The following is a 54,474-nucleotide window of genomic DNA, read 5'->3' on the forward strand; positions in this document are numbered from 1 at the left end:
GCGGCACATCCAGCAACTTCGCGTGCATACCGGCCAGTTACCCGCACCGACAGATCACCGAACTACAGCGGACCAGTCGATCTCCAACTGAAGGGCAAATACTCCAGCTGTAGATCGTGATCCGAGAGACGCGCGTCGGCGAGGGACGGCCGTTATTCCAGCCACATCCCGTCACGCATGATGACTCTCCCGCGTAGTTCCGGCTCGCCGCGCCAAGCGCGCACAGTCCTCGGGACCACTCGTATATACAGAAAGGAACCCTCTTCCACGCGTGGATCCCACCCGAACTTGTCGGCGAACGCCTCCGCTGCGCCTCCGGGCACCTCTTGGTCCGGGAAGCACTCTGCCTCACCCTGGAGGAGCACCACGTCGAAGGTGTCCGGTAGCGCCAGGCGCACGCGCGGCTCTTTGCGGACGTTCCGCGCAGTCACGGAAGTGGCGCTGGTGCACATCCACACCGCTCGCCCATCCCACAAGAACCACAGCGGCACCTGGTGCGGCCCGTGATCAGGGTGAGCCGTCGACACCCATACATCCCGCTCGGTAACGAGCCGCTCCAGAGCGTCGCGCATACGCTCCGCCGTCTGGCGGCGAACGATTCCCGTGGTCTCCATGAGGACCGACCCTAGCCAAGCAGGCGCGAAGCGCGCCTGAGGCGCAGGACCTACTCCCAGCGACCGATGAACCCCTCAGCCTTTGGCTCGGGGCGACCAACTTCGGTGCTCAGAGTGGCCAGCGGAAGTGCTCCTTACCTTGTTGGCGGGTTGATTCCGGTCCTTCGTACGAGCGGGAGACCCGGGGGCCTGGGTGTGGCTGAAAGTGCTCATGACGTAGGTGTGGCTTTGACTGATTGGTCGCCCAGTGCCCCGCGACGACACGGCCACTCATTGGTATGAGCGAACAGAGATCGTTCGTAAGAACACGTCGGCATGGTACGGACGATTCGTGGAGGAACGGACGCAGCCAGAGTTGAAGCGGTTCTTCTACCTCGACAACGTGGACCGGCTTCCACCACTGGCACTGCTCCGGCAACGTGGGCCCCGGATATGGACTCTGAGGCATGGTCCGACTATGCGACGATCACGGCAGGAACCGAGAGATCTGGTGGGTACATGGGCAAGATGCACGCGGACGAAGCGGACACCGACGCCGACCTGGTCCGGCGGCTGCTGCGCGCTCAGTTCCCCCAGTGGGCGGATCTGCCGATCACCCGGCTCGCCTCCGGAGGCACGGTCAACGCGATCTACCGGCTCGGCGAGGACCTGACCGTCCGGCTGCCACTACGACCCGGCGGCGCCGAGGCCATCGCGATGGAGGCACGGTTCCTCCCCCGGCTGGCGCCGCTGCTGCCGCTGCCGATCCCGGATGTGGTGGCGACCGGCGCCCCGGGTGAGGGGTATCCCCTCGTCTGGGCGGTGCACCGGTGGATCGAAGGCCGCAACCCGGTCGAGGGGGACCTGGCGGAGCCCGAGCTCGTGGCCCGTGACCTCGCGGAGTTCGCGGTCGCCATCCGCAAGGTCGATCTCCCCGGCGGTCCACCCGCGCACCGGGGCGACCCGCTGATGGCCGAAGATCAGGAGATGCGGGCGGCGATCGAGGCGCTGCGCCGCACCGCCGAACCCTTCGACGCCGACGAGATCACCGCGGCCTGGGAGGAGGCGCTCGCGGCACCACTGTGGACGGGCCCGGCCTGCTGGACACACTCCGACCTCATGCCGAGCAATCTGCTGCTCGCCGGCGACCATGTCTCGGCAATCATCGACTTCGGCACCGTGGGGATGGGTGAGCCGGCCACCGACCTCATCCCGGCCTGGAACCTGCTGCCCGCCTCGGCGCGACGGGTATACCGCGAGGCGGTGGATGTGGACGAGGCAACCTGGGCCCGCAGCCGGGGCTGGGCGCTGTCCATGGCGGTCATCCAACTTCCGTACTACCGGACGACCAATCCGATCATTTCAGCCAACGCCCGGCACGTCATCCGAGAGATCCTCGGGCCCTCCGCATAGGGGAGGTCAGGGACGACGCCCCCCGGCACCCGCCGGGGTCCACCGCTGTCCAAGCCCATCCTTTACCGCCAACGGCTGTTCCCTTGTTTCCCAAGGCCGGGGCAGGGTCGAGGTCGGTCCGGGCAGCGCCCGCGCGCGGTCCGGCTAGATGCCGCTCGGCCAGCCTCGCAGCAGCTTCCCGAAGTCGGCGTCGGCCGGCTACATGTGACAGTGATCGGCCGAACCAGGACCCCAACTGATCAAGTTGGCCGGCATCCCACGGATTGTGCCGTCCGCCAGACCCACAGAGGCCCGCGCGAGGGCGACCCCGGCCAGCACATCGGTCTCGAACTGCGCCGAGACCGGATCGCGGAACTCGCGTAGGTCGTGTAGGACCGCCTGCGCCAACCCGAGCCTCCTCACCTCCATCCCGCCCACTGGTCGGTCGGATGAAGTGAGAACGCTTCAAAGAATCACGAAGCTTTCAGCTGCCTGATCATGATCATCGAAGCGCTTCGATGCTACGGCGAGGATAGCGACGGGTTACCGCATGGACAAGAGATCAGGCGAAGCATTCAGATCTTAAGTAGGTGCAATTCATGGGACTCTGATGAACTGTTGACATCTCGCTGGCCCATATGTCAATTTCGAAGCGCTTCAACGATCCTGGTCGTGCGGCCCGCTTCGACTCTGCCGCGCCCGGTCGCCACCAGCCGTCGCCGACCGCCGCACGCGTAGGGAGTTTCCCGCTGTGAGTTCCGCCTCCATGCCTGCCGACCTGCCCTCCGAGGCGCCCGCGGACCGGCTCTCGTTTCGCGACCGCTGCCGCCCCCTCGCCGACCGCGTCAAGGACCTGCTGTCCCGACTGAGCCCGGCCGCGCGGATCGAGAGGCTGCATCAACACGCCGCATCCCCCCGACTGAGCGTCGGCGCCTTCCGCACGGGCACCGCGGCCCTGCACGCCGTGGCTTGGCTGGGCGAAGCAGCCAGTGCACCTCCCCTGACCGCAACATCACGATCTCGGCCACCGTGGCAAACACGGGCAGCCGCCCCGGCATGGTGACCGTCCAAGTGTGCGTCCCTGCCAATCCCGAGCACTGGCGACCGTTACACCTGGACCACGGCCACCGCCGACCCGGCGACCCACCCACCAGGCGTCCCCCGGCTGCACCTGATGCTCACCGGCGGACTCCGGCTCGCAGCCTTCAACTTCACGGCCTGACAGCCATCCGCCGGACTACATGACCCCGCGCGGGAAGTTCCCCGCGGCCCGACCACACACCTCAGGACGGACATGGCGTTCTTCGACAATCCCGTGATACCCGGCTTCAGTCCGGACCCGAGCGTCTGCCGGGCCGGCGACGACTACTACGTGGCGACGTCCAGCTTCGAGTACGTACCCGGGGTACCCCTGTGGCACAGCCGTGACCTGGTGCACTGGCGGCTGATCGGGCACGCGCTGGACCGGCCCTCACAGCTGGAGCTGCCCGACACGGCCCCGTCCTCGACAGGGGTGTACGCGCCCACGCTGCGGCACCACGACGGCCGGTTCTGGCTGATCACGACCGTGGTCGCCGGGGCGGGCAACGTCCTGGTGACCGCGGAAGACCCCGCGGGACCGTGGTCGGACCCGGTGCCGGTCGACGTACCGGGCATCGATCCCGACCTCGCCTGGGACGAGGAGGGAAACTGCTGGTGCGTGTTTTCGTCGGACGGCATCCGCGGGGTGCGCATCGAGCCGAAGACAGGCGAACTGTTGAGCGAGCCTGTGGCGATGTGGTCGGGAAGCGGGCTGCAGTATCCCGAGGGCCCGCACCTGTACCGCGTCGGCGACTGGTGGTATCTGCTGCTTTCGGAAGGCGGCACGGAACGCGGGCACGCCCTGTCCGTGGCCCGGGCCCGCACACTGCCGGGGCCGTTCGAACCGCACCCGGCCAATCCCGTGCTGTCCCATCGCAGTACCAACCACCCGGTGCAGAACACCGGCCACGGCGATCTGGTGCAGGCGCACGACGGCACATGGTGGATGGTGCTGCTGGGCACCAGGCCCCGCGGTGACACACCGATGTACCACGGTCTGGGCAGGGAGACGTTCCTGGTACCGGTGCGGTGGGAGGACGAGTGGCCGCTGCCCGGACCGCTGGAGCTGCGCGCGCCGGCTCCGGCGCTGCCGCCACATCCCTGGCCGCACGAACCGCACCGGGACGACTTCGACTCCACCACGCTCACACCCCGCTGGGTGTCGCTCAGACGGCAGGATCCGACCGCCGTCCGCCTCGACGAGCGGTCGGGCCACCTGGTGCTGCACGCCCGCGCGGACAGCCTCGACAAGCCCGGCACGCTCTTCGTGGGACGGCGCCAGCGCGACCCCGACTGCAGCGCGCGCACGCTGGTCGAAGTCGGCGAAGGCGGCCGGGGCGGGCTCGCGGTACGGCTGGACGAGGCACATCACTACCAGGTGGAGACGGGCAACGGCACGGTCCGCGCGGTCGCCAGAATCGGTCCGCTGTGCCACACCATCGCCGAACAGACCGTGCCGTCCGGCCCCTTGACCCTGCGGATCGACGTCACCACCACGGACGTACTGCCACCCACCGTCACGTTCCGCGGCACGGATCCGGAGGCCGCCGTCCCGCCCGGCCTCCGCGTCGGCGGCCCCGATACTCTCCGTCTGGGGTTCGAGACGGCCGGCGGCGACTTCGAGATCCTCGCCGAACTCGACGGCCGCTACCTCACCACCGAGGTCGCCGGGGGCTTCACCGGCCGCGTCATCGGTATGTACGCCACACACGGCAGTGCGGCCTTCGACTGGTTCGAGTTGCGGCCCGCCTGACGAGCGCTCCCCCACCGCGGCCCGACCTCCCATCTCGGATCGGGTCGCGGTGGGGACCGTCGGACGATGCCGGGGTGGGTGCGAGCCCGGCGTCGGCTTGGGCGGTTGTCCCAGCGCGGGATACTCCAGGTGCGGCAGATTTTTCTCGGGCGCGGCCGGGCACGGCCTGGTGGTCGGCGCACCCCAGACGGGCAGGTCGACGCTGCTGCGGACCGTCGTCTGCGCGCTCGCCCTCACCCACACGCCGTCCGAAGTCCACTGCTACTGCCTGGACTTCGGTGGCGGGAGCATGCAGCAGCTCCAGAACCTGCCGCATGTGGGAGGTGTGAGCTCGCGACTCGACCCGGAGCATGTACGACGTACAGCCGCAGAGATCGCAGAGGTCGCGGGCCGGCGCCTCGCCTGTACGTGCCCTGCCCACGCAGCTACCCGTGGACGCGCTCCCGTCGGACTTCGGCAGCTCCAAAGAGCTCACCGGCGGGACGTCCAGCTCCCCAGTCGCACCAACTCGGTTCCGTCCGTGCAGGGTTCATGCTATGGCGCGAGCGCTCGTCCTGATACCCATCAGCGATCCTCCCCGGCACAGGCCACATCTAATGCCAGAGAGGTCAGGAGCCGGCAGCGCGGAAGGCGGTGACACGGACGCTGTTGCCGCAGAGCGCGAAGTCGCCGCCATCATCCGGCGCCAGCTGCTGCCTGCCGCCGGCGACACCCACCACGATCGAGGGCGCGACGAAAGGCTCGGCACCGGAGGTGCAGTACCCGCCCGCCTCACCAAGAACCGGTGTGAAGGAGAGTTGTGTCGAGGCCCGGTCCCCGGCCGCCAGCTGGACCGACTTCTCCTGGCCCTGACGCACGACATTGAGGGGTTTATTCCTGTCCGGCGAACCCTGCCCGGCGAGAGCCACGGTGGGAAAGCCCTTCAGCACGCACGGCTTCGGGCCCTGGTTGATGACAGTGACCCCTACCTGGCTGGCCCCCATCCGCTGCGCACTTTCCGCGACGAGTTGGGTGTTCGTGCACGGGGCAACCGGGGCGCGCCGGAGGGCGGGCCCATCTGCCGCTGCCCCGGGGCCGGCGCCTGTCAGCAGGCCTCCGGCCAATACACCCGCCACGAGCAACATGGACGAGACCTTGGTCGTGCCACTTCTCGTTGTGCATGTCATGGGTTTTCCTCCCACGGTTCACCGGACACCTCAAACCACTGGCCGCCACTTGCGCTCCGACCGGTACGACAACCGGGGGCCGGAACCGTTACCAGGCTCAATGACACCGCCCGCTCCCTACCGGCTTCACCTCCTCCCAGCGTCGCACCAACCTTCGCCGTCGGCCCGCGTAAGGTTCTGACCTGGCCGGGACTCCGGACGGTACCGGCCGGCCATGCAACGCAGACGCTGCAACTGTGCGCCATCCCGTGAGCGCAGGACCGGTCCGAAGACCCACCCGCCGACGGACCAGGCGCAGCTCGACCCCGCTTCCTACGGGCATTGCGCAACAGGGGCACGTCGGCTCGGGACGCCGCACTGGGGGGTGCTTGAAGACGCCCTGTCCTCCTTTCCGCGCGCCGGCTACACACAGATGGCAACGCCCTACGCGAAGGCGGTTCCGACTCTGCAGTGCCGCCACCCACAGCCCCGGCCGATTTCCTTCGCGGTCCGGGCCGGAAAGACATGTCGCCGCTCGCCGCTGCGGCTGAGCACCGATGTTTCGAGTTCCGAGAGTGCGTCGCCGGCGGCGACAACACAGCAGCTTGCGGGACTCCGACAGGCCAAGTCCCAGGCGACGCACATGCGACGGAACTTCACATGGACGGATCCGTATCCGCACGGGAAGGACACGCCGCCGCCCGGCGGAATACGGAGATCACTTCGCGTGGTTTGGTACGACGGACGTCAAACTTAAGTTCAGTCGACGGGCGTCACGCTTCCGTCGACCTTAGGGCGGGAGATGGGCCCATGGGGTTCAGCGGCAACAGCACGCAGGCGCAGGCAATCGGCCGGTACGGCCTGTGGAACACCGGGTTGCGCGACCCTGATCCCTCCGGCGCAGCCGAACGCGCCGAAACTGCGGCGGAATTGGAGGAGCTCGGCTACGGCGCCCTCTGGCTCGGCGGCAGCAGCGGCGTGGAGCACGCGGCGCCGCTGATCGCAGCCACCCGGTCGATCACCATTGCAACCGGCATCCTCAGCATCTGGCAGCACGAACCGCAGGACACCGCCGAACGATGGGCCGGCCTCGAGGACGCCCACCCCGGCCGCTTCCTGCTGGGGCTGGGCGTCAGCCATGCGAAGCTCGCCGACCAGTACAAGCGCCCGTACGCGGCCATGACCGGCTACCTCGACGCGTTGGACGCCGCCGGGGTCCCGGTCGGCCGCCGAGTGCTCGCCGCGCTCGGCCCGAGGATGCTGGAGCTCTCCCGCGACCGCGCCGCGGGCGCCCACCCGTACCTGGTCACCCCCGAGCACACGGCGCAGGCCCGAGAGACGCTCGGTGAGGGGCCCTTGCTGGCCCCCGAGTTCACCGTGATCCTGGAAGCCGACCCGGACCGCGCGCGGGCTGCCGCCCGTGAGTTGCTGGCCTTCTACCTGCAGCTACCCAACTACACCAACAGCTGGCTCCGGCTCGGCTTCGCCGAGGAGGACCTGGCCGACGGTGGCAGCGACCGACTGGTCGACGCGCTGTTCGGCTGGGGCGACGAGCAACGGGTGCGCGAGCAGATCGACGCCTTCCTCGACGCAGGCGCCGACCACGTCGCCGTACAACTGCTGGCCACGGGCGAGGACCGGGCCGGACTGCCCCGGGAGGAGTGGCGACGGCTGGCGGCGGCGCTGGACCTCTGAAGTGCCTAGCCGTCATTGAAGGGGCAGTTGAGAACAGCAGGCCGTGCCTGGCCGATATCCGGAAGCGCCCGCCCCAGGCGTGCGAGCGGGGACAGAGCCATCAGCACTGGGGACAGCATCATACCGCCGGCCGTCGCCAGGAGACTGGTACGCACCCCCCACTCCCCCGCGAGAAAGCCTCCGAGCAGCGAGCCGAACGGGGTCAGGCCCATGCCGACAAACGTGATCGTCGCGGCCACGCGGCCTTGCATGCCGTCCGGGGTGACGGCCTGCCGGACGGCCATGACCGTGACGTTCACCAACTGACCGAAGGTCCCGAACACGAAGTTGACCGCCACGAGCGCGGGGATCGTCACCGCAGAAGGGCCGTGAAGCACGGGTACGCAGAGCAGCACGCCGTCGCCGAGTGCCGCCGCGGACACGAGCACCACGCCGTAGCCGAACCGGCTGGGGAGACGGGCCGCAAGCAGCGAGCCCACGAGTGCGCCCGGCCCCGTCGCCGCGAGCGCCAACCCGACGGCGGTGCCCGACAGGTGCAGTTCCCGCGGCAGGAAGAGCAGATAGACGGTCATCATGGCCGCGAAGGAGAACTGGAAGGCGGCCGAGGCGAGGCCCACGGTCCGCAGCAAGGTGTGGCCGACGACAAAACGGAGGCCCTCATGGATCCGCCGCCAGACCCTAAGGGGACGTTTCGAGCGCTCCGGGACCGATTCGCGGCGACGGATCCGCCGGATCGACAGGAACGACAGCGCGAAGAACAGCGCGCTGCAGGCGGCGGCGATCGGCGCCGACAGCAGTGACACCAACGCGCCGCCGAGGGCAGGGCCGCCGATCTGGGCCGCTGACCGGCTGCCTTCGAGCGCGCTGTTGCCCTGCACGAGCTGATCGCGTGTCACCAGCCGTACGAGAGACGCCTGGTAGGCCACATCGAAGAACACGGACAGGGAACCGACGGCGAAGGCTGCCAGAAGCAGCGCCGGCAGGCCGAGCCCACCGAGGAGGCCGGCCACAGCGGCTCCGCCCAGCGCCAGGGCTCGGCCGAGGTCCGCCAGCACCATGACCGTACGGGTCCGCCACCTGTCCACCCACGCGCCGACAAAGAGTGCGAGCAGCAGAATCGGTGCCTGACCCGCCGCGCGGAGGACGCCCAGCTGGTCGGCGTCCGCGTCGAGCGTCAGCACGGCGATCAGCGGCAGGACCACCAGGCTCCCGTGCTCGCCGAGTTGGGAGGCCGTCTGGCCCACCCAGAGCCTGCGGAAGTCGCCGTCCCGCCACAGGCTTGGCAGATCGGTTCGACCGATATCGGATACAGCGGAGGAAGCGGACGGCACAGAGACCCCTTGGGTTGCCGAAGACGGGGCCCCGCCACCCGGCGCACGACAGGTGCGCCGACGGTTCAGGCAGGGGAGGCTCGCCGTGCCGCGTATCAGGGCAGCACGCGATGACTGGCCGATCACGGCCTACGACGTCAACGCGCGCTCGGACGACCGGGCATGTCTCAGCTCCTCGTGTGGGTCACTCGCCGCCCGAACATTAGCCCTCGGCGGCCCGACGCGAAAGGCGATTTGAAGCCCGTGGCATCGCGACGCTCTCCGCAGGCGACAAGTACGGCGACCGCTACAACCTGAACGTCGCAGTCTCCGGTTTCAGCAACTGGACCGTGAGCATGAAAGTCCCCTCCCCGGAGAAGCAACCGCAACGGCAACGGCAACAACTGGGGTACCACGATCCAGACCAACGGCGCCTGGACCTGGCCAACGGTCACCTGCAGCGCAAGCTGACCCACCGAACACCCGACAACAGAGCGCCTGTGGCGCGGCGGTCCGCGCCCGCCGCACCACACCACTTCCTCGGACTGACGGGCCCATCCGGTCGGCGGGCGCAGCACGTTGGCCGGGGACGTACGTCTACCCCGGCGCCCCTCACGGCCTCGCGATGGTGCCCGTATTCACCGAACAGATCAACAACGACCTGCTCGGCTTCGCATGCAGCTGAACCGTCAGTCGTCAGATCCACGGATGGAGGTGGAATCGACGACTGACGAATGCGGTGATGCTGTTGCTGCAGCTGAGCTTCCGCACGAGCCACCAGCCATTCAGCGTGGCCATGGCCTGCTCGCCGACTCGATCTTGAGTTTCTCTCGTGATCCGGATGGCCATGCTGCGGGAACGCAGTGGTCGATGTTGTACGTCCCGGTGGCTCCTTACGTGCTGCGACGGCGCGCTGGACGGCCGCCGGTCAGGCCCTGAGCTGCGGGTAGAGGTCGGTGATGTCGCCGGACAGGGCGGCCTTGGTCTGACGGGAGGTCTCGTCGGCGAGCACCTCGAACGCGCCCTTCTCGATCCCGTCCAGTGCCTCCTTGGCGATGTCGGCCGGCTTCGACTTGGGCTGGGTCACCGCCGCGGTCATGTCGGTGTCGACGTATCCCATGTGCAGGCCCGTCACGCCGATGCCGCGGTCCAGCAGTTCAAGCCGGATGGCGTTGGTCTGCAGCCAGAACGCGGCCTTGGTGGCGGAGTACGCGCCATGCCAAGCGACCCAGGAAAGTGCCGAGTGCGCATTCAGGATGTGGCCGCCGTCGTTGCGCTCGATCACCGGGACGAAGGCCCGGGTCACATTCAGCGGGCCGAAGAAGTTGGTCTCGAATACGTTCCTGATGTCCTCGATCGGTGTGTCCAGGTAGGTGTCCGGTGAGCTGCCGCCGGCATTGTTGATCAGCACGGTGACATCGGGCGCGGCCGCCACCAGCGCCTCGATCGAGGCCGGGTCGGTGACCTCCAGAGCCAGCGGTACGACGCGGGTGTCGGTGCTCGGCCGGGGGTTCCGGGCGGTGGCGTAGACCTTCTTCACGCCGCGGGCGAGCAGCTCGTCCACGATCGCCTTGCCGATACCGCGGTTGCCGCCGGTGACGAGTACGACGGCGCCTTCGAGAGTGGTCACTTTGACTCCAGACAAAGATGGAAACCGATCTGTTTCCACTACCGTAAACCGATCTGTTTTCGACTGCAAGCCCAGCCGGTACCCTCGATGACATGACGACCTCGGCGACACCCCGCGAGCGACTGCTCGAAGCGGCGGGCGAACTCTTCTACCGCGACGGCATGAACATCGGCGTGGATGCGCTGTGCAAGGCCGCCGGTGTCTCGAAGAAGTCGATGTACCAGTTGTTCCGGTCCAAGGACGAGGTGATCGCGGAGAGCCTCGCCAGCCGCGGCCCGACATACCAGGCCGCCCTGCTACCGGGCCCGGACGACGGGCGTTCGCCGCGCGAGCGCATTTTGACCGTGTTCGAGCGGCAGGACCAGATGACTGCCGAGGGCAACTTCCTTGGCTGCCCGTTCGTGAGTGCAGCGGTGGAGCTGAAGGACCCCGGGCATCCGGGCAGTGTGGTCGCGCGCCATTTCAAGCAGCACCTGACCGACTTCTTCCGGGCCGAGCTCGTCGCCGCCGAGGCTGAGGATCCGGAGAGCCTGGCCGTGCAGTTGACGATCGTCTTCGACGGCGCGAGCGCCCGGGTCGTCGTACAGTCCCAGGCACTCGCCGGCATCGGCGTGATCACGGCAGCGGCCTTGCTGGATGCTGCCGGCGTCAAGCAGGCAGTACCGGCGGGCCAGGCCCGCTAGGAAAGGTCTCTTCGACCACGATCGGAGCCGGATGAGGCGCGGGGCAGTTGCGGTGCCGAGGTGGACGTATCGGCGCTCGTCACACCGAGCGGCGACGGCTCCTGGTCAGCTGGTCGGCCATGCCCGGCCGGGAATCGGACAGCCGAGCGCTCCTACGGGGACTGGTGCAGGGCGGACACACCTGCGCCGACCGCGAGCACGGCGAAGATCGCACGAGCGGGCGCGGAGACCATGGTGGCCCTGCTTTCGTGCACGACGCGAACGCCGAGCCGGGGAAGGGCGGAACGGACCGGCTCTTTGCCCGGCTCGGCGCTTCGGCAGCCTCAGCGGACGCGGGTGATGGTTTTGTGCTCGACGTATCCGGTCAGGCCGACCTTGCCGTACTCGCGGCCGATGCCGCTGGCTTTGTAGCCGCCGAACGGTCCGTCAAAGCTCATCGGGGAACCGTTGATGGTGAGGGTGCCGGTACGCACTCGCCGAGCGATCTCCAGCGCTCGATCGGGGTCGGCGGACCACACGCCGCCGGACAGACCGTACTCGGAATCGTTGGCGATCCGGACCGCGTCGTCCTCGTCGTCGTAGGCGATGACGGCGAGCACCGGGCCGAAGATCTCCTCCTGGGCGATGCGCATCCTGTTGTCGACGTCGGCGAACAGGGTCGGGGTGACGTAGTTGCCGCTTTCCAGCCCCGCGGGGATCTGCGTGCCGCCGGTGATCAGTCGGGCGCCCTCCTCGATGCCCACCTGGATGTAGGAGATCACCCGCTCCTGCTGATCCGGGCGGATCATGGGGCCGACGAAGGTGTCGGGGTCGGCCGGGTCGCCCACCTTCAGCGACTCCACCAGCTCCTTGAGCGCGGCGACGACCTCCTCGTAGCGGCTGCGCGGCGCGAGGATGCGCGTCTGGAGGATGCATGCCTCGCCGTTGTTGGCCAGCGAGCCGAACTTCAGCCCCTGGACGACCTTGCCGAGGTCGGCGTCCTCCAGGATGATCGCGGCGGACTTGCCGCCGAGTTCGAGACTGACCCGCTTCAGCTGCTCGCCGGCGATCGCGGCGATGCGGCGGCCGGCCCGGGTGGAACCGGTGAACGCGATCTTGTCCACATCACGGTGCGACACCAGGTACTCACTGGTCTCGCGGTCGGCGGGCAGGATGCTGAGCACGCCTTCGGGAATGCCGGCCTCGGCAAACAACTCGGCAAGCATCATCATGCTCAGCGAGTTCTCCGGCGAGGTCTTCAGTACGACGGTGTTGCCGGCCAGCAGCGCCGGGGTCAGCTTCGCCAATGCCGCCGAGAAGGGCGAGTTCCACGGGATCACCGCGGCGACCACGCCGATCGCCTCCCGGCGCACGATGGTGTCGTACGGAGCCGCGGGATCGGAGGGATCGACGATCTCCTCCCAGCCGAACTCCTCGGCGGCCTTGAGATAAGAGTTGATCTGCCGGGTCAGGAACGGCTGGCCGATCTTGGTGAACCAGCCGGCCGAGCCGTTCTCCGCGGAGATCATCGCGGCGATCTGGTCAGCACGCGCCTCACGCAGCGCGTTGAGACGACGGATGATCTCCTGCCGCTCCTTGGGATCCGTCCGCGGCCACGGTCCGTTGTCGAATGCCGCTCGTGCCGCGGCCACGGCCCGGTCGATGTCCTGCGGAGCGGCCTGTGCGACACGGCCCAGAACGGACTGGTCGTGCGGAGAACGGATCTCCAGCAGTTCAGGGGAGCTGGGGGCGGTCCAGGCGCCGCCGATGTAGAGCTTGTCGTACACGATCATCTTGGTTCGCTCTCTTCTTCCCGATTCGCATGGCACCACACAAAGGGACGGCGCCTCGCAAGCGGTGTTGTTCACAGGTGGAGCCGGTGGACTAGAAACTGCGGGCCTTGCCCGGGTGGAGGTGGTTCGGGGCCGGCCCGTGCGACGAAATGGCCAGGGCCGGTACCTCTTCCGCGCATTCCGGTGAGCGGGTCACGTCCGGCCGGTTGCCCGGCTGTTCCGCTCGGCCGCGTCAGCTGCTGATCGCCTTGATCTCGACGTACTGGCCCAGTCCGACGAACCCGAATTCACGGCCGATGCCGCTGGCCTTGTAGCCGCCGAACGGCCCGTCGAACGCGGCGTGGGCGTCGTTGACGGAGAACGTTCCCGTACGGACACGGCGGGCGATCTCCATGCCGTGCTCAGCAATCCGGTGAACCACAGCGGGGTGCCGTTCTCGGAGGTGACCAGCGCCGCGAGTTCCTGGCCGCGGGCTGTGTGCAGTTCGTTGAACCGAGCGAGGACAGCGCGCCGCTCGCTCGGCGTCGTCCGTGGCCAGGGCCCGTGGTCGAAGGCCTGCCGCGCGGCCTCGACCGCCCGGTCGACGTCCGCCTCGGATGCGCCTGGGACCCGGCCCACCAGCGATTGATCGTGCGGAGAGCGCACCTCGATCGCCTCGGAGCCCGCAGGTTCGGTCCAGCGTCCGCCGATGAAGAGCTTGCCGTAAGAGGTCATGGGGGGTGTGTCTTTCGTGAGACGGCAGGGCCACCGAATAAGAGACCAATGGCCCTCTATGTCATTCAAGGTAACAACCCACTGGACCTTTAACAAGAGGCCAATGGGTCTGCTATTTTGAACGCGAGCCATACCGAGGAGGAAGGCCGTGAGCCAGAACGAGAGCACCGCATTCCAACGGGCCCGGCGACCGGAGCAGATCGAGATTCGCAAGCAGACGATTCTGGACGCGGCCGAGGCCCTGCTTGGTGAGATGCCGATCGCGGAGATCAGCCTGCGCGAACTCAGTCGCCGGGTCGGGCTGTCGAAGACGAACGTCGTGCGCTACTTCGAGACCCGCGAGGCGGTCTTCCTCGAACTCCTGCGCCGCTCCCAGCAGGAGTGGCTGGACACCCTCGAGCGCGACCTTCCGCCCGCCCAGTCGGCGCCACATCGTGTCGTCTGCAGCGCGCTCGCGGCTTCCCTGGCGCAGCGGCCGCTGCTGTGCGAGCTGTGGAGCGCACTGGCCACGGTCCTGGAACGCAACGTCTCCCTCGAATCCGTCCGTGACTTCAAGCTGTCCAATCTGGAAGCGCAGGCACGCTTCGCCGACCTGGTCAGTGACCGAATTCCCGAACTGGGAGATGACGCCGCCCGGGAACTGGCCGCCCTGTGCACCGTCGCCGTCGCGGGCCTGTGGCCCTTCGCCAACCCCTCCCCCACCGTCCTGGCGGCGACCCAGGACCCGCGCCTGGCCGGATCCCGCATCGACTTCGCCACCATGCTCAGCCGACACCTCGACCTACTGGTCACTGGACTGCTCCACCGCCCCGCCGCCTCGCCAACTTCTCCCACCCGGCAATGAATACGGGGCGCACTTTGGCTGCATCGGCCCTATCAGCCAAGCCTCGTCCTTCTGCTTGGCTTCCGGCCCGGTAGGCGCGGATCTCCTCGGCAGCCGCGGCCGGCCGGAGCCAGGTTGAGCGGGACACGATCAGGCGCAGCCAGGCCACCCGGCGGGCCTGGTCCAGGTGCGCGGCTGCCCACCAGCGGTAACAGGCAACGACTACCACCAGCCGCGACCGGTCACCACTGCCGCAGGGCCGGTCGAGGTCAAGGCCCCGTGCGTGAACGACAAGCGCATCGATGAGGCGGCCGGGGGCGCAGGCGGTTCGCCTCGGCGATCCTGCCGCCCAGGTGCCGCCGGTCCCCGAAGATCAGCAAGGTGCCGGCACTGCTCTACCTGCACGGCCTGTCGAGTGGCGACGTCGTGCCCGCGCCCGGACAGTTCCTGGGCTCAGGCATCTGAGGCTGGGCCGCCTTCGCCGAGCGGTTGGACCTCGCAGACACGGCGATGCTGAAGGCGTACGGGAGTCCCGCTCCTCCGCAAACGCGTCCTCCTCACCGCCACCCGCCCGCCGGCACGGCCAGGGCCTGCTGGACAGGCCCGGTGATTCCTGAGAAAGGACACAGGGTGAGTTCCTCGTCGAGTCGGCAGGGGCACGCCATGGAGATCACCGTCCAGTGGGTACACACGCCCTGGACGAAGGAGTCCCGGGGAGGAGAGGCCGCCTCCCGCAGGAACGCGGCCCCGATCGGCTTCGCTCTCCCGCATACCGAGGCCGCTTCCGCGCCCGTCCCGAACGTCGACCACCGTCCCAGGTAACACTACGTCACCGAAACTGGGCCCCCTGAGCAGCCTCACGGAACCTATTCCTGGTCCCACTACTCGTGCATAGGGCCACTCCGCGGTGCCCCTCTCGCCGGCTCACAGCCGTCCGGCCTCGGCGAGGATCAGCAGGTCGTTCGCGGCCTCTCGGGAGCGAAGGCGGATGGCGGCGCTGCCGGGGACCGGTCCGCCGAGCAGAGCCGTGTCCATGATCTCCGCCTGCAGCAGGGCGGAGAAGACGTGCGCGGCCCGTGCGGGGTCGCTGACCTTGGAGCGCAGTTCCGCCGGCCAGTGGGACAGGTGTCGCGTGAACAGGGTTATGCGGTCGCCGAGAATCTCCTGTTGGTAGCGGCGGCCGAGCTCGGGGAAGCGCTGCGCGTCCCGGGTCACCACCCTGAACAGCGCCAACTGTTGCTCGGAAAGGACGTGTTGAAGAAGCTCGCAGCCCGCTTCCGTCAGACCTTCCAGGGGCGGCAGGTTCAGCCATTGCGGGTCCGCGGTCTGCGCGGAGGTGTCGCAGGCCTCCTGGATGACGGCGACGAAGAGGTCGTCCTTGCTGTCGAAGTGCCGGTACAGGGTGGTGATGGACACACCCGCGCTCGCGGCGATGCGGTTGACCGAGCTTCCGCCGTACCCCTCCTCGAGGAAGGCCGCGAGGGCAGCGTTGATGATCGCCTCGCGCTTGCGCGCCATCAGGCGCGCTTTGGGGTCGTTCTCGGCCCAGGTACGCACGATCTTCCTCCGGTCTCGCGGTGACTTGACAGAGCATACGACAGCAGCCACTATCGTGTCATACGAAAGTGATTGCTTTCGTATGACACCAGGGAGAGACAGATGGGAAGCACAGACACCCCGCGGGTACTGGTCCTCGGGGCCACGGGCCGCACCGGAGCGGCGGTCGTGAAGACGCTGGAGGCGACACCCGACCAGGCGGTCCCGGTGCTTGCGTCACGCAGCAAGGCGACCGTCGAGCAGTGGATCAAAGAGGGGAAGGAAGCGGTCCGTATCGACCTCGATGACCCCGACACCTTCCCCGGCGCGCTGGAGGGCATCGACCGGGTATTCCTGATGACCGGCTACACCTCGGCGATGAACCACCAGGCCAAGGCCCTGGTGGACGCCGCCGAGGACGCCGGGGTCGGCTTTCTGGTGCACCTGGGTGTGTTCAGTGATGGGCGCTCCACCGACCCGCACTTCGCGTGGCACGAACTGGTGGAGCGTTACATCGCCGGCTCCAAGCTGGCCTGGGCGCATGTGCATCCGCACGTGTTCATGGAGAACCTGCTGGGCATCAACCGGCTGCGCGACGGCCAGATGGTGTGGCCGATGGGAGACAAGCAGGTCGGCTGGATCGCCGGCGACGACATCGCAGCGGTCGTGGCCAAGATCCTGATCGAGGGCCCCGAGACGCATGCCGGCAAGGACTATTTCCTGTCCACCGATCTCCTCGACGGCGCCGAAGTGGCCGAGGTCCTCTCCGCCGCCCTCGGGCGGGAGATCCCGGCGGTGATCCTGACCCCGGACGATCTGCAGCGCCTGATCGACGCAGGCCTGAACACCGCGCCGGCCAACATGGACGCCGCGTACGCGGCCAGCACACTGATCTGGGCGCGACAGACCTACGAAGGCCGCATGGACTACTCCGCGGTCACCACCAGCACGGTCCAGGACCTGCTCGGTCGCGAACCCATCCATCTCGCCTCGTGGGCCACCGCACACCGTCAGGAACTGCTCGACCAGCTCCCCTGACAGCTGCGCCCCGAATTCACGTGCCGCCCAGGTCGGCGGCACGGGCGGGGATCCGTGCCGTTTCACCACCACTCCCCCGGATGCCGCTCCGCACCCTCAGCTGCGGCGGCGGGCCGATGCCCTGGAGCAGGCCCGGGTCGCGGTCAGCGATCTCGTGGGAGACCTGTCGGAGCACTACGCACCGCCGAGATGCCGGACAGGTCATCGAGGTGGTCACCGATACCGAAGCGCCGCGGCACCAGGTGCGGAACAACGCCCGCCATGAGCTGCTGTGGTTCTGCAAAGCCCAGTACGTCGCCAGACCGTCGGGCCCGGTCGACCGAGCGGGCGGGCGGCGTCAGCGGCGCCGCACCGCCCACTCACCGAAGGAGGCCGCCCCCAGCGCCGGAGCCGGTGTCCGGGGATCAGAAACGCCCCGCCATCCGGTGGGCGACGGGGCGTACGTGGCAGCCATGTTCGGGCACGCCGGGGACGCTTCGGCAAGATCGCAGTTCGGTAGCGGCGGACAACGTCACTCCGGGCAGAGCGTGCCTCGCAGAGCGGCGTTCAACTGCTTGCCCTGCGCGTCAGTGAGCGGCCTCGCGTCGTTCCCGAATCGCTGCGCGGCGGACCAATCCACCTTGGCGCCCCCGGCTGAAAGCGCGGAGCACTGATTTCTGCCGGCATCGATCGCCTTGTCCTCGTCCTCGACGATGCGCGGGTCCACGGCCGCGATCGCACGGAGGTACACGGCGCGGTCCGCGCCGGTCGGCACGGGCGGAATGCGCGCGGCCTCCGCGGTGGCGGACTGCGTGACAGCTGGGGCACTGCTCGACTTCGTGGCGGCAGGCTTCGCGTTGTCCTCGGCCGAGCAGGCGGCGAGGGACAGCACCGCGACAGCAGCGAGCAGGGTGGCGGTTGGCTTCACGATCACTCCGTATTCAGGTCTGTTCCAGGTGAGACAGGCGAGACACACGGATGGTTGCTTTCGGACACGCGCGCTGCGGCACCCGTCCGGACTCCTCGATGACCTCCCTTCGGGCTGGGTGGAACCAGGCGGCGACACCGGTCAGGGCCACGTCGAGGGTGATCGCGGGTGCCGGCCTGCTGGGTTGTACGTCTCTCCGAGGACACCGCCTTCAGCGGCACCGCGTCGCGCCAGGCCCGCGAGCAGGCCCTTCCGTCGGCACTTCCTGGTCTGCTCGACGCGGTCGTCCGCGGCGTCGAACCCCGTGTGCAGCTCGCGGCAACCAAGGGCCCGCCGACCCGGCCTGCCCTCGAACTCAGCAACTGTGGCCCTGCTACGTCGGGACGTGACGTGATCCCGGGACCCGGAGACCAGGAGCTCTACTGGCGTACACGCACCGCAGCATTCGCGTCATCCGTGGGAAGGCACAACTGAACGACCTGCCACGGCGACCTAGCATCCGTTGTCGTGGCGCACACCACGCATACGGGAAGGACGAGTGCCTGGGCCGCAACGACGTCGAGCGGACTGTGCAGAGCAGGGCGAATACCCCCAACCGGCGAGAAGCACTGAGCGCCCGAGTACATCCGACATCCGAGGGATCAGTCCGGCCAAGGGGTCGGTAGACGAACGGGGTCGGCCGGTCGACGAACAGGGCTCGCCCGCGCCTTCCGGCGCATCGGCGATACCCCTTCGTCCTGACACTCGCCCCACTGGTGACACTCGCCCCACTGGCCCACCACGCGAAACCCCCTCCTTGCCCCGAGCGCAGAGGGAAACAGGAAGAGAGAGGAGACCGCCCATGAATGCCGTGCGCGGAACATCGGTGGACATCCCCACCCAGGACGGCGTCGCCGATGCCTACCTGACCCACCCCGACAACAGCAGTCCCCACCCCGCGGTCCTGCTCTACATGGACGCCTTCGGACTCCGCCCTCACCTGAAGAAAATGGCCGACCGTCTCGCCCGGGCCGGCTACACCGTCCTGGCCCCCAACGTCTTCTACCGCCATGGGCGGGCCCCGGTGGTCGAACTGCCCGACGTCATCGACCCGGTCCGCCGCCCGGAGATCTTCGAGCGTCTCGGCCCGATCATGAACTCATTGACACCCGATCTGGCGATGCGCGACGCAGACGCCTATCTGCGCTGGCTGACCGCCTGCCCCCTGACCACCGACGGGCCGGTCGGTATCACGGGCTACTGCATGGGCGCCCGCCTGGCCCTGCGCACCGCCGGCACCTACCCGGAGCGGGTCGCGGCCGTGGCCGGCTTCCATGGCGGCCGTCTGGCCACCGACTCACCCGACAGCCCGCACCTGCTCGCCGACCGGATCACCGCAGAGCTGTACTTCGGCCACGCCGACCAGGACCCCTCGCTACCTCCCGAGCAGGTCAACCGCCTCGACGAGGCCCTCACCGCAGCGGGCGTACGCCACCACAGCGAGATCTATCCCGGGGCGCACCACGGCTTCACCCAGGCCGACACCGCCGCCTACGACAGCACTGCGGACAAGCGCCACTGGACCGCACTGCTGGCGCTCCTGGACCGCGCCCTCTGACTAGCACCGCTGCCCCGCCACTGCTCGGGCACCACGCCCTCCAGCGGGACCGTCTCCTCCAGGGCGAATAGCGCGCCCTCCTTCGGGGGCTGCTCCCGGTGGAGCACCTCGCTCGGTCGGCAAGCCGCCGTCCCCCCTCGGCATACTGATCGGCATCGCCGTCCTCCTGGCCTCAAGGACGCCACCTGGGCCTCAAAGGCCGCCGGGCCGTCAGGTCTGCGCGGGTACGGGGACCGGCAGTTCGAACCACAAGGTCTTGCCGGTGGCGGTGCGGGAACTGCCCCAGGCTTCGGCGAGCAGGTCGAGGAGCTCCATGCCGCGCCCGCCCTCCGCGTCGGCACAGACGGCGCGGCGTACCGGGCCGTCGGAGTTGGTGTCCTCGACCTCGCACCGCAGATGCGAGCCGCGGACCTGAAGATTGAGCCGCACAGGGCCCCGTGCGTGACACAGGGCGTTGGTGACCACCTCGCTGACCAGCAGCTCAACGGTGTCGGTCAGCTCGTTCAGTCTCCACTCGCCGACTTGTGCGACCACCAGCCGGCGGGCACGGCGGACGGAGATCAGCTCCGGCGCCAGAGGCCAGGACGCGTCCCGGGCCGTGGCCCGGGTGCGGGCAGCGCTCAGTGGCCGCAAGGGCTCCGTGGCATGCGACCACAGGGCCACCTGTCGGGCGAACCACGAAGTCGGGGCGCCCTCGGAGACACCCGCCTTGCCGAGAGTGGCGTCCTGGACAGCCATGCTGATCAGTCCCTTCCCTGCAAGCCCGACGGTTTGCGTAGCGATCGTTACATTTAAATATACATGTAGCGGGTGTTACGGTAAAGTTCGGGATGAATCAGACATGGGTGAGGAGGCTTCATGCCGCGGCCGGCTGACCCAGCCAAACGAGCGGACCTGCTGCGCCGCGTCCGCTCGTACGTGCTCCGCAACGGACTGGCGAGCCTGTCCCTGCGCCCGCTGGCCCGGGAGCTGGGCACCAGCGACCGCATGCTCCTCTATTACTTCGGCACCAAGGAACGCATGGTCGCGGAGGCACTGTCCCTGGATGACCGACGCCCGCTCCTGCGCTTTCGCGATGTACGCAACTCCGCCGACGCCCCCGAGGACGCGGCGGGCCTGCGGCGCCTCCTGGAAGAGCTGTGGGAGGAGTTCCACAGTCCGGACCGCCAGGCCGTGATGCCACTCCAGTTCGAATTGATGACGGCCAGCGTGCTCCACCCCGACCGGTACGGGCCTCTCATGCGCGATCTGATCACCGAGTGGACGGATCTGTTCACCCCCCTTTTCGTCCACCTCGGTATGTCCGACGAACGCGCCCGGAACGAGGCCACCCTGATGGTCGACGCCATCCTCGGACTGCTCTACGGGTCGCTCGCCGACGGCAACTGGGACCGGGCGACGGCTGCCTTCCACACCCTGCTCGACCGCCTTGAATCCGGCTGGACACCCGACGGCGCGCAAACAGACACCTTCCCCAGGACCAGTCGCTCAGCCAGACCTTGAGACGCCGGCGCTCCGCGGCCGGACCCTACGAGAAGCGATCGAGCGTCCAAGGAGTGACCGAGCCGGTGTGACCGACCGAGGTCGGTCCGATCACGGGAGTGACCTCCTCATGACCAGCAGCTCGGTGGGCTTGCCATCGCGCGAGGGCATGCGGGTCAGGTCGTGTCCGCGGACTTCACTGCGAAGGCGGCGTAGATCGTTTCGAACCGGCCACGCGGCCCTGCGCCTCCCGTCGGGGCCGGCCCGACTGCGGCAGGGGCGTTGCCGCCGTGGCGGCAAGTACGTTGGCGAACCAGCCGAAACCCCGCCGCTGTTGAGGTCAGAGCCTGTCGGCAGGGTCCAGATCGACCAGGAGACGCTCCAGCCTCGGCTTGAAGAGGTGGCCCCACGCAGTCGCGGTGGAACTCGGCGGCCGTCCCCGCGCGAACGACTGTGCCCGGAGATCCCACTCATGGCAGGCCCCAGCCGACTGCTGGACCGGTGGGATCGCCGCCCACGAAAGAGCGGCCCCGCGGGCACTCGGCATCGACGAGCTCGCCTCCCGCAGGGGCCGCACCTACAAAACTCTCTTCGTCGGATTCAAAGCCGGCCAGGAAGTTGACGTCCTGCCAGACCGCACGCCGGAGCCCATCGCCGCCTGACTACGCGACCACCCCGGCGCCGAGAGCTTCCAAAGGGCCCTGAAGGCGGTTCACAAGCCTAATTGTTGGGCGGGCTCAGGCGTTGGGACGCTTGCCGTGATTGGCCTTCTTCTTCTTGCGGGCGCGTCGCTTGTTCCCTCGCTTGGCCATGGTCCACACCTTCCAGATTCAGGACTTTTCGGGCGCTCGTCAGTCTAGGTTCGGCCGGGCGCGTCCGCATCGGGCGGCGCGCCGTTGGGGACCATGGAGCCCTCACCATCGCTACGGCCACCCGAAGAGCGCATCACAGTTCAGCCCGGGCCGGCCCTCTTCCTTCGTCGCCATGCGCGAGCTCGGCTGCACGTCCTGGACGGCGTGCTGACGCCTGAGGCGACGAGCGGTGTGCCGGATACGTCAGGAACCCGCCCTCTCAGGGAACCCACTTGTACTTGGCTCCGCCGACCCATCTCACCACCGCGGGATCGTCGAGATCGACATCGGTCACCCCTGCCCGATGCGCCAGCCTGATCACATCCAGCATGTCGTAGGCGGCCCCGGCCATTTCCCCGTTGATCTGCACCATGCGGTACGGCGGTTCGTCCGGCACGACGCCGAGGACGACGACGGGGGTGGGGTGGAACACCTCTTCAGCATCGTTGGTCATGTGTACAGCGTGTGGCAGGGGCGCGACGCGCACATGTCGAGCGGACCAGCGGGCGGGGACGGCGCTACGTACCACTTGCGGCCACCTACAGATTCCGCCCAGTCCGTGGTGGTGCGGCCGGCAGGGCGCCCGGTGGGTCCGGCAGGGCAGACCGCGCTCAGCCGAACGCCAGGAGCACGGACCGCACGCGTATCTGCCGTCGAGTCCGTGGATCTGATCGTTCGCGGTCCGATGCCGAACCTCGGCCAGACTCACCGTCAGGCGGGAAGGCGCTTCGAGAACAGGACCGGTCGCTGATGCTGTGACACGGCGGGATGTCAGGCGAGCCGGACGCAAGCAGGGTCAGCCGCAGAGGCTACCGAACAAGGTGATGATTGACATCGCAAGTGCGTCAATCGAACCGATCCAGGCGTTGGTGCCGAGGCCGGCCTCGCTGACAAGCTGAGGGCAGTGGCCGATCTCCCACCCGAGCGGCCGTCGCTGGATCGGTCGGCACCATGCTGCGTGAAGGAGTCCTGTGGATAGGCGCATGACCAAAGACGGTTCGGTACAAGGCCATCGGCCAGTTCCGGATGTCGTCGCCTTTCTCGGTATTCCTTACGCTGCTGCACCGTTCGGGGGCAACCGCTTCAGGGAGCCGCGTCCGGTCCACGCATGGGAGGGGGTCCGTGAATGCAAGGATTTCGGCCCCATTGCCCCGCAGTCGGCAAGACTGCCCGGGTCACCCGTCTGGTCGCACGGCGACGAGGACATTCTCACGCTCAACGTCTGGGCTCCGTCATCCGACGGTGGTCCCTTGCCAGTCCTGGTATGGATCCACGGCGGTGCGTACACCTTCGGGTCCTCCGCGCAGCCTGATTTCGACGGCACCGCACTGGCCCGTGCCGGTGTGATCGTGGTGACCTTCAACTACCGACTCGGTTTTGAAGGCTTCGGTCACCTTCCGCCCGGCACCGAGTCGCCGTACCCGGAGAATCGGGGCCTGCTCGACCAGATCGCCGCGCTGCGGTGGGTGCGAGACAACATCGCCGCTTTCGGCGGCGATCCGGCAAACGTCACGCTGGCCGGGCAGTCTTCCGGGGCAGCCTCAGCCGCCTGCCTGATGGTGATGGACCAGGCCCGAGGTCTGTTCCGGCGTGTCATCGCCCATAGCGTCGCCGGCCCTTGCCATTCGATCGAACTCGCTGCTGAGACCACCCGGAAGGTTGCTGAGGCCGCCGGCATCCCCTTCACGGCCGATGCCTTGGTGTCCGCCGCTCCGCACACGCTGGTCGCTGCCTCCGATCGGGTCGTCGATGACTACCGGCAGGACCCCTTGTCCGGGCACCGCCACTACGACCCCGTGATATACGGTCCCGTCGCCGGAGATGGCATCCTGCCCAGCGATCCGCTGTCCGCGACAGCCACCGGATCCGCCGACGAGGTGGAGCTGCTGGTCTGCCACACGACGCAGGAGTACTGGCTGCTCGATGCCGTCGGCAGCAGCGCGAAGGTCACCACCGACGACCAACTCGCGCTTTTCGCGAAGGACTTCCACCTCCCCGACACCCTGGTGCCGGGCTACCGCGCGCTGATGCCCCTCGCCCCCACCCGCGACATCTACCTCGCGATCTTTGGTGACATGCAGTTCAGCGAGTACAGCGCTCGGCTCGCTGAGCGGCACGCTCAATCCGGCGGCCGAACCTTCATGTCCCGCTTCGCCCGTCAGCGCAACGGTCCAGAAGGAGCGGTGTACGCCTGGCACTGCGCGGACATCCCCTTCGCGTTCGGCAACCTCACTGCCAAGAGCGTCGAGTTCCTCATCAGCGGTCCGCCAAGAGCTGAAGACCACCAGCTGTCCCGGCGCATGCTGAACGCATGGGTCGGCTTCGCTACTACTGGTGACCCCGGCTGGCAGCCGATCAACGACTCCACCAGCAGCGTCCGGACCTGGGGCACGTCAGACAGCCCCTCCGAGGCGCAGGCTGCTGCAATCCGCGAGCTGTGGCACCAAGCCGACTTCCCGCTCCTGCGGCCATGAGACACAAACTCTGCGACTCCGAAGTGGCACCCCGACCAGTGCCCGCCGCAGCCGGCCGGCTCGAACACCGCGTCCGAACGAGCGGTGCCGGCGGTCGGCCACCCCACGCGCACAGGCCCCGGGAATCGGGGTCGCAGGGCTGCAGCCGACCGGGTCCGGCTGCTGCGACACGCGGGGAAGCCGGTGAACGCTTATTATCGCGTAGAGGGTGTATGGGGTCACCGGACGCAGGCTGGACACGCGTGCGACCGCCTGGCATCCGTACATCTGTGCATCCGTATATCCGGCGAGAGGTACACCCCGCGCCGGAAACCCCGGCCCGATTCCGACGGGCCGGGGTTTCCATGTGATGCGGGTGGAGCTGTTACCACTTGTTGCCGTAGTGGTCCCTGACCACTCGGAAGCTGCCCACGACGCCGTTGCGAACCTTCACGCCCCCGCGGACCTTGCGGGTGAAGACGCCGTTGCTGGTGCTCCAGGGGCCGACAGTGGCGACCGGGGAGCCGTTGTCGCAGGTCGCCCCGCGGAAGAGCTCTACGGACCTGTGGCTGTCGTTGCGGACGTTGAAGCTCCGCGAGCCCAGGCCGCTGACCACGGTGATGCAGCCGTCCGGCTGGGCGGAGTACGACCGCTCGTTGATGTAGATCCGGCCTTCGTACTTGTAGCCGTGGCCACCACCGTAGCCACCGCCACCCCCGTAGCCACCGCCACCCCCGTAGCCGCCTCCTTCAAGGCCCTTCCCGCCTCCTTCAAGGCCCTTCCCGCCCGCGATTCCGCCCGCGTTTCCGCCCGCGATTCCGCCCGTGTTTCCGCCCGTGTTTCCGCCCGCGTTTCCGCCGTCGCCACCGGGCGGAGCCGGCGCGGCCTGCTGGACGGACGGGGCGGCCTGGGGGGAACCAGCGGCCGAGGCATAGGTGATACCGGTAGTTGCGAGGACCGCGGCGCCCACTGCGGCGGCGGTCACGGCGACGGTACGCGTCGTCATGTCATTCTCCCTTGTCTCTGAGGGTCGGCCGGGCAACCGGCCTGCAATGAACGTACTTATGGGACCTTTACCTGTCATGTCGGATATACCGAAAGTGTGACCTCAGGGGGCCGACCGGGCGTACTGGACAGAGCTGATACACCGTCAAACTGCTTATAAATATGCCTATATGACATTCGACTAGGCCTTCTGGGTGACTTCGTGACACCCACTCACCCTCCTGGCAGCATGCCGCCGGATCCCAGCGCCCAAAGCCGCGCCTCAAGTCCCTGAACGAGCGTCATCGACGCTCACCCCCATCGCCCTGGCCGCCGCAGAGGCCCGACCGCACCCTCCTCGCAAACCAAGACGGAGCCGTCGGCACCACCTCGGCCCACCCTGCTGACGAGGCACTCACTGCTTCGCCGTTCTGCTGAAACATGCCGCCGTGCCGGCGGCCGTCGCCGGAGGGTGACGGCCCCGACGATGTCCGTCGACCAGCCTGGTGAAGGGCCGCACGTACCTTGCGATCCGGAACGCGGGCGGAGACGTGCGTAGGCTCGACTTGGCGCCAGTCGCTGCCGTGCCTCGCCCCTGCACCGCGACGGACGACGCCGCTCCTCGACCGGATATCGCCAAGCAGTAGGCTCATTCCGCAACACGACGCGAAGGGGAGCTCAGTGGCGCGGGTTGCGGTGATCGGTGGGGGTATCAGCGGGCTGGGGACGGCGCTCATGCTTGGCCGGCGGGGCCACATGGTCACGTTGTTCGAGCAGGACGCACGGGAGGCCGGAGAGAACCTGAACCGGGATTTCTTCCACTGGGACAGGCCCCGAGTACCGCAGGCCATCCAACCCCACTCGCTCCTCGCGCCCGTGCGCACTGTGTTGCGCACCGAGGCCCCTGATGTCTACGCGGACCTGCTGGCACGCGGAGCCTGGGAGTACCACGAGTTCGACTGGTTCGGTGAGCATCCGCCGCATCGGGCCGGCGATGAGGACTTGGTGACCCTGCGTACCCGCCGCATCGTGCTGGAGGCCGCCTTGACCGCGGCCGTGCGGCGGGAACGCTCCATTGAGGTCCGGCGAGGCTGCCGGGTGCGCGCCCTCACCATCGGGGAGGGCCGTCCTGCCCGGGTCACCGGTGTGCAGGTGGGCGCGGAGATGCACCAGGCGGACCTCGTCGTCGATGCGTCCGGTCGTCGCTCGCCGGTTCCCGCCTGGCTGATCGCAGCCGGCTGCCGCCCGCCCGTGGTCGACAGCCACCGCACCGGGATCGCTTATCTGTGCCGCTGGTACCGCCTGCGTGCCGACGGCCCGCGTGCCCCCGGGCGAGTGAAGACCGGCTCGGCCGCACCGTTCGCCCTCGCCGGCGTCTTCCCTTCCGACAACGACACCTTCGCGGTGAGCCTGGTGCTCTCCACGGGTGATCCGACCCGCGGCGCGCTCACCGACCCTGCCGTGTTCGAGGCCGTCGCTCGCCGCTTCCCCGCAACCGCCGCCTGGCTCGACCTGGCCCCCGAACCGCAGTCAGCCGTCCTGGCGATGGCTGGCCTGGACAACCGCTGGACCGCCCTCGCCGACGATGACGGACCTGTCGTCACCGGTCTGGTCAACACCGGGGACAGCCTCATCCACACCAATCCCACCTTTGGTCATGGCGCCGCCCTCGGCCTGCGTGCCGCCCAGCACCTCGCCACTCATGTCGACCAGATCGCCGCGGACCCCATCGGTTACCACACCTGGACAGCACAGGCCCTCCGCCCGTGGTTCGACGCGCAGGTGACGGCCGACCGCGCCGACGAGCAACGCCTCGCCGATGGCTCACCACCCGCAGATCGGCGGGCTGCTGCCCTGACCGCTTGCGCCTTTGACGATCCCGTCGTCATGAGAGCCCGAGCCCAGGTACGTCATCTCCTGCGACCAGCCGAAGACGCCTACGGCACCGACGAAGTGGACCGACACGTCACCGCCTGGCTGGCTGCCCACCCAGACTTCTTGCCAAAGCACGACGGCCCGACCCGAGATCAGTGGGATGCACTCATCCCAAGCTGAGCGCTTGCCCGGCACCTCACCTTCGGCGGCAGCCGCCTCTTGCCGCTGCTCGCTCCCAGGCTCTCCGCAGCCCGGGGCTTGCGCCCGGGCCTGGCCGGCTCCCATGGCCATGTGCGGTCACCGGAGCCGGCTGCGACCCACCCACTTCACTCTGCTGCCCCGTCATTTTCACCCGGTTGGGCGGCGCAGCCGGGCTCAACAGCGCCAATGCGTGAACGCTGAGGTGGTCCAGGCCTCAAGGGAAGCGAGAACGGCATGACCGCATTGGCGATCTCCGGCGCACGGCATCGAATACTGCGTGCACACGTCACCGTGGCTGGATGTGCCCTGGCCCTGTGCGCGTACGCAGCGGCCCCAACTACCGCGGACGGCGCCACTTCCGGTGCGAAACCCACCGTGGTCCTGGTGCACGGGGCGTTCGCGGATGGATCCAGCTGGGACGAGGTCATCTCGCGGCTCGAGCGCAGCGGATACACCGTCATCGCGCCCGCCAACCCGCTGCGCGGCCTGTACAACGACTCCACCTACATCGCGTCCGTACTGGACAGCATCAAGGGCCCGGTCGTGCTGGTGGGCCACTCCTACGGCGGCGCTGTGATCAGCTCGGCCGCGGCCGACAACCCCCGGGTGAAGTCGCTGGTGTACGTGTCGGCTCTGATGCCCGACGTGGGCGAGAGCGGCATGTCCCTGGCCGCACGGTTCCCCAGCGAACTGAGCACCGCCACCAGGTCTGTCCCGTACCGGGAAAGCGGCCGCAGCGGGACCGACCTGTACCTCAAGCGCGACAAGGTCCACCAGGTCTTTGCCGCCGACCTGCCGGAGAGCGAGGCCAATCTGCTGGGGGCCACCCAGCGGCCCGTCGCTACGACCGCGTTCTCCGAGAAGGCCAAGGTCGCGGCCTGGAAACACATCCCGTCCTGGGCACTCGTCGGCCGACAGGACAAGACCATCAGCCCGGATCAAGAACGCTTCCAGGCGAAGCGCGCCGGTGCGCACACGGTGGAGATCAACTCCTCCCATGTGTCCTTGATCGCCCACCCCGAAGCAGTCGCCGACCTGATCCTGCAGGCAGCCGCGGCTTCCTCCTCCGCCCGATCGTCCCTGGCGACCACCGGGTCCGTGCATGACGCTCGCGCCGACGCCGGCATCGCCGGGGCGTCCCTGGTAGTCGGCACAAGTGCCATCCTCCTCGGCCGACGGCTGCGACGCCGCTTCCCCTGACAGCGGACCGGGACGGTGCAATACCTGACGGGCGGCTGCGACGACCCGAAATCGCGGAGTCGATCGCCCGGGGCCACCGTGTGTCAGGGCATCCGGGACGCATTCTGGATGCCCTGCATGCAGAAGTGCCTGGCCTCGACATTTCGTGCCTCACCCGCTCCCGCGCGCCGCCTTGCACTCATCGGTTGTCGACGGGCGCAGGTGGCCCGCAAGGTGACACAACCACGTCAACAGCAGAGAAAGTCACAGATCGAGGATGAGATCCGCGGGTGGCCGTGAGCAGCAGATGAGCGCGTTGCCCTCGGCCGGTAGGTCGATGGGGTCGGGAGAGTAGTCGACACGGCCGGACACAACTGCGGTCTCGCAGGTGTGACAGACACCGGTGCGGCACGACCACTGCACTGGGACGTCGCATGCCTCGGCGAGTTCCAGGAGCGTGCCGTAGCCGGGATCCCAGGGAACGGTCAGACCGCTGCGGGCGAATGAGACGGAGGGGCCGGTGCCCGGTCCGGGCGGATGAGCGGGCAGATGAGGGGCCGGCGCATCGGTCGGGACCACTCCGGGCGTAATCGCGGAAACGGATCCGAAGGTCTCTGTGTGGATCCGTGCAGGGTCCAGGCCGCAGTCCACGAGTGCTTTTGTCATGTCGTCCATGAACGCCACCGGACCGCAGATGTAGGCGTTTGCGTCCGGCGGGAATTCAAGGTCCTCGAGCAGCTGAGCACTGAGCCGGCCGGTGGAGGTGTAGTCGTCGCCGAGGCGGTCGTCGTCGCGCGGGCGGCTGTAGGAGACATGCCGTCGGCCGGACGGAAGGCGGGACAGCAGGGTGCGTGCTTCGTGGGCGAAAGGATGCTCCGCGCCGTCCCGAGCTCCGTGGACCCACCACACCGGGCGGGCATCATGGTTGCCGGCCAGCGCATGGAGCATCGCGAGCACCGGGGTGGCCCCGACGCCGGCGGAGACCAGCACGATGGCTGCCTCGTCCTCGACGAGGGTGAATGTGCCTCGCGGGGCAGCCACATCCAGGACGTCGTCGACCGCGACGTGTTGATGCAAGTAACTGCTGCCCACACCATGGGGTTCCTGTTTGACGCTGATCCGGTACTGCGCGTCTTCGGGGCTCCCGGACAGGGAATAGCTGCGAATAACCGGCGCGCCCTGCGGATCGGGGCGCATCCGGACTGTGACGAACTGGCCGGGCAGCGCTGCGGGCAGCGGACTGCCGTCGGTGGCAGCGAGGGTAAGAGAGAAGATGCTCCTGCTCTCCGGGGCGATGTGCGTGACCGCCAGCGGACGGAAGCCCGGCCAGGCCGGCGGCGGGCTGGTCGCGGCGGACGTCAGGCCCGTATTGCCTCCCGTATTGCCTGTTGACCAGCCCTTCGAGTCGTAGTCGTCCAGGAGCGACTGCATGGAAGACTTCCAGCCGGGGCTGAGCGCGGGAATGCGCAGCGCCCGCTCCACCTGGGAACGCGCGCGCCCAGGTTTGTAGAGGACCGCGTCGATCTCCGCGACGGTCATGGCTTCCGGCCCCGTGGAGACTTTGACGATCTCGTCTCCGGCCTGGACGAAACCTTCGGCCAGCACCTTGAAGTAGAAGCCTGGGCGTCCATGGGCGACCAGCAGAGCGGGCATCTGCGGTTCGTCCATGCGAAGGCCTACGCGGTAGCAAGTCACCCGGGGCTGCGTTACTTCGAACAGTGCATCGCCGATGCGGTACTGGTCGCCGATGCACACTTCGTCGTCGGGCAGGCCGTCCACGGTGAAGTTCTCGCCGAACTGGCCATGAGTGAAATCGTTCCGGTGCAGGTGCTTCTGCCAGTGCCGATAGGAATCCAGCTGGTACACCAGTACTGCCCGGTACGGCCCGCCGTGACCGGCAAGGTCGCCCTGGCCGTCTCCGTCAATGTTCAGTTTCCTGACCATCCGCGCGCCCGTGACCGGCTGCTTCCACACACCCGTATGCGTCACTCGGCCCTTCCAGGGAACATCCCGGGGCATCCCGATATTCACCGCGACGAGCGTGGCCATCGGAGCATCTCCCTGGTCGAGCGGACCACCCCCCACCGATGCCACGCTAATACGCCGACTTTCGATGGTGAGTCAGGACACGTGACTCAATGCCGTGCACTGAGTTCCTTTCCACATCGGTCCGCGGCCGACGAGGCCTGGTGCCGGAAGCCACTGTCGTGGCGGCCAGGTATCCATGGTGACGGGAATCCCGGTCTTGCTCTCAGGGAGTGGTTGCAGCATGGGGCAGCCCTGAGATGAATTCCTCCGCGGTGAGGATGGCGTGGGCATAAGCGGGAGCGTTGAGTTCGAACGTCGCTTGCATCTCCTCAGGGCGGACGGCGGCGATGGCGTCCTTGATCAGCGTGACGTGATAGCCGAGCTCCTGGGCGAAACGCGCGGTGGTGTCGATGCAGGTGTTCGCCCGCATGCCGATCAGCACGATCCTTGAGACGTGATGCTGTTTCAGCAGGAAGTCCAGGTCGGTCTTGGCGAAGCCGCCGGCGGACGTCGTCATTGTGCAGTCGGTGTTCCGCCGCACTCGGTGGGGGGTGAGCGCCGAAGGGCGTGGCCGGGCATGACCTCCAAAAGACGTTCATGTCCTCTCTTGGCCTTTCTCTCCCCTGGCGCGGGGTCTACGTGATGCCGGTCCAGGAGTACGCCCCCCCACAACGGCCACGCCGACTTCTTGCGGGAGCGGACCGACGGGGCCACGAGTGACTGATTCCGCTCCTTAGCACGTTCGTCGTGGCGTGGTCCCCGCCGTGTGGTGGGTGGGAGTTGCACGCCGTCTGCGACGAGGCCGGACTGTCCATGTGGTGGCCGATCCCCACGAGCGCCTGCGGCCACTGGCCACGGACTTTGACGCGCAGGGACGATCGCCCAGCTGCTGACCGCGGCTTACCCGTTCAGCTCAAGTACCGGCCCTGTCAGCGCCGCTGGCGCGGGCAGCCGGGGCAGCGTGGAGGTGGAGCCCGTCCGGGAGCCCTTCGCACGTCGACCGGGCGGGCCGCCGCATCCGAGCCGCGGGTGTCAGATCCTGCGCAACACGGCACCATTTGCCGGAGAGAGTCGCGTCATCACCAGGGATGGGCTCGTACCCAACCCTGGCGTCGAAGAACAGCTGCGCCCACTCCCCGCGCTCCGCCGGTGTCCCATGGGTGTAGTAGGCGTTGCTGGGGGCGCTGCAGGTCATGTCCACTGGTGACCTTCTTCGGCGCCTTCAACCGCGACCGACGCTCGGTCGGGTGGTCAGGCGGTCGGCGCCGCAAGCTCCGCGTTGGCACGCTCGGTGACCAGGGCGAGGACACGGCCGGCGGCGGCCAGGTCCTCGGCGGGTATCCCGCCCCAGATGCGGGCGGTGATGGGGGCCGTCTCCGCGCCTACGGCGGCGATCAGCTCGCGCCCTGCATCCGTGGGGCGAAGGTGCGCGCCGTCCGCGCGGAGCAGCTGCTTGGCCAGCAGCTCGTCGAGAGTGGCGCGGATGTCGGCCGGATCGGCCTTGAGGGAGCCCCGGACCTGGGTGACGAGATCGTCCGGCGTCTGCGGGGCGGCGGCGGTGACGACGGCGCGCAGGGCGACCTGCTGCTGGAACGTGATGCCGTACTGGGCCAGGACGTGCTCCAGGACGCCGCGGGCGGCGTAGTGGGCCAGGCCGAGGGCGCGGGCGTCGGCAACGGGTGCGGTGGTGGATGCGGTGGTGGTCATGGTGTTGTCCCCTGAGTGCTCTCGTCGTTCGGTACGGATGGAGCGAGAGGTGCGTCGAGCAGGGTCGTCAGCTCATCGGTGAACGCGCGCGCCCGCGGGGCGTCGAGGCCGCCGAGCGGCTCCAGCAACTGCTGAAGTAGTTGCTGGACCACCGCGATGGCCTGCCGCGTGACGGCCTGGCCCTGCTCGGTAAGGGCGAGCTGTACGGCGCGCGGGTCACGGGGATCGCGGGTGCGCTCGATCAGGCCGGCCGACTCCAGGGCGCGCGCCAGCTTCGAGACGTACAGCGCCTCCAGGCCGGTGTGTTCAGCGAGCCGGCGCTGACTGGGCCGCTCGCCGGCGCGCTGCATGCCGTGCAGCGACGCGACCAGTGAGTACTGCGCGTGAGTGAGGCCCAGCGGAGCCACCGCGCGATCGACCGCGACGCGCCACTTGTTGGCGAGCCGCCATACCAGGAAGCCGGGCGTGGGGCCCGGTGAACCCTTGCTCATGCCGAATAGAGTACATGGCTACTATGTCCATGGCTACTATTTTCTGACGGATACCGGCGGGCCACGTGCATCCAGCGGCAGACCGTCGCCAGGAACCTTCCGGCGCTGAGCCTGCCTCGCATCCGCACGGGCCGGTACTTGAGATAGGCGGGGCGCAGTTCGCCGTTGATGAGCGTCCATGCGGCCAGCCGCTCGGGCGAGCAGTTGCGCCAGTGGATGGCCACTCTCACCGCGCTGGGGTGCGCCGTCAGCGGGGCCGGCGACCAGACCGGATGGGCGAAGCGGTTGTTGAGGTTTCACCGAAGCGGACGATGTCGCCCGGCGACCGTTCAGCCCTTCGGCGTTGACGCAGAATGTCGGGCGGGCATGCGCCGGAGGGTATCCCCACACCGGAAACCCCGGCCCGATTCCGACGGGCCGGGGTTTCCATGTGATGCAGTGGCGCGGTTACCACCCGCCGTGGTCGCCGATCACTCGGAAGCTGCCCACGACGCCGTCATTGAGGGACAGGCCCCCTTGAACGGTGGGCGTCACAACGCCATGGGTGCTGCCGTAGGGACCGACGGTGGCGACAGGAGAGCCGTTGTCGCAGGTGGCCCCACGATAGACCTCGACAACCTTCCGGCTGTCGTTGCTGATACTGAAGCTCGAGGAGCCCAGTCCGCTGGCCGCGGTGATGCACCCGTCCGCGGCTGCGGAGTACGTCCGGTCGTTGAATTGGATCCTTCCCTCATCCTTCCCGCCGTAGCCGCCGCCGTAGCCGCCATCGCCACCGCCACCGCCATAACCACCGCCATCGCCACCGCCACCGCCATAACCACCGCGGTCGCCACCACCGCCATAACCACCGCCATCGCCACCGCCACCGCCATAACCACCGCGGTCGCCACCACCGCCATCGCCACCGCCACCGCCATAACCACCGCGGTCGCCACCACCGCCGTAGCCGCCGTCATCGCCACCGCCGTAACCGCCACGCCCCTCGCCGCCGTTGCTCTTGCTGCTGTCTTCACCCGGGGGAGCCGCGGCCGGGGGCGCCTGTCGGACGGGGGGCGCAGCCTTCTGCGCGGGTGGGGCGGCCTTCTGGGCAGGCGGACGGGCCTGCTGGACGGACGAGGCGGACGGGGTGGATTCGTCGTTCGAGGCGTAGGTGATGCCGGTGATGGCAAGGACCGCGACGCCCACTGCGGCGGCGGTCACTGCGACGGTACGCGTGCTCATGTCACTTCTCCCTGTCTCAGAGATGCCGGCCGGACAGCCGACCTGCGATGAACGTACTGACAGCTCCTATAACTGTCATATCGGGCATACCTAAGGTGTGACACCAGAGGGCCGATCGGGTGCACACGTAGCACTAATCAGACATGGATCCTGTATCTGACATGGCATCAAAAAATGTAATAGCGGGTATCTCTCCAGCACGTCGTTAGGCTTTCCGGGCGACGCATGCCGCCCAATCACCCTGTCGGCAGCATGTCGTTGGATCCCCGCAGGGGGAAAACGCACTCCATCCCCCTGAATGACCGTCATCGACGCCCAGCCGCTCGCCCCGGCTGGAGCGGCTACCGACCGCGTCTCTCCGTCTTCGTCTGTTCACGCCACGCGAGGCAGCCGTCGCCCCGGATGCAGACTGTGGACCTGCCCTGGCTCGGCGAACCGTTCCTAGCCAGTGCGCATGAGTGAGTCCTGGACCCACTGCTGCGTACTGGGCGCATCCCGAACTGATCTACGACATCCACACGACATGCCGGTTCGGCGGCGTCTTCCGATCTCGGAGGCGACCGTCGCTGTGATCGTGCGTCAGAAGCTGACGTTCGCGAACGGATCCCCCACAGGCCGGTTTCCGCGTCGGCGAGGAGCCCCGACGTGCCGCTGCAGGGCGGGACTGCCGGGTTCAGCGGCAGAGCTCCATGATCGTGTCGTCGAAGTCGGGGAACTCCTTGGTTGCCAGCTCGATCACTGCAGCGGCTGACCGGCGCCGGCCGGGTGCGAACCGCTCCGCGACGGCCGCCAGCTCCTGGCTGGGGCATGGCACCCGGTCGCGCTCGTACGGGGTGGCTGCTTCCCAAGGGCCGAGGCCGTCGGCCAGCAGCCAGAGAAAATCGCCCAGGTCGCGCGCGACGACGCCGGCCTCCCCCTCGGATCCGAGGAAGACGACGGGCTGGTCGACCAAAGCCCGGTTCGGGCGGACGAGCCAGAACGCAGCGTACCCGCCGGAGCCGTCCTGGCCGAACACCCGGAAGTCGTCGCCGCTCAGCTCCCCATTACCGGTCCAGGCCCGGAACCAGTCCGTTGTCTCCTCGGCCGACAGGAAAGCCGCGAAGGGCTCGAAGTCGACTCCGTCACCGCCTGCGTAGTCGAACGGAACCGCCATCGCGGGGGCCAGCGCGGCAGGGAACTGCCGATCATCAGTGGGAGTCATGCGCACACGCTAGTGCTCTGACCGCGTAGGTTCACCGGGTTCTGGTCCGCGTTGAGACTGGGGCCGATTGGATGGGGGCGGACATCCCATCCAGTGTGTGAAAACGTGGTGGCAGAGCCGGTCAAAGTTCGCCGACTGACGGATCATGAGGGGCAGCGGCTGCAGCAGATCGTGCGGCGAGGCTGTACCCGTTCCGTGCGCTACCGGCGCGCGCCGATGCTGCTGGCGTCCGCCGGCGGGAATCGGGTCCCGGTCATCGCCCAGCTGGTCGCGGCCGATGAGGACACCGTCCGGGACGTCATCCACCGCTTCAACGAGATCGGCCTGGCATGCCGGGACCCTCGGTGGGCGGGAGGCCGTCCCCGCCTGCTCAACGCTGACGACGAGGCCTTCGTCGTCGCGACGGCCACCACACGCCCGGCCAAGCTCGGCCAGCCGTTCACCCGCTGGTCGATCCGCAAACTCTGCACCTACCTGCGCAGGGTCCACGGCCGGGTGATCCGTATCGGCCGCGAGACCCCGCGCTGCCTACTGGCCCGGCACGGCATCACCTTCCAGCGAACCAAGACGTGGAAGGAGTCCACCGACCCCGAGCCTGACACCAAGCTGGACCGCATCGAGTACGTCCTGGAACACTTACCCGATCGCGTTTTCGCGTTCAACGAGTTCGGGCCACTCGGTATCCGCCCCACCGCACGCTCCTGCTGGGCACGACAGAGTCGGCCCGACCGGATTCCGGCGACCTACCACCGCACCCATGGAGTGACCTACTTCCACGGCTGCTACTCGGTCGTCGACGACACGCTGTGGGGCGTGAACCGTCGACACAAGGGCGCCGCTCGATCCCTGGCCGCGCTGAATTCGATCCGTGCCGCCCGGCCCGACGGCGCCCCCATCTACGTGATCACGGACAAACTGTCCGCGCACAAGGGCACCAAGATCCACGCATGGGCGAAGAAACACCGGGTAGAGCTGTGCTTCACCCCCACCAACGCCTCATGGGCCAACCCGATCGAGGCACACTTCGGCCCCCTGCGGCAATTCACCCTGGCGAACTCCAACCATCCCAGCCACACCGTCCAGACCCGGGCCCTGCACCGCTACCTGCGCTGGCGCAACACCAACGCTCGCCACCCCGACATCCTGGCCGCCCAGCGCAGGGAACGCGCCCGCATCCGCAGCGAGAAGAGCATCCGCTGGGGCCGCCCCGCCGCGCGAGCGGCGTGATCAATCCAGGTGCAACCCGTGAGCCCTGCCTCATAGGCTCGGCCCCCATGACTGACCATGCCCTCGTCCCCGACGACTTCGTCGTCCCCGCGGACCTGATCACCCCGCAGTTTCGTCTGGAACCCCTGGGACCCCAGCACAACGCCGCCGACCACGCCGCCTGGACCAGCAGCATCGAGCACATCCGTGCGACCCCGGGCTTCCAGGACCGAGGATGGCCTCCTGCGGACGGGATGGCCCTGGAGGCGAACCTCGTCGACCTGCAGCGTCACGCGGACGACTTCGCTCAGCGCCGCGGATTCACCTACACCGTCATCGAGACCGCTAGTGGTGAGGTGATCGGGTGCGTCTACATCTATCCCTCCCGCAGCGACGGTCATGACACCGACGTCCGCTCCTGGGTCCGTGCCGACAGAGCCGAGCTGGACGCGCCCTTGCAAGCGACCGTCACGACCTGGCTGTCCACGAACTGGCCCCTCGGAACCCTCAACTACCAGCCCCGCTGACAACCATGTGGTCCCGCAGCAACCAGCCACGCCGACCCCTGCGGGACAACTGGCCTTCGAATGCCCCGACCGCGGGATGAAACGAACACACCTTCCCGGTCACAGCGGCTAGCGACCAGTGCGTGGCCGGCGGCTGGTCGGCGTCCTACCGGATGGAAGGACCCCGGGTCACGGTTCGATCAGTCCGACTCGGATTGCGTACCGGGTGAGCTCCAGCCGGTCCTTCATGCCAAGTTTCTCCAGCAGGTTGGCGCGGTGGCGTTCGACGGTCTTGACGCTGATGACGAGGATGTCGGCGATCTCCTGGGAGGTGTGGCCCTCGGCGACGAGCTTGAGGATTTCTTCTTCCCGGTCGGTGATGGCCTTGGTGGGGATGGCGCCGCCTTCGCGGGCACGGTCGAGGTAGTTGCGGACGAGGGCATTCACGGCGCCGGGGTAGAGGAAGGGTTCGCCGCGCATGGTGGCGCGGCAGGCTTCGACGAGGTCGCGGTCGGCCACGGATTTCAGAACGTAGCCGGAGACGCCGGAGGCCAGGGCTTCGAAGAAGTACTGCTCGTTGTCGTACATGGTCAGTATCAGCAGGCGCGGGCCGGGCTGGGTGCGGGCGAGTTCGCGTGCGGCTTGCAGGCCGGTCAGGCAGGGCATGGCGCTGTCGAGGATGGCCAGGTCGGGCTGGTGGATGGGGGCCGCTTCGGCGCCGTCGCCGGCTTCGGCCACGACGGTGAGGTCGGGTTCGCTGTCGAGCGATGAGGCGGACTCCACGGCGGACGAGCGCGTCATCGTCGGCGAGATGGCCAGGTCGTAGGGATTCCGCCCGCCTGGGACGGACCACATACGGGATATTCGTCGCCGACCAGGACGCGAAAGCGGAGGACCAGTGCGCCCAAGACCGTTCGGGGCGTGCCGGTGAGTCAGGACTCACTCCTGCTCACTGCCCAGGAACGGTCGGTGTTCAGATCGTGGAACTTGTAGCGGCCCTGGCGCCGGGAAAGGACCAGACCCGCGGAATCCAGTACGGCCAGATGCTGGCTGATCGCCTGGCGGGACAGCCCCAGACCGTGTTTGGTCACCAATAGTGTGCAAATCTCGAACAGGTTCTGGCCGTCCCGTTCCACCAGCTCATCAAGGATGCGCCGACGAGTGAGGTCGGCCAGCGCCTTGAAGACATCCTCCGCCATGACCAAAATCATAGGCAAGTGACAGCTTGCCTATCAAGTGAGGCGCTCCGGTGCTGCCTTTCGAAGGGACACGCCTCCCCGCCCGCGCGACAGGCCCGGTACGATGCGATGGCCGGACACTTTCTGCCGGCCCACGGCTATGGCATAGCCAAGCCCGGCCGGGCTCACCGGACATGCGGCCGACACACCATCAGCGGCCGTCACACCATGCCCCGGTGGCAAACGGCTGTGCGAGAGACTCCCTCAGCGATCCTCCTCGGCGCGTCATGAACAAGGCGAGCCACCCTCCGGGGAAACTCTCGTCATGACCAACGCAGCAAAGGCAGTCCTCGAGGGCGGACCCGACGATCTCCCCGAGCGGATCGTCTCCCTCACCACACCCGGCACCGACCTCAAGATTCCGTTCCGCGGCGGATACGAACACTTCAAGGCCACAGCGCGCCACCGGGAAACCGCCGAGGGCGAGCTGCCTGTCTACGAGTGGTGGGAACGCACAGAGATCCCGGGCTGATCACTCCTCACAGCACAGGCGCAGGCACAGAACCATCGGCACACGGGCACCACGCGACCTGTTCCGACCACTTCCTCAGCCATCATCCCGTCCCCTCACTGACATACCACTCTTAAGGTGATGCCCGGAGGTGCAGAATGCGAGTGGGGTTGCACGCGCTCGGTATCGGTGACGGTGCCCGTCCCGAGGTGATCCGTGCGGTGGCCACAGCCGCGGAGACGCACGGCTTCGCGAGGCTCTGGTGCGGCGAGCACGTGGTGCTCGTGGACGCGCCCGCCTCGCGCTATCCCTACTCCGCGGACGGCCGGATCGCCGTGCCCGCAGACACGGACTGGCTGGACCCGCTGCTTGCCCTGACCTTCGCGGCGGCAGTCACCAGCCGGATCGAGCTCGCCTCCGGCGTACTCCTGCTGCCTGAGCACAACCCGGTCCTGGTCGCCAAACAGGCCGCCACACTCGACGTGCTCTCCGCCGGGCGATTCAGCCTCGGGGTCGGGGTCGGCTGGTCGGCCGAGGAATTCGCAGCGCTCGGAGTCCCCTTCGCCAAGCGCGGGCGGCGCACCGAGGAGTACCTCGCCGCGATGCGCACCATCTGGGCCGAGGACCCAGCCTCCTTCACAGGGGAGTTCACCCGCTTCGACGCGATCCGGGTCAACCCGAAGCCGCTGCGCGGCGGCCGGCTCCCGGTCGTGGTCGGCGGGAACAGCGACGCCGCCTTGCGCCGCGCGGCCACGCTCGCCGACGGCTGGTACGGCTTCAACGTCCCGGCGGCCGACGTCCCGGCGCGCGTCGCCGTTCTCGCCGATGAGTGCGCCCGCCGCGGTCGCGCTTTTGACGAGCTCACGGTCGCCGTCGCGCTGAGCGACGGCATCCCGGAGCATCTCCCCGCACTCGGTGCGGCGGGCGTCACCGAACTCGTCGTCGTCGGCGCACCCCCGCCCGCTCCCGGCGCGGCAGCCACCTGGGTCGCGGAACTCGCCCGGACCTGGATTCGCCCGGAGGAATAACCAGGGCCGGCCGGAGCACAGCCGCACTCCTTCACGCCCGCAAGGCGTCTCCCAGGGACAAGATGACTGGCCTGGGCCCCGACGGGCGCGCCACTTGGACGTACAGCCGGGAGAAGGTCCGCAGGCTCCGCCATGTCGCGTGGCGCCTGACAGCGGATGTCGTGGGATGGACCGAGCTCCCGGGCCGACCGGTCGCGTCAAGGTTCAGGCCAGGCGGCGGCAGCCGTGGGCGGCGGTCCCCAACCGCGCCACTGCATCTCCTATACGTCCTGAAAGCGCAGTACGAATCGTCGTTGCCAGGGAGTTTCCACCGCGCGGCGGTGGTAGTGCCGGCGGACGAACCCCACCGCTCGGTCGGCCGGGACTCCGTCGAGGACAGCCATGCATGCCAGGGCTGTCCCCGTCCGCCCGTATCCACCGCCACAGGCAATCTCGACTCGTTCGTTCGCCGCGCGCGTCAGAGCCTCTTCGACGAGGCTCCGCGCCTCCTGACGGTCCGGTAGCCAAAAGTCGGGCCAACGCAACCACCGAGCATCCCAGGCGGTGGCCGGCGGTTGCTTGCCGAGCAGATACACCGCGAAGGAGGGAGTCGGTCCCGGCGGAAGTGGATGACGTAGGCCCCGGCCGCGCACCAGTGCGCCAGAGGGAAACCGAATGATCCCGTTGTCTGTCGAGCTCCAGTTCTCCGCCACGCGAGCAATCTACCGTTGACGGGCAACCGCGGTCACGGTCTCGACATCCCCCCGGACCGGCCGAGATGACAGGGCTCCCCTCAAAACTCGGGGCTCCGGCACAGTGACGGCGGTTCGGCCGCTGCCTGACAGTGCCCCGCCCGCGCACACGGGAGGCACCAAGCCCCCCACCAGGACGGATACGCCGCAGCGCCTGATCGGCACGCCGCACCCGGAAGAGCCATACCCCTCCCGAAAAAAATCTTCCGCCGTAGATGTAGAGATCTGTTTTGCCGCTCCGTCCATGGGGTGAGTACGCCACACTGGGCGCAGCAAACACGGGAGTCGACATGCCGAAGTTCTTGCTCATGGTCAACCACGACGGGGGCGTCTTCGAGGAGCCCATGGACCAATGGGAGCCCGGCGACATCGCAGCGCACTTCAACTACTACGAGGTGCTGACCAAGGAGCTGACCGAGAGTGGGGAAATGGTCCAGTTCATGGCGCTCGCCGACCCCCGGCTGACCAAGATCGTGCGGTCGGACGGCAGTGCGGCGCCGCTGGTGACCGACGGGCCGTTCCCGGAGTCGAAGGAAGTACTGGCCGGGTTCAACGTCTTCGACGTCGAGTCCGAGGCCCGCGCCCTTGAGATCGCCGCGCGAATCTCCGCCGTGCCCGGCCCGGGCGGGGTGCCGACACAACAGCCGGTCGAGGTGCGACAGGTGATGAGCGACAGCCAGGGCGACCTGTGAGCGGTCCCCACTCCGTCGAGGACCTGTTGCGCTCGCTCGCGCCGCAGGTCCTCGGTGTGCTCGTGCGGCGGATGGGGGACTTCGACGCGTGCGAGGACGCGGTGCAGGAAGCCCTCATCGCCGCCGCCCGGCACTGGCCCGAAGGCGGTGTACCCGGGAATCCACGCGGCTGGCTGCTGCAGACCGCGACGCGGCGATACGTCGATCAGGTTCGCAGTGAGCAGGCGCGGCAACGGCGCGAGGAGCGCATGGCCCAGGAACCCGCTGCAGGCGACGTCCCCGCCGACGATGACACGCTCATGCTTTTGTTCATGTGCTGCCATCCCGCGCTCACGCCCGCCTCGGCGATCGCACTGACGCTGCGGGCGGTCGGTGGCCTGGCCACCTCCGAGATCGCGGGCGCCTACCTGGTGCCGGAGGCGACCATGGCGCAGCGCATCAGCCGGGCCAAGCAGCGCGTCAAGGCATCGGGCCCCGGGTTCGAGGTGCCCGAGCCCGGGGCGAAGGACTGGGCAGCGCGGCTTCGTTCCGTCCTGCACGTGCTGTACCTGATGTTCAACGAGGGCTACGCCACCACGTGTGGCCCCGCACTGCACCGCGCCGATCTGTCCGGCGAGGCCATCAGGCTGGCCAGACAGGTACACCGGATCCTTCCCGGCGAGGCCGAAGCAACCGGGCTGCTGGCCCTGATGTTGCTTACCGAGGCCCGCCGCCCCGCCCGCACCAGCACGGACGGCGACCTGGTCCCTCTGACCGAGCAGGATCGCACGCGCTGGGACCGCCGCCTCATCGGCGAAGGCGCCGCACTGCTCGCCGCTACGATCGGCAGCGGACCGCCCGGCGAATACCGGCTGCAGGCCGCCATCGCAGCCGTCCACGACGACGCGGCACACGCCAAGGACACCGACTGGCCACAGATCCTCGGCCTGTACGGACTGCTCGAACATGTAGCGGGGAGCCCGGTGGTCACCCTCAACAGGGCAGTCGCGGTCGCGATGGTCGACGGCCCGGGTGCCGCACTCGCCCTTCTCGACGCACTCGACACCGACAGCGGACCGCTCCATGGCCACCACCGTGTGCACGCCGTGCGGGCACACCTGCTCGAAATGGCAGGCGACATCCCGTCCGCACTCGTCCACTACCGTGCCGCGGCGGCCCGCACCACCAGCATTCCTGAACAGCGCTACCTGACCGCGAAAGCCGCCCGGTTGCATCACCGCACGCGCAGGTGAACGCCGGTTCCCCCTGCCCGCGGTCATGTCTTCCACTCCCTGTCGGCCTGACAGACGGAGTTCCTGAGGACGTCGGACGTTGGTTGTGCATCGGGGGCCGATGGATCCGTGGACGCCCCCGAGTCATCGTGGCGCGGAGGCCACGGGTTCACCGAGCGGAACCATGCACACCACACGGATCAGGCTCGGCGGCAACCCTGGATAAGAAGGATCCGTACCCGCCTCGCTGAAAACCGGTCGACCGCCCGGCCATCCGTAAACGGTGCAGTCCTCGGTCATGATCACGTCGTTTAACTTGGTGTCCACCAAACTCCGTTAAGGCAACCCACCGGATAGCCGCCGAACACCCCGCAGGTTGCCGTCCGGGTCTGTGCCGACGTCATCGCAGCCGGCCACCCCGACCAAGCCATGCTCCGGCTGTACTACCTGGCTCGCCGCGAGCACGGCACCGTCTGCGCGCTGCAAGCGCTGAGTGACCTGATGGAGAAGAGCCACCGACTGCGCCGTAGGTTGCTCCACCGGCTGGCACGCTCCGAACTCTCGCAGGCTGACCTCGGCATTTTCCTGCGGGTTGGCGTCGCCGAGGCGTTCACCGACCCGTACGACAACGGGCGCGCGCTGGTGGAGGAGGAGAGCGTGCAGTCTTCCGTGACCACCTGCTGGCGTGCCGTACTGAACGGGCTGCCTCGGCCGACATGGCAACCGTACGCGGAACGCTGGATGTACGCGGCGGCTGATTCCGGGCACGAGGGTGACCTCTTGCTCGAACTCCTCGTCAGCGCCGCCGACCGGTGCGAGGGCCGGCGCGGTGCAGCCTTCGCCGCGCTTTACGCGAGCGCCCGCGACGCCGAACGCACCGCGCCCGTCGGATCCTCGCGAGCCGCGCTCACCACCGACCTGCTGCTTCAGAAGATCTACTCAGCTCAGCGCCTCACCGGGCCGACCGCACCGCCGCGCGCGGAATCAACCAGGGGGACCGAACCGTGACCACCGGACGCAAGACGACAACCATCTTCCTCACCATCCTGTGCGGTCTGGTGCTGACCATTTTCGGCCTGACGGAACAGTGGCCCACATGGGCTTGGCCGCCCCTTGCGGTGATCCTTGTCGCGGCCCAGACCATGGCTTTCAAAATCGCCGGGCTCCACCGCGGCTCCGTGCCGGTCGCCTTCGAGGAACACCTCACGGCGGCTCCCATCGAGCGCACGGAGCACCACGTCAGCCGGGTGGCACTTCCCAGTCGATGGGCCGACTACGACTTCTTGATCTCCGCAACCGTTCGCTGGTACGCCCTCGACGCTTCCCGTCCCGGCCGGCTACTGAACCCGGCGGGCCTCGCCGTCGAATCCGTACTGGACCGTGCCCGAGTAGTCACCGAGCAGCGGGAGCCCGGTCGGGTCTCACTCGTCCAGCACGAGCTGAGCGGTGCGCTCAGCTCACTGCTTCCCGACAGCACGGGTCAGCTCCAGGCCATGGCGGAGGATGTGCGGCTCACCCTGCACGAGCACGACCAGGAACGCCTGGACAGCCTCGCCGGGGTACGCAAGGACCAGGCGGTCTGGGAGCACCAGCGGAAGTACGAGCAGAGCAAGCGCAAGTACCTGGGCGAAGACGTACTCAAGGACACCGGCAGCGCCGTGGTCTGGTGGCTCGCCAAGAACGACGAACAGGTGGAGAGGACCGTGGAAGACCTCGGCATGCTCGCCAGGCTTACCTCCGCGGCCAACGACACCGACGTTCCCGAACGGTTGCGGGACCTCATCCCTCAGCCGCGTGAGGAACAGGACGGCAAGGAGCCCTCGGAATGGCAGGCGGCAGCCTTCGAGCGAGCACCCACGGCCGCGGACCACCTCGCGGACGCGCTGAACGCCCTGAGCCTCGAGGACGGGGACACCCAACGGAGGTTGCTGGCCAAGCAGATCGCGGACGCCATCAGGGACCAGGAGCAGCATGAGACGGCTGACGATCTGGTTCGCCGCTTCGACCCGTCGGCAGCCTTTACCCCGGATGGAGGGCCGGCGAACGAAACCCCCGGCGCAACCCGGCCGCCACTCGGGATCTGACTCTCAAGGAGGAACGATGGAAACCGAGTTCGCTGTTCTCGCCGCGTCGGGAGCTACCACATTGGTCTCGCTCATGGTCACCGACTCCTGGGCAGGCGCGTGCCCTCGTCGGACGGCTCTTCTCACGTACCGGTGCAGGCAGCGCCACAGTCGCGGACCTGGACGCCGACCGAGCCAGACTGCTAGCCGGGGACGCTTACGACACGCAAGCCACCCGCGAGGTCGAGGATCGATGGCGCGCCGATCTGTACCGGCTACTGCAGACCGACTCCGTCACAGTCGACGACCTGTATGGCGTGCTGTCCTCTCTCCAGCAGCTGGTCAACACGTCCGCGGCCCGTCCGGTACCCGTACACAACGCCATCAGCGGCGGAGTTCAGCACGGCCCTGTGATCCAGTCAGGCCGGATCACAGGGCTCACCTTCCATGTCCACGGCCCCGGCCTCCCCGTACAGGACTGAGATGCACTGGTATGAGACCTTTGCAACCGGTTCAAGGATCGCCAGGTGGGCAACGCCGAATGGAGTTTCCCGTGAAGCGAAGCTCAGTGACCTGCGAACCGACGGGCGACTGTGCGCACCACTCAGTTATTCAACACCTTCGACGACATCCGCAGCCGATGTGACCGGTCGCTTGCCCGCCGAACGCCTGGGCTGCGCGGCCAGCCCGGGCAACCAGGCCACCACCACCGGACGCCACATCGGCCTGCACGTCGACAACTTCGACCGGCTGCCGTACTCCCGACGCCACCAGCGCCGCCGACGGCTCTGCCTCACCCGCGCCCCGGCCCGCGATACCCACTTATCGGCGACCACGACATCCAGCAGATCCGCCGCGCGCTCCACGCCGCACCGGGCCGTCACTACCCTCCGGTGCCCCTGGTCATCAAGGTGACGGCCCAAGCCCACCAGAGTTCCCCGTCGATGCCTTGATGACCCTCGGGCCCACCGCCTCGATACTTTGGTGGGCCATCAACGTATCGGCATTCAAACAGGTCAAAGCATCGGTGACGCTGGTTGCCAGGCGTTGCAGCATTGTTGGCCGGTGTGGAGACCTTGCCGGGGCCCTGGTGCGCGGGGTGGCGGCCGGGCAGGCTAGTTTGCTCGGATGAGTCTCCTTGATGATGTGGCCGAGCGCGACGGCTGGCGGTGCTGGGTGTGTGACGAAGCGGTCGACCCCGACGAGTCGGTGAACGACCCGCGAGGGCCCAGCGTCGACAGCCGGACTGCCGACCGGAAGACCAAGGTCGCCGAGCGGCTCGCGCACCGCGGATGCAACACCCGCAAGGGCGCGGTCAAGGTGGTCATCGCCTGGCCGGACCGCCTGTACGTGGTCGAACCCGCGCCGCTGATCACCGTTGCCGGGAGGCTGGAGCGCAAGGGGGGCCGCGAGATGGTGGGCCGTTGCCCGACCAAGCGGGACGCCCAAGAGGCGGCGGATTGGCTGGTGGACCGGTTCTCCCGACTGGTACCGGGGCTGCCGGTGACCGCCGACGTCGAGCCGGGCGGCGGCCAGTTCCTCGTCATCCTGGCCACCGGCCGCCGCTGACCATCACCAGCGCACACTCGCGTCGAGCTGAACCGTCGGCCCACACGACCTGTCCTGGCACGAGCCGACCCACATTGCTCGCCTGTGCCCAGCTACGGGTCGATGTCGCCGATTGCCGCAGCCATGACTGAGGCCGAACCGGAAACACAGCGCGTGCTCCCCAAGGCCCTCGCCCTGTACGACAAGGGCGTCGGCATCGCCCGTATCGCCAGCCAACTTCCCGTCGGGCCGTTTGTGCAGCCAGCCGCAGTCAGCCACTTTCCTCAGCTTCCCGCGCAGCGGCTGGTCCCCCTCACCGCGCTGCCTCACCCTGACTAGAACCGAAAGAGCGTCGGGCTGGGAGCCCTCTGGGAATCTGGGACTTCCGGCCGCGTCAACGAGCACGAGCGTGAAACAGCCGAAAGGCCATCTGTGCAGGTCAGCGGCGCGAATCCGCCCAGCGTCCCAGGTCACAGGGCCGCCCGGTCCCTTCCACGACATCTGCCCCCGAAGCCAGGAGCGCTGCGTTCAGCGTCACCTGCCCTCGACGCTTCGAAATTTCCGAGTTATTGGTTCGGAGCAGGATGGGGTCGGCATTCAGTTCGTCCTTGCCGCAATTCCTCCGGGCAGCGATACGCAAGGATCTGAACTCGTTGTAGAGTCGGTCGGCGGCCGATTCCGCCTTCATGGCGTTGTAGCGCCGAGAGGCGTTGTTCCGGAGGGCTTCGGCGGCCGCGTTGTCGATCAGCTCGCCCCATTCCCAGTCCACCGTGAACTCGCCGGGAGATCGCTCGTACCAGGCCGTGAGAACACGCAGCATCGCCCTGAAAGCCGATGTCTCCCAAGGGTGCGCTGGTGCGCGAATGGAGTGTGTCCTCCAGCCACACCTCGGCCAGGTCCACCGCCAGGTCTCCTGATTCACGTGGAAAGCCTCGCTGGGCGTCTTCGACGATCGCGTGCGCGCCGATGTCATCCATGATGTGTGCACGGATGGCGTGTTCGCGCCGACTGTGGAAGTGCGGCCAGAGCAATTTTCGATCTGGATCGCGAGCCGAGGTAGAGGTGCCCGGGGGTTCTCTGTTCTGGATCTCCTTCAGCTCGGCCCGAAGCCCGCGCATGGCGCTGAGGTATATCCGACCGTCGCGGACAGCCGGTTTGTCGGGGAGATTGTGGCCAGATGCCAGGTCTGCGACGGTGACGCTCCATGTGCCGCTGTCGGCCGGCTGATCGCCGGGAGCGGACGCATCTGCTGGCAGTATTGTCTCGGGATCCCCCATCCAGGCCGAGCGTATGCCCGAGCGTCTCGACCAGGCCAACGCTAGTCCGCCTGCTGGTCTCCATGTGCCGGAATCCGGGACCGGGCACACCCTTGGCAGGCCGTCACCTCACGCGCCATGGGTTGAGGAGGTGTCTGTCGATGAGTGCATCTGTCCTTACGTGGGAGCGACAGGGCCCCCAGCCCCTCAGGAGCGCCAGGTTCAGGCCGAGCCGGGCCTCGCTCCGGCGGGCCCGCCCACCACCGTGAGCAGGTCCACGACGAAGATCAGCGTCGAGCCCGCCGGGATCAACGGAGAGGGTGACTGCCTGCCGTAACCGAGACGCGGGGGAACAATGATCTCGCGCCGGCCGCCGACCTTCATTCCCCTTACCCCCCGGTCCCAGCCCTTGATGACCTTGCCACCGCCCACGGCGAACTTGAACGGCCGGTCCCGCTCCCAGGAGGAGTCGAACTCCCTTCCGGACGCGAACGTGACCCCTACATAGTGAACCTGGACGACCCTGCCCGGCTGCGCCTCGGGTCCATCCCCAACCACAAGGTCCCGGATCGTCAACTCGGTGGTCGCGACACCCTCCGGAACCACGATTCTGGGCTTCGTCAGTTCGCTCATCACGGTCCCATCGCTCGCCACCGGAATCCCCCGCACGGGCCGACCGGACACATGGACATTCCATGCGGCAGGCAATCACGCTACGGCAATGCCCGTACTTCAAGGTGCACCCCGGGCCCCGGAGGCGGGTCAAGGACCGATCGATGCGCGCCCCGGAGTGACCGCGTAGGCACCTGCCCACCGGACGCAATCCGGGCGGGTATCGTCCACCTGCGGCGGAGTGTAGGCGGTGTCCACTACAGGGAAGTGGCCATAGCAAGGCTGGCTCATCAGCTGACTGTCAGGAAGAACTTCCCGACCTCAAGGAGTTCCATGTCGTCAGTGGACCGCACTCCGTTCGATCTTGAGGCATATGAGACCAGGGCGCGTCTCGGGCCGTGTTTCGTCTGCGCGTTGCTCAAGGGAGACCCTGACTACAGAAATGAGTCGGTCTACGAAAACGCTGACCACGGCGCGTTTGTGCATCGGTGGCGCCGGGCTCGCTTTCGTAGGCTGTGCACTGGTCCTGCGGCTGCTGTCGTTGATCCTCGCGGACCGCTCCGGGATTGCCGCGCACTCCACGTGGTGCGTCATCGGGAAGACGTCACCGCGACAGGAGGATGAAGAAGTGCAGATCAGAGCCAGTTTTCGGGTCAGGCAGGCAGCCGTCAGACGCTCGGAGCATCAAATGAGCGTCACGGCCTTTTGCTACCAGCCGCTCCACGGACTGGCCGGCTGTCGCCAGATACACCCGGTTCCCGGTCACGCACAAGACAGGCTGACGTACCGTGCGCTTCAACGCCCCAGAACGATCACTTCGTACCCTGCGCCGACGACGAGCTCACCGCCGGGGGCGAAGGCGACGGCACCGGGAGCGACAGGCATTCGGATCTCATGCAGGGATGTGCCGGTGCCGAGGTCCCAGATCCCCACGATGTAGCGGCTGGCGGTGACGGCCACCGGCAACCCATCCAGCAGGCCGAGCTCCACATCGGACACCCAGCCGTCACCGAGCCGGTAGCGCAGCTGCCGGGTCCGCAGATCCCACACCTGGGCCCCGTTGTCGGCAGTGGCGACCAAGACCACTGGGTCACGTCCGTCAGTGCCGCAAACCAGGGCGTTGATCTGATCGGTTAGGCCCTTAAAGTCGCCCACCCACGTCCGGTCGATAAGATCCCAGAGCCCTGTCTGCCGCTCGACTTGCCCGAACATATCGTTCTCCGCGATCACGACCGCAGGCCGTCCATCCACGAGAGCCCAGTCCGAGGCAGGATAGTAGGAGGCAACCTCAAAAGCCCCGCTTATCTGCAGGGTTTCTAGGTTCCAGATGCTAGTCCGGACCCTGCCGAGGCCTTTCCGCGCGAGCAGGGCGACCGGTCCACCTTCGAGGTGGCCGCAGGCCGGAAATTGCAGATCCGAGTGACTTGTCTCAACTCTTCCGGTCTCCGAGCCGTCCGCGAGATTCCACACTCGTACGGTGCCGTCTTTGCCGCTGGTCACTGTCTCCGAGCAGGCATTTGCCGCATCCGTCATAGGGACGCTCGATCGCATGTGGGGCCGTACCGTGCAAGATTCTCTTCGTTCGCGCACGCATGGTACGGAGAATCAGCGGCACAACCTCTGGGAGCGATCTTGGTCAACCCAGGAAGCTCAGACGAACCCGACGGTTGACTTTAGAGATGTTCGTGTCGGCGATAGCCAATGAGTCCAGGCCCGCCTGCGGATCCGACCAGCCGGTTGGCAGCCGGGCCAGCGCTGATTCCAGATGCCCGTCAAAGCCCCCCGCCCGCCCACTTGCGGGCATGTGCGCCCCCGTCCTCTCACACTCGCGTGCCGCCGAGCAGACCGTGATGCCCGACGGACCAACCGCCATAAGAAACTGCGTCCAAGGCGGCCGAAGTTCTACATCTGGTGCTCGTCGACGGTGCAACACTTCGCCAGGGCCCGCCCGGGACGCGGCCTGGCCCGGACAGGCTAGCCGAAGCGGGACTTGTAAGCGCGTGACGGGCGTTGCTGTCACTCAGGGCCTGACAACGGATCCGAGACTCATGCCGTTGGACGAATCGGCCCTCACCCTCGACCCCCGGATCCCATGGGCGACGTACTCGACGTGATGAAGACCGTCCGCCTCTCCACCTCATCGCCATCCATTCCAGTGGGCGAGAGATGCCCAGCACTCTGGAGCTCATGGCCGCCGGTAGCGGCAGGCAGGGAGGAAGTAGGCCTTGACTTGGAGCGTTACGGTCTCTAACTTTAGTTACACGTAATAACGTGAATCTGAAGGGACTTCCCATGCACGTCGTAACTCCCCGTCGAATCCTGGCTGTTGCTACGCTCGTCGCCGCTGTGGCCATGACCGCGAACGGCCCGGCTGGTGCCGCAGCCAACATCCAGGTGGCCCATTCCTGCCGTGATGTGGTGATCGACGCGACCGCTCCCGTCATCACGCGTGACGACATCCTGATCCGCGCCCCCAGAAGTACCGTCTGGGCCGTCCAGACTGACGTGGCGAACTGGCCGAGCTGGCAGCCGGGGGTCACTGCGGTCCGGCGTACTGACACCGGGAGGCTGAGGGTGGGTTCCACCTTTATCTGGGACGTCGAGGGGCTGCATGTCACCTCCACGGTCAGGCAGGTCGAGCCCGGGCGCCGGATCGTGTGGGGAGGTACTGGCAACGGAATCACCGCCGTCCACGTCTGGACATTGACTCGGACCCGCGACGGAGTCCTGGTGCACACCGAGGAGTCCTGGCAGGGCGACCCGGTCGACGCCGATGTTCCCACCGCCCAGGCTGCTTTGGATGCCTCACTCCGCGCCTGGCTGGAAAACCTCAAGCGGGCCTCCGAGGCCCGGATGGCTCCAGGCCAGTGATCAGGGCCGCCGTCGCCCGCGTCTCCCATGACATCGGGTCGGCGTCAGGCCGGATCCGAGTTCACACACCGAGTCGCACGGCCTTGGCGTGTGCGTATGCCGTTGTCGTCACCCGTTTCAGGCGCGGCAGCAGGCTCGCCGACAGATGTCCGTTGGAAGCGACGGCATTCGCTGTGTCTTCCCGCCGGACTCCGGAAGCGACGGCCGTCTCCGGCGCTGATCGGCCGGGTCGCCTGCGGTGGTGAAGCAAACGCGCCCTGGTGGCAGTACGCTGCCAGGCGCTTCGCCGACGCGCCCCGACCGCAGGCAAGCTCGACGACGTCGCGGTGAGATCGACGCCGCCACTGTCGGTCGACAACCGAGGGCGAACTCGAGGCAGTTCCCCGTGGCCTGCACCAGGGCATGTGCCGGGTCGGCTCCCCCGTGTCGGCTCCTCTCCGTGGGCGCCGGCCGCACGCGACGATGCTCAGGCGGTTGCGGCGACGAGCCCCACCATTCCGACTGAGCGCCTCAGTTGGCCAGTCCGAGCACGACAGACAGCCCAGAACCCTCCGTCGGATTTCCGCCAGCACCTCATGCACGACCGCGCCACGATGAATGGCATGACCAGTACCTATCAACCCCGGCCCATCACCCCCACCGCCCTGAAGGAGCTCCGCGTCCGCGACGACGCCGGGTGTCCGATGTACCCGTACGTGGACGAGGAAGGCGGCGCCCCGCTGCGCTGCTGCCTGCGGCTCAGCGTCATAGATGACCGGATCGCCCTCGTCTCGTACGCCCCGCTGCGTCGCTGGGCGGCCCGGACGAATGCCGAGCCCGGAGCGTATGACGAGCAGGGTCCGGTCTTCATACACGCCCAGGACTGCGGCGGACCGGCACCGGGCGGCACCGGTTACCCCTGGGCCCGACCCGGCGCTCTCCGTGCCTTCCGCCGCTACGACAACCGAGGGCGCATCATTGGCGGCCGCATGGTGGAGCTGCCTGAGGATGCCGACGCATCCTTCGACCGCGCCTTCGCCGAAGCCTTCGCGGACCGGGATACCGCCCAGGTCCACGTGCGCGCCGTCGAATACGGCTGCTACCACTTCCGCGTCGACCGACCCTGACGGGCCCAGGGGGCGGGCCGTCGGCCACGTCGCCGCCCGCCCCTCACTCCTCCGAATGACCGGGGGTCTACGACACCGCCGTCTCGATCACGATCCTGCCCATCCCGACCGTCCGCAGTCGTTCACCAGGCCCCCTCGCCTCCTCCAGGACGCGCTTCGTCACTACGAAGACGAGCTCGCCGAGCAGCTCGACGCCTGAGCACCAGAGCGGCCAACTGCAACGCTCAGTGGCTTCCCGATGGAGAAGTCAAGCTTCGGGCCTGTGTTGGGGGCCCGATGGATCGCGTTTCGACGGGACTGACGTTGATCAGCGGGTTGGGAAGGAAGCGAGAGCAAGATCCCACTGGTCAGCTGCGTGAAGCAGTGCAGCTGTACCCACCTGGACCTCCACGAAGTATTGATAGATGTCGGCTCTGTCATCAACCTGCTGCCACGGGGGTGCCGCTTCCAGGGACAGGTGAAGGCGAATCATCGCCCCAGCCTCGCTTCGGGCGGAGAGGCTAAAGGCCAGGACCGGCTCGGTGAACCACGTGTCCGGGGACAAATAACCTTCGGCATCAGGTTGGATCACGGACACCGTCCCCGCGGCCACCGCACGCAACCAAGCGGCGACCTGGCGGGCCTCGTGGGTCAGCAGAGATGGATCGGCAAAGGACCAACTGCCCTCGGTAGTCGTCACCGTGCCACCGATGACCAGCCAGTTGTCGTCGTACCGGTTGCCCTGGACTGTGGCGAACTGATAGCGCAGCGGGCAAAGCTCGACACCGCTTGCATGGTCACTCAAGAGCACTGCCACAGGATGTCACGGGCCCTCCCGGCGGTGAACGGCGCGGGCCGAGTTTCGCTGGGTCGTCGAGCACACGATCTCGTGGCTGCACGGCTCCTCCGCCTGCGCATCCGCTGGGAACGACGCGACGACATCCACGAAGCCTTCCTCGGCCCGGCCGTCTGCCTGAGCACCCACCGCCACGTCCAACGCCTCTGCTAGGACCTCAAGCCCCTTCCAAGGAAGCATCCTTCGAAGACGCGCCCTTCGGGTACCGGACGAAGAGGACGCCCTGGACCTCGCCGTCCGGTGCGCTGTAGAAGTGCGGGGCGTCTGCCGGCCAGTGGGCGTGACCGCCGGGCCCGGCCGTCTGCGGCGCGTCCGGCAGGCCGACGACCGCCGTTCCGGAGAGCACCATCAGGCCCTCCGTGGTGTGCGGGACATGCGCGGCCGACTCCTGGGTGGTGCCCTCGGCGATGGTGACGCGGAACACGTCGGTGGCCGCGCCCTCGTCCTCGTACCGCTCCAGGAGGACCGCGGTGACGGCGCTGCCGGAGACTCCGCCCGCGCCCGCCGCGACGCCGGGCGCCGGGTCGTCGAGGACGGCGCTGAGCGGGCGGCCGAGCGCGGTGGTCAGGGCGTAGAGCGTTTCCAGGGTGGGGTTGCGCCAACCCATCTCGAGTTCCGAGAGCGTGCCCTTGCCGACGCCCGAGCGGCGCGAGAGCTCCGTCAGGGACAGGCCGCCGTCCTGCCGCAGCCGTTTCACCCTGCGCCCCACCTCCTCGTTCAGACCCATCCGTCCGCTTCCGCGCCCACCGGCGCTTTGACGTGCCACCACCTGCGTCCCTAGTGCTCCACAAACAGAACGATCCGTTTACGGAACGCTTGGAACCTGCTCTCCCGCCCCCTCCGGAAGTGATGCCCGCATGTCCCCGCTCGCCCGCATACGCGCCACCGCACTGCCCTCGGCCGTGGCGGCGGGGCTCATCGCGGTCACTGTCGGCATGACCAGTGCCGCTGCCCTCGTGTTCACCGCGGCGCGGGCCGCCGGGGCGGACGCACGCGCGGGAGGTCTCTTCGTGACTCCTCCCCGCCATAAATGACGGGGCTTCTCGCTAAGAGGCCGCGCAGATAGGCGGCGTGTGGAGCCCCGGCAACAAGGCGGGCACAGGTCCCAGTGATCATGGAGTTGCGACGCTCTGTGACCACTGGGGAGACCTGTGCCCGTCCTTCCATCATGGCTGACCGACCCGCTCTGGGACCAATTCGCGGCACTGCTACCCAAGCGCCCTGCGGTCGATCCGGCCCACCCGCTGGGTTGCCACCGGAGCCGTATCAGCGACCGGATCGTGTTCGACAAGCTGCTCCAACTCCTGCGGTTCGGCTGCTCCTACCAGGCGATCTCCGACACGACCTGCTCGGCGACCACCATCCGCAACCGCCGCAACGAGTGGATCCGGCTCGGCGTCTTCGCCCGACTCAAACAGATCGCGCTTGAGTCCTACGACCGGATCCTCGGGCTCGAGCTCGACCAGATCGCCGTCGACGGCTCCATCACCAAGGCCCCCGGCGGCGGCGAGGTGGCTGGGCGCTCGCCGGTCGATCGCGGCAAACAGGGCCTGAAACGCTCCGGCATGACGGATGGTTACGGGATCCCACTCGGCAGGGTCCTCGCCGGAGCGAACCGCCACGACTCTCCGCTGCTTGCTCCGACCCTGGACCTGCTGGCAGACCTGGGGCCGCTGCCCGAGGACATCACCGTGCACCTGGACGCCGGCTATGACTCGGACAAGACCCGCGCCGAACTCACCGCCCGAAACCTGCACGGCCGCATCGCGCACAAGGGCG

The 54,474-nt window shown here is 67.9% G+C and carries 52 protein-coding genes and 6 pseudogenes; 31 read left to right on the forward strand and 27 right to left on the reverse strand.

Going from position 1 to position 54,474, the window contains the following annotated elements; translation table 11 throughout:
• Positions 1 to 152: 152 nt before the first annotated feature.
• Complete coding sequence (locus tag ACWCP8_RS36465; RefSeq protein ID WP_266990077.1) at positions 153 to 614, reverse strand: pyridoxamine 5'-phosphate oxidase family protein; 462 nt, start codon at positions 612 to 614, stop codon at positions 153 to 155.
• Positions 615 to 1,121: 507 nt separating this feature from the next.
• Here ACWCP8_RS36465 and ACWCP8_RS36470 point away from each other — a divergent pair.
• The 3 genes from ACWCP8_RS36470 (at position 1,122) to ACWCP8_RS36480 (ending at position 5,455) form a co-directional block, all read left to right on the forward strand.
• Positions 1,122 to 2,006 (forward strand): aminoglycoside phosphotransferase family protein, encoded by an 885-nt coding sequence (locus tag ACWCP8_RS36470; RefSeq protein WP_451120658.1) that lies wholly within the window; start codon positions 1,122 to 1,124, stop codon positions 2,004 to 2,006.
• Between the two features lie 1,273 nt (positions 2,007 to 3,279).
• On the forward strand, positions 3,280 to 4,818 hold the full coding sequence (locus ACWCP8_RS36475) for a glycoside hydrolase family 43 protein (RefSeq protein ID WP_352269919.1): 1,539 nt from the start codon (positions 3,280 to 3,282) through the stop codon (positions 4,816 to 4,818).
• Between the two features lie 49 nt (positions 4,819 to 4,867).
• The gene (locus ACWCP8_RS36480) at positions 4,868 to 5,455 is read left to right on the forward strand and encodes an FtsK/SpoIIIE domain-containing protein (RefSeq protein WP_451120601.1); all 588 of its coding nucleotides are present in this window, start codon (positions 4,868 to 4,870) and stop codon (positions 5,453 to 5,455) included.
• On the opposite strand, the gene ACWCP8_RS36485 is transcribed toward ACWCP8_RS36480, so the two are convergent.
• Complete coding sequence (locus tag ACWCP8_RS36485; protein WP_352269920.1) at positions 5,427 to 5,984, reverse strand: DUF4232 domain-containing protein; 558 nt, start codon at positions 5,982 to 5,984, stop codon at positions 5,427 to 5,429. The two genes, ACWCP8_RS36480 and ACWCP8_RS36485, sit on opposite strands and share 29 nt — an antisense overlap.
• Positions 5,985 to 6,773: 789 nt before the next feature.
• Between ACWCP8_RS36485 and ACWCP8_RS36490 the strand changes: the two genes are divergently transcribed.
• Positions 6,774 to 7,658 (forward strand): LLM class F420-dependent oxidoreductase, encoded by an 885-nt coding sequence (locus ACWCP8_RS36490; RefSeq protein WP_451120603.1) that lies wholly within the window; start codon positions 6,774 to 6,776, stop codon positions 7,656 to 7,658.
• 5 nt (positions 7,659 to 7,663) lie between these two features.
• On the opposite strand, the gene ACWCP8_RS36495 is transcribed toward ACWCP8_RS36490, so the two are convergent.
• Positions 7,664 to 8,989: an MFS transporter gene (locus ACWCP8_RS36495; protein WP_451120605.1), complete on the reverse strand. Its 1,326-nt coding sequence runs from the start codon at positions 8,987 to 8,989 to the stop codon at positions 7,664 to 7,666.
• Positions 8,990 to 9,240: 251 nt separating this feature from the next.
• On the opposite strand from ACWCP8_RS36495, the pseudogene ACWCP8_RS36500 reads away from it, so the two are divergent.
• Both ACWCP8_RS36500 and ACWCP8_RS36505 read left to right on the forward strand, forming a co-directional pair.
• Positions 9,241 to 9,439, forward strand: a pseudogene (locus tag ACWCP8_RS36500) (hypothetical protein); the annotation flags it as partial.
• A gap of 124 nt (positions 9,440 to 9,563) precedes the next feature.
• A pseudogene (locus ACWCP8_RS36505) lies at positions 9,564 to 9,653 on the forward strand (alpha/beta fold hydrolase); the annotation flags it as partial.
• A 243-nt stretch (positions 9,654 to 9,896) separates the two neighbouring features.
• On the opposite strand, the gene ACWCP8_RS36510 reads toward ACWCP8_RS36505, so the two are convergent.
• Entirely contained in the window at positions 9,897 to 10,598 is a 702-nt protein-coding gene (locus tag ACWCP8_RS36510; RefSeq protein ID WP_451120607.1) for an SDR family oxidoreductase, read from the reverse strand.
• Between the two features lie 92 nt (positions 10,599 to 10,690).
• Here ACWCP8_RS36510 and ACWCP8_RS36515 point away from each other — a divergent pair, with 92 nt between their 5' ends.
• Positions 10,691 to 11,281: a TetR/AcrR family transcriptional regulator gene (locus ACWCP8_RS36515; protein WP_451120609.1), complete on the forward strand. Its 591-nt coding sequence runs from the start codon at positions 10,691 to 10,693 to the stop codon at positions 11,279 to 11,281.
• A gap of 323 nt (positions 11,282 to 11,604) precedes the next feature.
• Here ACWCP8_RS36515 and ACWCP8_RS36520 read toward each other — a convergent pair whose 3' ends face one another.
• The 3 genes and pseudogenes from ACWCP8_RS36520 to ACWCP8_RS36530 all read right to left on the reverse strand — a co-directional run.
• Positions 11,605 to 13,053, reverse strand: a complete 1,449-nt coding sequence (locus ACWCP8_RS36520; RefSeq protein WP_451120610.1) for an aldehyde dehydrogenase — start codon at positions 13,051 to 13,053, stop codon at positions 11,605 to 11,607.
• 232 nt (positions 13,054 to 13,285) lie between these two features.
• On the reverse strand, positions 13,286 to 13,447 hold the full coding sequence (locus ACWCP8_RS36525; protein ID WP_451120612.1) for an aldehyde dehydrogenase family protein: 162 nt from the start codon (positions 13,445 to 13,447) through the stop codon (positions 13,286 to 13,288).
• Positions 13,448 to 13,479: 32 nt separating this feature from the next.
• Positions 13,480 to 13,899 (reverse strand): annotated as a pseudogene (locus tag ACWCP8_RS36530) (aldehyde dehydrogenase family protein); the annotation flags it as partial.
• Between the two features lie 16 nt (positions 13,900 to 13,915).
• Here ACWCP8_RS36530 and ACWCP8_RS36535 point away from each other — a divergent pair.
• From ACWCP8_RS36535 to ACWCP8_RS36545, 3 genes and pseudogenes are all read left to right on the forward strand, one after another.
• Positions 13,916 to 14,611 (forward strand): TetR family transcriptional regulator, encoded by a 696-nt coding sequence (locus ACWCP8_RS36535; RefSeq protein ID WP_451120614.1) that lies wholly within the window; start codon positions 13,916 to 13,918, stop codon positions 14,609 to 14,611.
• Positions 14,612 to 14,798: 187 nt separating this feature from the next.
• Positions 14,799 to 15,049 (forward strand): annotated as a pseudogene (locus ACWCP8_RS36540) (IS256 family transposase); the annotation flags it as partial.
• A gap of 171 nt (positions 15,050 to 15,220) precedes the next feature.
• Complete coding sequence (locus tag ACWCP8_RS36545) at positions 15,221 to 15,412, forward strand: hypothetical protein (RefSeq protein WP_451120616.1); 192 nt, start codon at positions 15,221 to 15,223, stop codon at positions 15,410 to 15,412.
• Positions 15,413 to 15,514: 102 nt separating this feature from the next.
• Here ACWCP8_RS36545 and ACWCP8_RS36550 read toward each other — a convergent pair whose 3' ends face one another.
• Positions 15,515 to 16,147 carry a TetR/AcrR family transcriptional regulator gene (locus tag ACWCP8_RS36550; protein ID WP_352272397.1) on the reverse strand — a complete coding sequence of 211 codons (633 nt, stop codon included), beginning with the start codon at positions 16,145 to 16,147 and terminating at the stop codon, positions 15,515 to 15,517.
• 102 nt (positions 16,148 to 16,249) lie between these two features.
• Here ACWCP8_RS36550 and ACWCP8_RS36555 point away from each other — a divergent pair, with 102 nt between their 5' ends.
• Positions 16,250 to 17,164 (forward strand): NmrA family NAD(P)-binding protein, encoded by a 915-nt coding sequence (locus ACWCP8_RS36555; RefSeq protein WP_352272395.1) that lies wholly within the window; start codon positions 16,250 to 16,252, stop codon positions 17,162 to 17,164.
• Between the two features lie 511 nt (positions 17,165 to 17,675).
• Here ACWCP8_RS36555 and ACWCP8_RS36560 read toward each other — a convergent pair.
• On the reverse strand, positions 17,676 to 18,071 hold the full coding sequence (locus ACWCP8_RS36560; protein WP_451120619.1) for a hypothetical protein: 396 nt from the start codon (positions 18,069 to 18,071) through the stop codon (positions 17,676 to 17,678).
• Between the two features lie 841 nt (positions 18,072 to 18,912).
• On the opposite strand from ACWCP8_RS36560, the gene ACWCP8_RS36565 reads away from it, so the two are divergent.
• Positions 18,913 to 19,668, forward strand: coding sequence for a dienelactone hydrolase family protein (locus ACWCP8_RS36565; protein WP_352272391.1), 756 nt, complete (start codon positions 18,913 to 18,915; stop codon positions 19,666 to 19,668).
• A gap of 210 nt (positions 19,669 to 19,878) precedes the next feature.
• On the opposite strand, the gene ACWCP8_RS36570 is transcribed toward ACWCP8_RS36565, so the two are convergent.
• Entirely contained in the window at positions 19,879 to 20,406 is a 528-nt protein-coding gene (locus ACWCP8_RS36570; RefSeq protein ID WP_352272389.1) for an ATP-binding protein, read from the reverse strand.
• A gap of 120 nt (positions 20,407 to 20,526) precedes the next feature.
• Between ACWCP8_RS36570 and ACWCP8_RS36575 the strand changes: the two genes are divergently transcribed.
• Entirely contained in the window at positions 20,527 to 21,171 is a 645-nt protein-coding gene (locus ACWCP8_RS36575) for a TetR/AcrR family transcriptional regulator (protein WP_352272387.1), read from the forward strand.
• Positions 21,172 to 21,887: 716 nt separating this feature from the next.
• On the opposite strand, the gene ACWCP8_RS36580 is transcribed toward ACWCP8_RS36575, so the two are convergent.
• Entirely contained in the window at positions 21,888 to 21,962 is a 75-nt protein-coding gene (locus ACWCP8_RS36580; RefSeq protein WP_100661309.1) for a 50S ribosomal protein bL37, read from the reverse strand.
• 259 nt (positions 21,963 to 22,221) lie between these two features.
• On the reverse strand, positions 22,222 to 22,455 hold the full coding sequence (locus ACWCP8_RS36585; RefSeq protein WP_352272385.1) for a hypothetical protein: 234 nt from the start codon (positions 22,453 to 22,455) through the stop codon (positions 22,222 to 22,224).
• A gap of 529 nt (positions 22,456 to 22,984) precedes the next feature.
• Here ACWCP8_RS36585 and ACWCP8_RS36590 point away from each other — a divergent pair.
• Entirely contained in the window at positions 22,985 to 24,475 is a 1,491-nt protein-coding gene (locus tag ACWCP8_RS36590) for a carboxylesterase/lipase family protein (protein WP_352272383.1), read from the forward strand.
• Positions 24,476 to 24,839: 364 nt separating this feature from the next.
• Here ACWCP8_RS36590 and ACWCP8_RS36595 read toward each other — a convergent pair whose 3' ends face one another.
• Positions 24,840 to 25,460 (reverse strand): hypothetical protein, encoded by a 621-nt coding sequence (locus ACWCP8_RS36595; RefSeq protein ID WP_451120622.1) that lies wholly within the window; start codon positions 25,458 to 25,460, stop codon positions 24,840 to 24,842.
• 659 nt (positions 25,461 to 26,119) lie between these two features.
• Here ACWCP8_RS36595 and ACWCP8_RS36600 point away from each other — a divergent pair.
• Together ACWCP8_RS36600 and ACWCP8_RS36605 are read left to right on the forward strand one after the other, a co-directional pair.
• Positions 26,120 to 27,493: an FAD-dependent oxidoreductase gene (locus tag ACWCP8_RS36600; RefSeq protein ID WP_451120624.1), complete on the forward strand. Its 1,374-nt coding sequence runs from the start codon at positions 26,120 to 26,122 to the stop codon at positions 27,491 to 27,493.
• Positions 27,494 to 27,748: 255 nt separating this feature from the next.
• Positions 27,749 to 28,714, forward strand: coding sequence for an alpha/beta fold hydrolase (locus ACWCP8_RS36605; protein ID WP_451120626.1), 966 nt, complete (start codon positions 27,749 to 27,751; stop codon positions 28,712 to 28,714).
• Between the two features lie 243 nt (positions 28,715 to 28,957).
• Here the strand turns inward: ACWCP8_RS36605 and ACWCP8_RS36610 are convergent, their stop codons facing one another.
• The 6 genes from ACWCP8_RS36610 to ACWCP8_RS36635 all read right to left on the reverse strand — a co-directional run bounded on the left by ACWCP8_RS36610 (position 28,958) and on the right by ACWCP8_RS36635 (position 35,341).
• The gene (locus ACWCP8_RS36610; protein ID WP_451120628.1) at positions 28,958 to 30,742 is read right to left on the reverse strand and encodes an MOSC domain-containing protein; all 1,785 of its coding nucleotides are present in this window, start codon (positions 30,740 to 30,742) and stop codon (positions 28,958 to 28,960) included.
• Between the two features lie 202 nt (positions 30,743 to 30,944).
• Complete coding sequence (locus ACWCP8_RS36615) at positions 30,945 to 31,262, reverse strand: cysteine hydrolase family protein (RefSeq protein WP_451120630.1); 318 nt, start codon at positions 31,260 to 31,262, stop codon at positions 30,945 to 30,947.
• Positions 31,263 to 31,972: 710 nt separating this feature from the next.
• Entirely contained in the window at positions 31,973 to 32,428 is a 456-nt protein-coding gene (locus ACWCP8_RS36620; protein ID WP_451120632.1) for a MarR family transcriptional regulator, read from the reverse strand.
• A complete protein-coding gene (locus tag ACWCP8_RS36625) occupies positions 32,425 to 32,919 on the reverse strand; it encodes a MarR family winged helix-turn-helix transcriptional regulator (protein WP_352270665.1) in 495 nt (164 codons plus the stop codon). Before ACWCP8_RS36625 ends, ACWCP8_RS36620 begins: the two co-directional genes overlap by 4 nt.
• 447 nt (positions 32,920 to 33,366) lie before the next feature.
• Positions 33,367 to 34,140 carry a hypothetical protein gene (locus ACWCP8_RS36630; protein ID WP_451120634.1) on the reverse strand — a complete coding sequence of 258 codons (774 nt, stop codon included), beginning with the start codon at positions 34,138 to 34,140 and terminating at the stop codon, positions 33,367 to 33,369.
• Between the two features lie 673 nt (positions 34,141 to 34,813).
• A complete protein-coding gene (locus tag ACWCP8_RS36635) occupies positions 34,814 to 35,341 on the reverse strand; it encodes an SMI1/KNR4 family protein (RefSeq protein WP_451120636.1) in 528 nt (175 codons plus the stop codon).
• 108 nt (positions 35,342 to 35,449) lie between these two features.
• Here ACWCP8_RS36635 and ACWCP8_RS36640 point away from each other — a divergent pair, with 108 nt between their 5' ends.
• Both ACWCP8_RS36640 and ACWCP8_RS36645 read left to right on the forward strand, forming a co-directional pair.
• On the forward strand, positions 35,450 to 36,568 hold the full coding sequence (locus tag ACWCP8_RS36640; RefSeq protein WP_451120638.1) for an IS630 family transposase: 1,119 nt from the start codon (positions 35,450 to 35,452) through the stop codon (positions 36,566 to 36,568).
• A gap of 47 nt (positions 36,569 to 36,615) precedes the next feature.
• Positions 36,616 to 37,074 carry a GNAT family N-acetyltransferase gene (locus ACWCP8_RS36645; RefSeq protein WP_352270660.1) on the forward strand — a complete coding sequence of 153 codons (459 nt, stop codon included), beginning with the start codon at positions 36,616 to 36,618 and terminating at the stop codon, positions 37,072 to 37,074.
• A 168-nt stretch (positions 37,075 to 37,242) separates the two neighbouring features.
• Here ACWCP8_RS36645 and ACWCP8_RS36650 read toward each other — a convergent pair.
• Positions 37,243 to 37,906: pseudogene (locus tag ACWCP8_RS36650) on the reverse strand (response regulator).
• Between the two features lie 79 nt (positions 37,907 to 37,985).
• On the reverse strand, positions 37,986 to 38,252 hold the full coding sequence (locus tag ACWCP8_RS36655) for an ArsR/SmtB family transcription factor (RefSeq protein ID WP_352270658.1): 267 nt from the start codon (positions 38,250 to 38,252) through the stop codon (positions 37,986 to 37,988).
• Between the two features lie 304 nt (positions 38,253 to 38,556).
• Between ACWCP8_RS36655 and ACWCP8_RS36660 the strand changes: the two genes are divergently transcribed.
• Both ACWCP8_RS36660 and ACWCP8_RS36665 read left to right on the forward strand, forming a co-directional pair.
• Entirely contained in the window at positions 38,557 to 38,763 is a 207-nt protein-coding gene (locus ACWCP8_RS36660) for a DUF5988 family protein (RefSeq protein WP_352270657.1), read from the forward strand.
• A 137-nt stretch (positions 38,764 to 38,900) separates the two neighbouring features.
• On the forward strand, positions 38,901 to 39,770 hold the full coding sequence (locus ACWCP8_RS36665) for an LLM class F420-dependent oxidoreductase (protein WP_352270656.1): 870 nt from the start codon (positions 38,901 to 38,903) through the stop codon (positions 39,768 to 39,770).
• A 260-nt stretch (positions 39,771 to 40,030) separates the two neighbouring features.
• Here the strand turns inward: ACWCP8_RS36665 and ACWCP8_RS36670 are convergent, their stop codons facing one another.
• The gene (locus ACWCP8_RS36670; RefSeq protein ID WP_352270654.1) at positions 40,031 to 40,462 is read right to left on the reverse strand and encodes a protein-tyrosine phosphatase family protein; all 432 of its coding nucleotides are present in this window, start codon (positions 40,460 to 40,462) and stop codon (positions 40,031 to 40,033) included.
• 329 nt (positions 40,463 to 40,791) lie between these two features.
• Here ACWCP8_RS36670 and ACWCP8_RS36675 point away from each other — a divergent pair, with 329 nt between their 5' ends.
• The 6 genes from ACWCP8_RS36675 (at position 40,792) to ACWCP8_RS36700 (ending at position 46,354) form a co-directional block, all read left to right on the forward strand.
• The gene (locus ACWCP8_RS36675) at positions 40,792 to 41,193 is read left to right on the forward strand and encodes a YciI family protein (RefSeq protein ID WP_267009294.1); all 402 of its coding nucleotides are present in this window, start codon (positions 40,792 to 40,794) and stop codon (positions 41,191 to 41,193) included.
• Positions 41,190 to 42,425 (forward strand): RNA polymerase sigma factor, encoded by a 1,236-nt coding sequence (locus ACWCP8_RS36680; RefSeq protein WP_352270652.1) that lies wholly within the window; start codon positions 41,190 to 41,192, stop codon positions 42,423 to 42,425. Before ACWCP8_RS36675 ends, ACWCP8_RS36680 begins: the two co-directional genes overlap by 4 nt.
• A 408-nt stretch (positions 42,426 to 42,833) precedes the next feature.
• Entirely contained in the window at positions 42,834 to 43,412 is a 579-nt protein-coding gene (locus tag ACWCP8_RS36685; RefSeq protein ID WP_352270651.1) for a hypothetical protein, read from the forward strand.
• Positions 43,409 to 44,488, forward strand: a complete 1,080-nt coding sequence (locus ACWCP8_RS36690) for a hypothetical protein (RefSeq protein ID WP_352270649.1) — start codon at positions 43,409 to 43,411, stop codon at positions 44,486 to 44,488. Before ACWCP8_RS36685 ends, ACWCP8_RS36690 begins: the two co-directional genes overlap by 4 nt.
• A gap of 1,107 nt (positions 44,489 to 45,595) precedes the next feature.
• The gene (locus tag ACWCP8_RS36695) at positions 45,596 to 46,036 is read left to right on the forward strand and encodes a hypothetical protein (RefSeq protein ID WP_451120642.1); all 441 of its coding nucleotides are present in this window, start codon (positions 45,596 to 45,598) and stop codon (positions 46,034 to 46,036) included.
• 123 nt (positions 46,037 to 46,159) lie between these two features.
• A complete protein-coding gene (locus ACWCP8_RS36700) occupies positions 46,160 to 46,354 on the forward strand; it encodes a hypothetical protein (RefSeq protein WP_451120644.1) in 195 nt (64 codons plus the stop codon).
• Positions 46,355 to 46,454: 100 nt separating this feature from the next.
• On the opposite strand, the gene ACWCP8_RS36705 is transcribed toward ACWCP8_RS36700, so the two are convergent.
• The 3 genes from ACWCP8_RS36705 to ACWCP8_RS36715 all read right to left on the reverse strand — a co-directional run bounded on the left by ACWCP8_RS36705 (position 46,455) and on the right by ACWCP8_RS36715 (position 49,113).
• Positions 46,455 to 46,835, reverse strand: coding sequence for a hypothetical protein (locus tag ACWCP8_RS36705; RefSeq protein ID WP_352270643.1), 381 nt, complete (start codon positions 46,833 to 46,835; stop codon positions 46,455 to 46,457).
• A 658-nt stretch (positions 46,836 to 47,493) separates the two neighbouring features.
• Complete coding sequence (locus ACWCP8_RS36710) at positions 47,494 to 47,904, reverse strand: FKBP-type peptidyl-prolyl cis-trans isomerase (RefSeq protein ID WP_352270642.1); 411 nt, start codon at positions 47,902 to 47,904, stop codon at positions 47,494 to 47,496.
• Positions 47,905 to 48,678: 774 nt separating this feature from the next.
• Complete coding sequence (locus ACWCP8_RS36715) at positions 48,679 to 49,113, reverse strand: WD40 repeat domain-containing protein (protein ID WP_451120646.1); 435 nt, start codon at positions 49,111 to 49,113, stop codon at positions 48,679 to 48,681.
• Between the two features lie 1,122 nt (positions 49,114 to 50,235).
• Here ACWCP8_RS36715 and ACWCP8_RS36720 point away from each other — a divergent pair.
• Both ACWCP8_RS36720 and ACWCP8_RS36725 read left to right on the forward strand, forming a co-directional pair.
• The gene (locus tag ACWCP8_RS36720; protein ID WP_451120648.1) at positions 50,236 to 50,754 is read left to right on the forward strand and encodes an SRPBCC family protein; all 519 of its coding nucleotides are present in this window, start codon (positions 50,236 to 50,238) and stop codon (positions 50,752 to 50,754) included.
• A gap of 602 nt (positions 50,755 to 51,356) precedes the next feature.
• Positions 51,357 to 51,860 (forward strand): DUF1203 domain-containing protein, encoded by a 504-nt coding sequence (locus tag ACWCP8_RS36725; RefSeq protein ID WP_352270635.1) that lies wholly within the window; start codon positions 51,357 to 51,359, stop codon positions 51,858 to 51,860.
• A 307-nt stretch (positions 51,861 to 52,167) separates the two neighbouring features.
• On the opposite strand, the gene ACWCP8_RS36730 is transcribed toward ACWCP8_RS36725, so the two are convergent.
• Complete coding sequence (locus ACWCP8_RS36730; protein WP_451120650.1) at positions 52,168 to 52,650, reverse strand: WapI family immunity protein; 483 nt, start codon at positions 52,648 to 52,650, stop codon at positions 52,168 to 52,170.
• Positions 52,651 to 52,687: 37 nt separating this feature from the next.
• Between ACWCP8_RS36730 and ACWCP8_RS36735 the strand changes: the two are divergent.
• Positions 52,688 to 52,848 (forward strand): annotated as a pseudogene (locus ACWCP8_RS36735) (IS5/IS1182 family transposase); the annotation flags it as partial.
• Positions 52,849 to 52,852: 4 nt separating this feature from the next.
• Here the strand turns inward: ACWCP8_RS36735 and ACWCP8_RS36740 are convergent.
• Complete coding sequence (locus ACWCP8_RS36740) at positions 52,853 to 53,422, reverse strand: helix-turn-helix domain-containing protein (protein WP_451120652.1); 570 nt, start codon at positions 53,420 to 53,422, stop codon at positions 52,853 to 52,855.
• A gap of 130 nt (positions 53,423 to 53,552) precedes the next feature.
• Here ACWCP8_RS36740 and ACWCP8_RS36745 point away from each other — a divergent pair, with 130 nt between their 5' ends.
• Together ACWCP8_RS36745 and ACWCP8_RS36750 are read left to right on the forward strand one after the other, a co-directional pair.
• The gene (locus ACWCP8_RS36745; protein WP_451120654.1) at positions 53,553 to 53,729 is read left to right on the forward strand and encodes a hypothetical protein; all 177 of its coding nucleotides are present in this window, start codon (positions 53,553 to 53,555) and stop codon (positions 53,727 to 53,729) included.
• A gap of 117 nt (positions 53,730 to 53,846) precedes the next feature.
• A partial coding sequence (locus ACWCP8_RS36750; RefSeq protein ID WP_451120656.1) for an IS5 family transposase occupies positions 53,847 to 54,474 on the forward strand: 628 nt, incomplete at its 3' end.

It is taken from the genome of Streptomyces sp. NPDC002206 (assembly GCF_053593595.1).

Excerpts from the sequence above, each read along its gene's own strand:
- ACWCP8_RS36565 (WP_352272391.1), top strand. The coding sequence starts at position 18,913 with ATGAATGCCGTGCGCGGAACATCGGTGGACATCCCCACCCAGGACGGC.
- ACWCP8_RS36625 (WP_352270665.1), bottom strand. The coding sequence starts at position 32,919 with ATGAGCAAGGGTTCACCGGGCCCCACGCCCGGCTTCCTGGTATGGCGG.
- ACWCP8_RS36570 (WP_352272389.1), bottom strand. The coding sequence starts at position 20,406 with ATGGCTGTCCAGGACGCCACTCTCGGCAAGGCGGGTGTCTCCGAGGGC.
- ACWCP8_RS36585 (WP_352272385.1), bottom strand. The coding sequence starts at position 22,455 with ATGACCAACGATGCTGAAGAGGTGTTCCACCCCACCCCCGTCGTCGTC.
- ACWCP8_RS36700 (WP_451120644.1), top strand. The coding sequence starts at position 46,160 with ATGACTGAGGCCGAACCGGAAACACAGCGCGTGCTCCCCAAGGCCCTC.
- ACWCP8_RS36720 (WP_451120648.1), top strand. The coding sequence starts at position 50,236 with ATGACCGCGAACGGCCCGGCTGGTGCCGCAGCCAACATCCAGGTGGCC.
- ACWCP8_RS36605 (WP_451120626.1), top strand. The coding sequence starts at position 27,749 with ATGACCGCATTGGCGATCTCCGGCGCACGGCATCGAATACTGCGTGCA.
- ACWCP8_RS36695 (WP_451120642.1), top strand. The coding sequence starts at position 45,596 with ATGAGTCTCCTTGATGATGTGGCCGAGCGCGACGGCTGGCGGTGCTGG.
- ACWCP8_RS36590 (WP_352272383.1), top strand. The coding sequence starts at position 22,985 with ATGACCAAAGACGGTTCGGTACAAGGCCATCGGCCAGTTCCGGATGTC.
- ACWCP8_RS36515 (WP_451120609.1), top strand. The coding sequence starts at position 10,691 with ATGACGACCTCGGCGACACCCCGCGAGCGACTGCTCGAAGCGGCGGGC.
- ACWCP8_RS36675 (WP_267009294.1), top strand. The coding sequence starts at position 40,792 with ATGCCGAAGTTCTTGCTCATGGTCAACCACGACGGGGGCGTCTTCGAG.
- ACWCP8_RS36630 (WP_451120634.1), bottom strand. The coding sequence starts at position 34,140 with ATGAGCACGCGTACCGTCGCAGTGACCGCCGCCGCAGTGGGCGTCGCG.
- ACWCP8_RS36465 (WP_266990077.1), bottom strand. The coding sequence starts at position 614 with ATGGAGACCACGGGAATCGTTCGCCGCCAGACGGCGGAGCGTATGCGC.
- ACWCP8_RS36685 (WP_352270651.1), top strand. The coding sequence starts at position 42,834 with ATGCTCCGGCTGTACTACCTGGCTCGCCGCGAGCACGGCACCGTCTGC.
- ACWCP8_RS36485 (WP_352269920.1), bottom strand. The coding sequence starts at position 5,984 with ATGACATGCACAACGAGAAGTGGCACGACCAAGGTCTCGTCCATGTTG.
- ACWCP8_RS36520 (WP_451120610.1), bottom strand. The coding sequence starts at position 13,053 with ATGATCGTGTACGACAAGCTCTACATCGGCGGCGCCTGGACCGCCCCC.
- ACWCP8_RS36610 (WP_451120628.1), bottom strand. The coding sequence starts at position 30,742 with ATGGCCACGCTCGTCGCGGTGAATATCGGGATGCCCCGGGATGTTCCC.
- ACWCP8_RS36725 (WP_352270635.1), top strand. The coding sequence starts at position 51,357 with ATGACCAGTACCTATCAACCCCGGCCCATCACCCCCACCGCCCTGAAG.
- ACWCP8_RS36655 (WP_352270658.1), bottom strand. The coding sequence starts at position 38,252 with ATGGCGGAGGATGTCTTCAAGGCGCTGGCCGACCTCACTCGTCGGCGC.
- ACWCP8_RS36665 (WP_352270656.1), top strand. The coding sequence starts at position 38,901 with ATGCGAGTGGGGTTGCACGCGCTCGGTATCGGTGACGGTGCCCGTCCC.
- ACWCP8_RS36620 (WP_451120632.1), bottom strand. The coding sequence starts at position 32,428 with ATGACCACCACCGCATCCACCACCGCACCCGTTGCCGACGCCCGCGCC.
- ACWCP8_RS36635 (WP_451120636.1), bottom strand. The coding sequence starts at position 35,341 with ATGACTCCCACTGATGATCGGCAGTTCCCTGCCGCGCTGGCCCCCGCG.
- ACWCP8_RS36575 (WP_352272387.1), top strand. The coding sequence starts at position 20,527 with ATGCCGCGGCCGGCTGACCCAGCCAAACGAGCGGACCTGCTGCGCCGC.
- ACWCP8_RS36740 (WP_451120652.1), bottom strand. The coding sequence starts at position 53,422 with ATGGGTCTGAACGAGGAGGTGGGGCGCAGGGTGAAACGGCTGCGGCAG.
- ACWCP8_RS36525 (WP_451120612.1), bottom strand. The coding sequence starts at position 13,447 with ATGGAGATCGCCCGCCGTGTCCGTACGGGAACGTTCTCCGTCAACGAC.
- ACWCP8_RS36745 (WP_451120654.1), top strand. The coding sequence starts at position 53,553 with ATGTCCCCGCTCGCCCGCATACGCGCCACCGCACTGCCCTCGGCCGTG.
- ACWCP8_RS36705 (WP_352270643.1), bottom strand. The coding sequence starts at position 46,835 with ATGCTGCGTGTTCTCACGGCCTGGTACGAGCGATCTCCCGGCGAGTTC.
- ACWCP8_RS36710 (WP_352270642.1), bottom strand. The coding sequence starts at position 47,904 with ATGAGCGAACTGACGAAGCCCAGAATCGTGGTTCCGGAGGGTGTCGCG.
- ACWCP8_RS36555 (WP_352272395.1), top strand. The coding sequence starts at position 16,250 with ATGGGAAGCACAGACACCCCGCGGGTACTGGTCCTCGGGGCCACGGGC.
- ACWCP8_RS36490 (WP_451120603.1), top strand. The coding sequence starts at position 6,774 with ATGGGGTTCAGCGGCAACAGCACGCAGGCGCAGGCAATCGGCCGGTAC.
- ACWCP8_RS36470 (WP_451120658.1), top strand. The coding sequence starts at position 1,122 with ATGCACGCGGACGAAGCGGACACCGACGCCGACCTGGTCCGGCGGCTG.
- ACWCP8_RS36475 (WP_352269919.1), top strand. The coding sequence starts at position 3,280 with ATGGCGTTCTTCGACAATCCCGTGATACCCGGCTTCAGTCCGGACCCG.
- ACWCP8_RS36660 (WP_352270657.1), top strand. The coding sequence starts at position 38,557 with ATGACCAACGCAGCAAAGGCAGTCCTCGAGGGCGGACCCGACGATCTC.
- ACWCP8_RS36645 (WP_352270660.1), top strand. The coding sequence starts at position 36,616 with ATGACTGACCATGCCCTCGTCCCCGACGACTTCGTCGTCCCCGCGGAC.
- ACWCP8_RS36595 (WP_451120622.1), bottom strand. The coding sequence starts at position 25,460 with ATGACGACGCGTACCGTCGCCGTGACCGCCGCCGCAGTGGGCGCCGCG.